This is a genomic window from Streptomyces sp. AA1529, from assembly GCF_000280905.1.
Lineage (GTDB): Bacteria > Actinomycetota > Actinomycetes > Streptomycetales > Streptomycetaceae > Streptomyces.
In genome coordinates this window covers 1-56633 of record NZ_ALAP01000037.1, presented here as the reverse complement: position 1 = coordinate 56633, position 56633 = coordinate 1, and the positions used below count along the sequence as shown (strand labels likewise).

Sequence of the window (56633 nt, the reverse complement as noted above, 5' to 3'; positions counted from 1 at the left end):
CATAGGCAACACCCCCGAGGGCGGCTTCGGCCTCACCGTGAGCCTGCGGGCCACCATCCCGAACGTGGACGAGGCCACGGCCGAGGACCTGCTCGAGAAGGCCCACCAGGTCTGCCCGTACTCCAACGCCACGCGCGGCAACATCGAGGTCACCCTGCAGACCGCCTGATCCCGCGGTCGGGCTGCGGGGCGCTGCCGAACCGGCGGTACCCCGCAGCCCGGACGGACCCGAACCCGGGAATGCCGCCCGCCTTCCGGCCGGACCGCGCGCCTCAGCCGGCGGGACGCCGTGCGGTGATCTCCTCGTACGCCAGTTGCGCCAGGCTGTGCTGGCCCTTCTTGCTGGGGTGGAACCAGTCCCAGTTGCTCAGCTCGGCCTCGGTGAAGCGGTAGTCGAAGACGGCGCCGTTGTCGTAGCGGCAGCGCAGGTCCTTGGCGCACTCCTGTTTGAGCACGGTGTTGTAGGCCATCACCCGGTCCTGGACCTCCTGCCGCCGCTCCCGGTCGGCGGCAGCCATCGACTGCGGGTCCTTGAGCATCGACTGGCAGATGCCCAGCCCCCACACCCGTTGCCCTATCGGGCTCTTTCTGCCCTCCTGCCACAGCCGCTTGAGGTTGGGCACGCTGGATACGTAGACCTGCGCCTCGGGTGCGTCGGCGCGCAGCGCGTGCAGCCCCGCGCGGAAGTCGGTGCGGAAGTCCGCGACCGGGGTCATCCGCTCGGTCGTGCTGCGGCAGGCGTCGTTGGCGCCGCTCAGCACGGTCACCAGGTCCGGCTTCCGGGCGGCGGCCCGGCGCATCTGCCCGGGCAGGTCGGCCATCACGGCACCGCTGGCCGCGTAGTTCCAGCTCGTCCCCTCGGGGTCGCCCAGCAGCCGCCGCGCGAGGCTGTCGACGCCGGGTGCCGTGCCGGTGGCCCAGGAGACCTCGGTGCAGTCGGCCAGCAGCGAACAGGCGTCGAAGCCGCGGGTGATGGAGTCGCCGACCGCCGCCAGGGACTCCGGCTCGCGGTTCCAGATCTTCCGCGGAGTGGGCGAGGAATGGGGGCGTGAGGAGTCCTTGGCGCGCTGCGCGCCGCGCTCGTCGCCTCCACCCGAGGAGTCGCCGCACGACACGGCGAGTACCAGACCCGCTACGGTGATCAGTACGAAAGCGCAGATGGCGACGGTACGGGACCGTTTGCGTGCGGCGGGCCGGGTAGGCGCCGAATGCGCGTTCCCCGGTTCGTGGCTCTCCGTCATCCGCCCCCCTGTTTCATCCGTGCCCGACCGACGGTACGTCACCCACCACGTGCCGCCTCGCGATAGCTTGTGCCGTGGTCGATGAGCGGTGGGTCGATCGGCACGGCGACTGGTAAATATTACCTCGCGTCACTTCCTGTCCCTTTCAGGGAGAATTGAGCGCAATGGTGTTTACTATTCGTAACCTCGGGAGCTGGTAGGGAAGTGACCGGTGGTGCAAAATGTCAGGCGCTTTCCCGGCGCGTGACCGGTAGGTGATCGAGGCCGCCCGGTGGCGACCCTCGGAGCGCACTGGAGGTCCCGGTGACGACACGTGGAGTTCTGTACGTCCACTCGGCGCCCCGCGCCCTGTGCCCGCACGTCGAGTGGGCGGTCGCGGGTGTGCTGGGCGCGCGCGTCAACCTCGACTGGATCAGACAGCCCGCCTCTCCCGGCACCTGGCGGGCCGAGTTCTCCTGGCAGGGGGATCCCGGCACCGCCTCCAAACTGGCCTCCGCGCTGCGCGGCTGGCACCTGCTGCGGTTCGAGGTGACGGCCGAGCCATGTGCGACGGCCGAGGGGGAGCGCTACAGCGCCACCCCCGACCTCGGCATCTTCCACGCGGTCACCGGCATGCACGGCGACATCCTCATCCCCGAGGACCGGCTGCGCGCGGCCGTCGCCCGCGCGGGGCGCGGGGAGAGCGACCTGCAAGCGGAGATCTCCCGACTGCTGGGCAAGCCCTGGGACGACGAGCTGGAGCCGTTCCGCTACGCCGGCGAGGGCGCTCCGGTCCGCTGGCTGCACCAGGTGGTCTGACCCGGGCCGTGCCCTCCGCGGCGGGCCGCGGGGCGCCGGCAGGGGCGCCGCGCGCGCCGTTCGCCGGAAGCCGGGCGCCGCGCATGCGCGCCGCTTGCCCTCGTGCCCGCTCGAACGCCTACCGTTCCGGCATGTCGTACGAAACCTCTGTCGCGGTGCTCGGCACCGGCACCATGGGGGCCGCCATGGCCCGCAACCTGTCCTCGGCCGGGCTCACGGTCCGCGCCTGGAACCGCACCCGCGGCCGGGCCGAGCCGCTGGCCGCGCACGGCGTCGGCATCGCGGAGGAGGCGGCCGAGGCGGTGCGCGGCGCCGGGACCGTCCTGACCTCCCTGCACGACGGCCCCGCCGTGCTGGAGGCCATGCGCGCCGCCGCCCAGGGCCTGTCCGAAGGCACCGTGTGGCTCCAGACCAGCACCGTCGGGCCGGACGGGCTGGAACCGCTGGTCGGGTTCGCCCGGGCGCACGGGCTGCGCTTCCTGGACGCACCCGTGCTCGGCACCAAGGCACCCGCCGAGGCGGGGGAGCTGACCGTGCTGGTGTCCGGCGCCTCGGACGACCCCGAGGTGCGCGAGCGCGCGGCTCCGGTCCTCGACGCCATCGGCGCCCGGACGCTGTGGCTCGGGGCGGAGCCCGGTGCCGCCAGCCGCCTCAAGCTCGTGGTCAACAACTGGGTTCTCACCCTCATCAACGGCACCGCCGAGACCCTCGCGCTCGCCGAGGGCCTCGGTGTCGACCCCGACGCCTTCCTCGGCGCCGTCGCGGGCGGCCCGTTGGACGCCCCGTATCTGCAGGCGAAGGCCCGGCTGGTGCTGGAGGGCGGCTACGAGGCGAGCTTCCCGCTCTCCGGCGCCCGCAAGGACGCCGAGCTCATCGCCCGGGCGGCCCGGGAGAGCGGGGTGCGGCTCGACGCGGCTCCCGCGGTGGCCGAGCGGCTGCGGCGCGCCGAGGCGCAGGGGCACGGCGGGGACGACGCGGTCGCCTCGTACTTCGCCAGCTACGAGGCGTCCGACTACGGCAGGGGCGATGCCCGGGGCTCGGCGTAGCGGCCTTGCCGCCCCGGCTTTCGCCGCCCGGCGTCCGCTGCCGCTGTGCCCCCGGCGGCCGGGCGGCGCCGCCGGCGGGCGCGCACCGGGGACGGAACAGCGGTGAGGGGCGGCCTCCGGGAGGCCGCCCCTCATTCCTGTCGCGACAGGCCGCGGTGCGGATCGCGGTCCGGGACACGGTCCGCGCGCGGGATCACACCGTGCGGAACGCCAGCACCACGTTGTGGCCGCCGAATCCGAAGGAGTTGTTCAGCGCCGTGATCCGGCCCTCGGCCGGGAGCTCGCGGGCGGCGTCGCGCACGATGTCACCGTCCACCTCCGGGTCGAGATTGTCGATGTTGATCGTCGGCGGTGCGATGCGGTTGTGCAGCGCCAGCAGCGTGGCCACCGTCTCGACACCGCCCGCGCCGCCGAGCAGATGCCCGGTCATCGACTTGGTCGCCGAGATGCTCATGTGATCGACGTCGTCGCCGAACACCTTGCGCAGCGCCTTCAGCTCCGCCAGGTCGCCCTGCGGGGTCGAGGTCGCGTGTGCGTTGATGTGCATGACCTCGGCCGGGTCCAGGTCGGTGTTGGCGGCGAGGTGCTGCAGCGCGTGCGCGATGCCGTTGCCCGAGGGCTCCGGCTGCACGATGTCGTGGCTGTCGGCGGAGATGCCCTGGCCCACCGCCTCGGCGTAGACCCGGGCTCCGCGGCGCCTGGCGTGCTCGGCCGACTCCAGCACGATCACCCCGGCGCCCTCGCCGAGCACGAACCCGTTGCGGTCCACGTCGAAGGGGCGGGAGGCGCCCTGCGGGTCCTCGTTGTTCTTGGACATCGCCATCATGTTGCCGAAGGCGACGATCGGCAGCGGGTGGATGGCCGCCTCGGTACCGCCCGCGATCACGATGTCGGCGCGGCCGGTGCGGATCATCTCGATCGCGTACCCGACCGCCTCGGAGCCGGAGGCGCAGGCGCTGACCGGGGTGTGCACCCCGGCCCTGGCGTTGACCTCCAGGCCCACGTTGGCCGAGGGGCCGTTCGGCATCAGCATCGGCACCGTGTGCGGCGAGACGCGGCGGACGCCCTTCTCGCGCAGCACGTCGTACTGGTCCAGCAGCGTGGTCACGCCGCCGATCCCGGACGCCACCACGGCGCCCAGCCGGTCCGGGTTGACGGAGGCGTCCTCGCCGGCCCGGGCGGTGAAGCCCGCGTCGGCCCACGCCTCGCGGGCCGCGATCAGCGCGAACTGCGCCGAGCGGTCCAGCCGCCTGGCCTGGGGGCGGGGGATGACCTCGCTCGGGTCGACCGCGGCCCGGGCCGCGATCCGTACCGGCAGGTCGGCGGCCCACTCCTCCTCGAGGAGCGCCGCGCCCGAGCGCCCGGCGACGAGCCCTTCCCAGGTCGATGCGCTGTCGCCACCCAGCGGTGTGGTTGCGCCGATACCGGTGACGACCACGGAGTGATTGGTCGCGTTCACTGGAATTCTCTCCACGGTAGGGGGTGACTCGTTTGAGCCACCCGCATGCGGGGTGGCGACAAACGCGTCAACGAATGTTTCAGGGCTGGTGCTTGAGGATGTAGTCGGTCGCGTCGCCGACGGTCTTGAGGTTCTTGACGTCGTCGTCCGGGATCTTCACGTCGAAGCGCTCCTCCGCGGCGACGACCACCTCGACCATGGACAGCGAGTCCACGTCCAGGTCGTCCGTGAAGGACTTCTCGAGCTTGACGTCCTCGGCCGGGATACCGGCGATCTCGTTCACGATCTCGGCGAGGCCCGAGACGATCTCTTCCTGAGTGGCGGCCATTGCGGCGCTCCTTCGTGTTGCGGTGAGTCCGCAGCGCCCGACCCTGTCGTACGGGGCTGCTTGGATCTTGACTAGGGGAGGGTAACGACCGTGGCGGCGTAGACGAGACCCGCCCCGAAGCCGATGACGAGGGCGGTGTCGCCGCTCTTCGCCCTCCCGGTCGCCAGCAGCCGCTCCATCGCCAGCGGGATGGAGGCAGCCGAGGTGTTGCCCGTGGTCTCCACGTCCCGGGCGACCGTGACGTGTTCGGGCAGTTTGAGAGTCTTCACCATCGAGTCGATGATCCGCATGTTGGCCTGGTGCGGGATGAAGACGTCCAGGTCCTCGGGCGTTATCCCGGCGGCGTCCAGGGCCTGCTGCGCGACCTTGGCCATCTCGAAGACGGCCCAGCGGAAGACCGTCTGGCCCTCCTGGCGCAGGGCGGGGAACTTCACCGAGCCGTCCTCGCTCAGCGGAAGCTGCGCGACGTCGCCGACCCGGAAGCCGTCCCAGGGGACGGTCTGCGAGATGACGTCCCGCTTGTCGCCCTCCGAACCCCAGATCGAGGGGCCGAAACCGGGCTCTTCCGAGGGGCCGACGACGACGGCTCCGGCGCCGTCCCCGAACAGGAACGCCGTGGAGCGGTCGGTCAGGTCGGTCAGGTCGGAGAGCCGCTCGGCGCCGACCACCAGCACATGCCGCGCGCTGCCCTCGACGATCAGGCTCTTGGCCAGGGTGAGGCCGTAGCCGAAGCCGGCGCAGCCCGCGTTGATGTCGAAGGCCGCCGCCTTGCCCGCGCCCATCCGGTCGGCGATCTCGGTGGCGACCGCCGGGGTCTGCTTGAAGTGCGAGACGGTCGAGATGATGACCGCGTCCACCTGGTCGGGAGTGACTCCGGCGTCCGCGACGGCCTTGCCCGCGGCCTCCAGGGTCATCTCGGCGACCGTCTCCTCCGGTCCCGCCCAGTGCCGGGTCGCGATGCCCGAACGGGAGCGGATCCACTCGTCGGAGGAGTCGATGTGCTTGAGGATCTCCTCGTTCGGTACCACCCGGGTCGGCCGGTATCCGCCGACGCCGAGAATGCGCGCATACGGCGAGCCCTGCGCGGGCTTGATCTTCGCGGTCATGCTTCTCGGGCTCCTTGGAGGTCAGGCGGACGTGTGAGCGGCGACGAGGTCCCGTGCCGCGGCGAGGTCGTCGGGCGACTTCAGCGCCAGCGTCCGTACATCCGGCAGGGCGCGCTTGGCCAGGCCGGTCAGGGTGCCGCCGGGGCACAGCTCGATCAGCGCGGTGGCGCCCAGCCGCTGGAACGTCTCCATGCACAGGTCCCAGCGCACCGGCGCCGAGATCTGGTGCACCAGCCGGCGTACGACGTCCGGGCCCGACTCCACGACCGCACCGTCGAGGTTGGAGACATAGCGGGTGACGGGGGCGCCCGGTGCCACGTCCGCCACGGCCGCCTCCATGGCGGGCAGTGCGCTCGCCATGTGGTCGGTGTGGAAGGCCCCCGCCACCTTCAGCGGGATGACCCGCGCCTTCTCGGGGCGGTCGGCGGAGAGCGCCGCGAGCTGTTCGGCGGTACCGGCGGCCACGACCTGGCCCGCGCCGTTCATGTTCGCGGGGGTCAGCCCGAGCTTCTCCAGGTGCCCGGCGACCACGTCCGAATCCCCGCCCAGCACGGCGGACATCCCGGTCTCGGCAGCGGCGGCGGCCTCGGCCATCGCCGCCCCCCGGGCGCGGACGATGCGCAGCGCCTCCAGCGGGGTGAGCACTCCGCTCAGCGCCGCGGCGGCCAGTTCGCCGACGCTGTGCCCGGCGAAGGCACCGACGGTGGCGGCCCGGGCGGGCGCGTCCTCCGCGGAGCCGGCCGTCAGCAGTGCGTCGCCGGACAGCAGGGCGGTGGCCACCAGCAGCGGCTGGGCCACTGACGTGTCCCGGATCGCGTCGGCGTCGGCCTCGGTGCCGTAGTGCACCAGGTCGAGGTCGATGGCGGCGGACCACTGGGCCAGCCGGTCGGCGGCGCCGGGGAGTTCGAGCCAGGGGGTCAGCAGGCCAGGCTTCTGGGCGCCTTGGCCGGGAGCGACGAGTACGAGCACTCTTTCACTCTCTCCTGTGGACACGGGTCTCGGCCGGTGGGGACCGAGACGAAGAACGGGGAGGGTAATTGTGGACCCTCGACAAAAGGTGCCCGCCAGCTTACGGCTGACCTCCGAAGTCGGCGAGACGCCCCAGGATCAGGGCGACACGCAGAGTGAATGCCGAGCGGACATCGGACGGCGACCACCCGGTGACGTCCGTCACACGTCGTAGCCGGTAGCGGACGGTGTTGGGATGCACGAACAGCATCCGTGCGGCGCCCTCCAGGCTACTCGCCTGCTCCAGATAGACGCTGAGCGTTTCCAGCAGCGCCGACCCGGCCTCCTCCAAAGGTCTGTAGATCTCCTCCACCAGCAGCTCTCGAGCGACCGGGTCGCCCGCCATCGCGCGCTCCGGCAGCAGGTCGTCCGCGAGGACCGGCCGGGGGGCGTCGGGCCAGGCGGCGCACGCTTTCAGGCCCGCCATCGCCGCCTGTGCCGAGCGGGTCGCGGCCAGCAGGTCGCCCACCACGGGCCCCGCGACCACCGGGCCCGCCGCGAACGGCCCGATCAGCGACTTGGCGGCCTTCAGCGGATCGTCCGACCCTCCGGCGATCACCACCAGGCGGCTGCCGAGCACCCCGGTGAGCACCTGCAGCTTCGCCTGCCGGGAGGCGCGCCGAATGGCCTCGACGGTCAGTTCGCTGTCGCCGTCCGGCGCGGTGCCCAGGACCACGGCCACATGTTCGGGGGAGTTCCAGCCCAGCGCCGCGGCCCGGGAGACGGCGCCCTCGTCCGCCTCCCCGGAGAGCACCGCGTTGACGACGAGCGACTCCAGGCGGGCGTCCCACGCGCCGCGCGCCTCGGCGGCCTGCGCGTAGACCTGCGCGGTCGCGAAAGCGATCTCCCGCGCGTACACCAGCAGCGCCTCGCGCAGCACCGCCTCGTCGCCGGGCGCCGCCACCTCGTCGATCGCCGCCTCGACGACCTCGATCGTGGTGCGCACCATCTCCACGGTCTGCCGCAGGGTGATCGCGCGCGTCAGTTCCCGCGGTGCGGTGCCGAACACGTCGGTGCTGATGGCCTGCGGCGTCTCCGGGTGCCGGAACCACTCGGTGAAGGCCGCGATGCCCGCCTGCGCGACCAGTCCGATCCAGGAGCGGTTCTCCGGCGGCATCGCGCGGTACCAGGGGAGCTGCTCGTCCATCCGCGTGATGGCGGCGGCGGCGAGTTTCCCGGAGGACTGTTCCAGGCGGCGAAGGGTGGCCAGATGGGGGTGCTGGGGTGGTGGATCTGAGGCTTCGGGCACGGGACAAGCCTGCCTTACCGGATGCCCGTGCCGGGCGCGGGGCGCGAGGGGGCCCTTCGAGGGGCCGGGATCGGACCCTCGACATCAACCCCGGTCGCGGGGTATGGCGGGGGCGCCCGCGGACCGGCGGACGGCGCGCCGGGCCGTCCGCGCGCCGGTCGGGGGCCGTGCCCCGCCCCCCGGCTCCGCGGCTACCGTGGGGCGCATGGCACAGGTTGTGTGGCGGGCCGAGGACAGGTACCCGGGCGGTGACCCGGGCGCCGGGATCGACACCCGGCACGCCTTCTCCTTCTCCGGTTTCTACGATCCCGGCAACACCGGCTTCGGACTGCTGGTGGCCTGCAACGAGGAGCGGCTCGCACCCGGCGCCGGATTCGACACCCACCCGCACCGCGATGTGGAGATCGTCACCTGGGTCGTCGAGGGCGAGCTGGAGCACACCGATTCCACCGGGCACGCCACCGTGGTGCGCCCCGGGGACGTGCAGCGGCTCGGCGCCGGCAGCGGTGTGCGGCACAGCGAGCGCAATGCGGGCACCGCTGAACTGCGTTTCGTCCAGATGTGGCTGGTTCCGGGCGTGTTCGGCACCGCACCCGAGTACGAGGTGGTGCGGGGCATCGCGGACAGCACCCCGTTCGCGCTGCCCCGCACCGAGGCCGTGCTGCACGTGCGCCGCCTCGCCGACGGGGAGCGCGCGGCGATCCCCGACGCCGCGTACTGCTACGTCCAGGTCGTGCGCGGCCGGGTGCTGCTGGAGGACACGGCACCGGACGGCACGGCGCTGGGTGCGGGCGACGCGGCGCGGCTGACCGGGCAGCAGGAGGGCCGGGAGCTGCGTGCCGAGGGCGGGGCCGAACTGCTGCTGTGGGAGATGCACGCGGAACCCGCCTACGGCTGAGCCCCGGCCCGCCCGCCACCCGGGTCCCGGCCCCACGGCGTGCGGCCTCCGCGCCGTGCACGCCGCTTCGCGCACACCGCCCGGTGTCTGCGTCTCAGCCCGCCAGCTCCGCCAGCTCCGCCAGCACCGCGTCCGTGAACGGCGTCCACGCCTCCACGGCCCAGGGGCCGAAGTCCCGGTCGGTCAGCACCACGCAGGCCGCGCCGGCCCGCGGGTCGACCCACAGGAACGTGCCGGACTGGCCGAAGTGCCCGAAGGTGTCGGGCGCGGACGTCTCGCCCGTCCAGTGCGGGGACTTGGTGCCGCGGATCTCGAACCCCAGGCCCCAGTCGTTCGGCTTCTGGTGGCCGTAGCCGGGCAGCACCCCGCTGAGCCCGGGGAAGACCACCGAGGCCGCCTGCCGCACCGTCGAGGGGTCCAGCAGCGCGGGGGACTGCAGTTCGGCGGCGAACCGGGTCAGGTCGGCCAGGGTGGAGAAGCCGTCCTTGGCGGCCGAGCCGTCCAGTTCGGTGCCCGTCATGCCCAGCGGACCGAGCACGCCCTCGCGCAAGTACTGCGCGAAGGGCATCTCGGTCGCCTTGGCCAGATGGTCGGCCAGCGCCTCGAAACCCGCGTTCGAGTAGATCCGGCGGGTGCCGGGCTCGGCCATGGTCCGGTGCTCGTCGAAGGCGAGCCCCGAGGTGTGCGCCAGCAGATGCCGCACCGTCGAACCCTCGGGCCCGGCAGGCTCGTCCAGTTCGACGGCGCCCTCCTCCAGCGCCATCAGTGCCGCGTAGGCGGTCAGCGGCTTGGTGACCGAGGCCAGCGCGAAGCGCTGCGCGGCCGGGCCGCGCGTCCCGGCCACGGTCCCGTCGGCGCGTACGACGGCCGCCGCGGCGGTGGGCACCGGCCAGGTCTCGATCATCCGCAGGCTGTCCATGGCCCCGAGCCTAACGGCACCGAAGTGCCGACGATTTCCCCCCTTGCTTCGAGCGCACTCGAAGTCCGTAGCGTTCACTTGTGACCATGACGCAGCCGGAGAATCCGCCGACATCGCAGCCCCGGGCACCGGCGCGGTGCGCCGAGGCGCCCTGCACCGGCCGACGGCCCGAGGGGCAGCACCGCTACACCATCAGCGAGGCCGCTGAACTGAGCGGACTGAGCGCGCACACCCTGCGCTGGTACGAGCGGATCGGCCTGATGCCGCACGTGGACAGGTCCCACACCGGCCAGCGCCGCTTCTCCGACCGGGACCTGAACTGGCTGGACCTCGTCGGCAAACTCCGGCTGACCGGGATGCCCGTGGCGGACATGGTGCGCTACGCGGAGATGGTGCGCCAGGGCGAGCAGACGTTCGGCGAACGCAAGGCCCTCCTGGAGGCCACCCGCGAGGATGTGCTGGCCCGGATCGCCGAGCTGCACGACACGCTCGAGGTCCTCGACTACAAGATCGACCACTACTCGCGCAGCACCGGCGATCTCCCGGCGACCCGCGCGGTCATGGCCCCGGCCGCCTCCGACGCCACCGCCGAGCACCGCTCCCCGCACTCGGCCTCGGGCGCATAGCCGGGGAAGCCGGCCACCTCGGTGCCGGGTGGTGGAACGCGCTCCCGGCGCGCCCCGCGCCCCGCGCCCCGCGCCCGGCGCCCGGCGCCCGGCGTCCGGCGTCCGGCGCCCGCGCCAGGCGTGCCCCGGGTCAGGTGCGTCCCGTCCGCCTCGTCCGCCGCCCGGCCGTCCACCCTCCCGGCGCCTGCCCCGGCGCGTGCACCATCCGCCCGCGACCCGCTCGGCGCGCGCACCTCAGCGGACCGCGGCGCACTCCCGGGAGGCGGGGGCGCACCGGACCGATCCGTAGGCACGCAGCGCGATCGCGGCGAAGTTGTCCAGCGAGTCGGTGCCCGGCTTCAGATAGCCACTGTGCCCGTCGGCGCCGGCCGCGGTGACGACACGCGCTCCGAATCCGGGGTCGGTGGGGTCGGTGCCGTGCCCCAGGCCCAGCAGCCGCACGTGCGGCACGCGGCCGATCCAGTCCTCCGCGGCCCGTGCCGCCCACACCGGCACCCGGGTGTGCAGGTCCGCCACCGAGTCGGCCCGCATCCCGGGGGAGCCGAAGACAATCAGCCCGGCGGCCTCGGACGGGTCGAGCCGGGATGCGGCCCGGCCGCACACGACCGACCCGTAGCTGTGGCACAGCACCGCGGGAGCCGGAGTCCCGCTCTGCGCCAGCCCGTCCAGGAAGCGCACCAGCCGCGGGGCTCCGGCGTCGGCGAGCTTCCCCGTCGCGGCGTCCGGGCCCAGACCGACCGGTGTGGTGTAGCCGACCCAGGCGACGACTGCGCTGCGGGTGTGCGGGGCGCGCCGCACCATCCGGTCGTGCAGCGCGGCCGCCATCCCGGCGGGCCTGCCGTAACGGTTCCCGCCGCCGCGGTCGAAGTCGGCCAGGTCGATGTCGGAGCCGGGTACGACGACCGCGGTCCTGGTCGCGTGCGCGAGGTCCCCGAAGACCTCGGCGACCTGGCCCCGGCCGCGCGGATCGAAGGCCAGGATCCGCCGTCCGGGGGCCAGCAGCCGGGCGTACCGCCTGACCTTCCTCCGGGCCTCCCGGTGGTCCTCCCGGGTCAGCCCCTCCGCCCGTGCCCGCGCCGACTGCACCCGCTGCTCCCGCTTGAGCGCCAGCCGGTTCGCCTGATACCTCACACGCAGGGGGACGCCGTCCAGATTCCCCACCGTCATCGCATGGCGCCGCACCAGCCCCCGCCGCTCGCTCGCACTCAGCTCCGCGAAGAATCCGGCGACCCGTTCGGGGCTCGCCGTCGCGGGGTCCGGCAGCGTGCGCCCCAGCGCACGGTCCGCGCGCCAGGCGGCGGCGCCCGGCGCGGGCCCGGTCACCGGGGTCTGCTCCGTTCCGCTGGTCACCCCCACCGTGGTGGCGAGCACCGCTCCGACGAGCGGGGCGACGAGCAGAACACGCGTACGGCGGCGCTTCATGGGCCTGTCCCTCCTCCCGCCGCCCGCGGCGTCTCCGGAGGCGGCAGCAGGAGCGTGCGGCTCCGGCCGTACGCGGGGCGTCACACTGCGGAGCCAACCGTCGGGTGCTACCGGGGTAGGGGGTGGCGCAGGGCGCGCGGGATCCGCGCCCTGCGCACCGCGGAGGCCCCCGGGCCGGTGAGACGGTGGACCGGCGGAGCCCCGGACCGGCGGGGTCGGCGGAGCCCTGGACCGGCGGAGCCCTGGACCGGTGGAGCCCCGGACGGTCGGGGCCGAGGACCGCCGGGGCCCGGGCCGCAAGTGGCATCGGCCCGCGCGGCCGCGCGGGCCGGCGGAGCTAGTGGTCGCCCGGCGCGACCAGCCCCGACTCGTAGGCGAAGACGACGGCCTGGGCCCGGTCGCGCAGCCCCAGCTTGGCGAAGACGCGGCTCACATGGGTCTTCACCGTCTGCTCGGCCAGCACGAGGATCTCGGCGATCTCGGTGTTGGACCGTCCGCGGGCCACGAGCTCCAGCACCTCGGTCTCCCGTTCGGTGAGTGTCTTGAGCCGTAGTCCGGACGCCTGGGCCCGCCCCCGCAGCGGGCCGTTCCCGGCCCGCTGCCGGGCGAACTCGGCGATCAGCCGCCGGGTCACCGAGGGCGCCAGCAGGGCCTCGCCCTCGGCGACCACCCGCACCGCGGCGATCAGGTCGGCCGGCGGCGCGTCCTTGAGCAGGAAGCCGCTCGCGCCCAGCCGCAGCGCCTCGTACACATAGTCGTCCACGTCGAACGTCGTCAGCATCAGCACCTTGGGACGGTGGGTGACGCCCGGCGGCGGGTCGAGGAGCTGCTCGGCCGCCTCCAGGCCGTCCAGGCGCGGCATCCGCACGTCCATCAGCACCACGTCGGGGTGGACCCGGCGGCACAGCTCGACGCCCGCCGCGCCGTCGGGGGCCTCGCCCACCACGTCGATGTCGCTCTGGGCGGCCAGCAGCGCGGCGAATCCCGCCCGGACCATGGCCTGGTCGTCGACGATGACCAGGCGGGTCACCCGGCCGGTCGGGGGAACGCCGGACGTGCCGATGCCGTTCATGCGGGGGAGCGCCTTCCAGACGGTCGGATCATACGGTCGGGGTGGAGCCGGTGTGCCGCGGGTCGGGTGCGTGCTCGCAGGCCCGGTCCCGCTCCGCGTCCCGCACGTCGGCCCCGGGAGAGGCCTCGTCGTGCGGTCCGGACGGAGCGGCGGGGGGCGGGTGCAGCGGCAGTCGGGCCGCGACCCGGAATCCGCCGTCGGGCAGTGCACCGACCTGCAGGCTCCCGCCGACCAGCCGCACCCGTTCCCGCATCCCCACCAGGCCGTGCCCGGTGCCGGTCGTCTCCAGCGGGGCCGCTTCCGGTTCCGGCGAGGCGCCGTTGACGACCACCACGGACAGCCAGCCCTCGTCCGGAACCGTCACCGAGACGCGGGTCCGGGCGCCGGGTGCGTGCCGCACGACGTTGGCGAGCGCCTCCTGGACGATCCGGTACGCCGAGAGCGTCACGGTCGGCGCAGGAGCGTCCGCACCCGCCGCACCGGTCCCGTCCCCCCTCTCGGCCCCGTCCTCCCTCCCGGCACCGTCCCCTGCCTCGGGCCCGTTCTCCGCACCGGGCAGTGCGAGGTCCAGCTCGGTGGGCACTCCGGCGCGTACGGTCGCCTCCACGAGCTGCTCCAGCCGCTCCAGGCCGGGCTGGGGGGCTCGTTCACCGCGGGTGGTCTCGCTGCGCAGGACGCCGAGCAGGCGGCGCATCTCGGTCAGCGACTCGCGTGCGGCCGCGGCGATGGAGCCGAACTCCTCGCGCGCCTCCTGCGGCATCTCCGCGATCCGGTAGGGCGCGCTGTCGGCCTGGACGGTGATGACGGACATGTGGTGCGCGACCACGTCGTGCAGTTCCCGGGCGATCCGGGCGCGCTCCTCCAGCAGGGTGCGGCGGGCGCGTTCGGCCTCGCTGATGTGCTCCTGCTCCGCCAGTCGGCGCTGCGCCTCGGCCCGCTCCCGCAAGGTGGCACCGAGCAGCAGTACGGCGCCGCTCAGCACGATCAGCAGCACGTTCGTCCCCTCGCTGCGCTCGGGCGCGGTGAACCCCAGCGCGAGCGAGGCGGACACCGTCACGAGCCAGACCGCGAGCAGCGTGCGGCGGCTCTCGCGCAGCGCCAGCGCCAGATACAGCACCAGGCAGCCCACGATCACCATCGGCGGCCACGGCCAGGGCCGTCCGGCGCCTCCGCCCGTCACCAGCAGCACCAGGGCGCCGGCCAGGTCCGCACCGAAGACGATCCACCAGGCGGGCAGCGGCCGGGTCACCGCCAGGAGCAGGGGCGCGGTCTGCGCCACGCTCAGCACACCGGCCCAGCCGCCGGGCACCGCGAAGTCGTGCGAGAGCACCTGTGCGGTCACCGGGAGGAGCACGATCGTGAAGCCGGACGCCAGCACATAGGGCAGCAGCCGCACGGTGCGGGAGGCCGCGTGGCCCAGCAGCGGTTCACGCGAGGCGGCGGGGGTGGCCAGGGCGGCGGCGAGCGAGCGCAGTTGGCCCCACAGGGGGGAGAGCGCGGATCCCGGGGTCACAGCTCCGCCAGCAGCTCCGCCTTCTTGGCGGTGAACTCGTGGTCGGTCAGCAGCCCGGCGTCGTGCAGTTCGCCGAGGTGCCGGATGCGTTCGGCCACATCCGCCGGGTCCGAACGGGGCGGCTGCGGTGCGGGCGCCGAGCAGACACTCCCGGTCTCCCGCACCGGCCCGGCCGCCCGTACCGCCTCCAGGACCGAGGCGGCGAAGGGCAGGGACTCGTAGACGGGTCCGTAGCCGAGTCCGAACACCACGGAGGCCGGGTCCTGGTCGGCCTCCGCGAGGATCTCCGCTCCGCGTGGGCGCAGCCGCAGATGGCCGCCGGGCCCCTCCGGTGAGCACCACTCGACGCTCTCCAGCTCACCGACCGGGAAGTACTGGTCGCCGGCCTTCCATTTGGCCGTCGAGGCCCCCGTCCAGAACCACCGGAAGCCGACTCCCGTGCCGTCGAAGGACGCCTTGCCGTCGTACGCCTTGAAGCTCTGCGGGGCGGAGGGTGCGGCGACGAGGTGGTCCTGGGCCGGTTTGGCCGCCTCCGGGGGCAGCGCCGCCCGCAGTTCGGCGGCGTAGCGGTCCGCGAGCGGCTCGCGCTCGGCGGGCAGCACCAACCGGTAGGGGTCGCTGCTCTCCTTGAGCTGTCCGGCTGCCGCTTCCAGCAGCGGGTCCGCGCCCTCCCGGGGCACGGCGCGCAGCACGACGGTGCCGCGCTTGCCGCCCGGGGCCAGCTCGACGGTGCTCAGCGCCTCGTACGGGATACGCCGTTCCCCGAGCACCTGGAAGAGCTTCGGCGTGCGAATCCCCCGTTCGAAGCGGATGAGCACGGAGTCCGCTGTGAACTCCCAGGCGGAGTGAATTCCAGCCAGTACGTCACCCATGTGGGCCATCGTATGCGGCGGTCCGCCGTCCGTCCCCCCTCCGCCGCTCTCCGTGGTGCTACGCGCGCAGATTCGGCGGGCTGCGTACGGCCCGGCGGAGTGCCGCAGGCCCCGGATGCGCTGTCAGGAGGCGCCCGGGAGGAGGGAGCATTCCGGATCGGAGGAGTCGCAGACGACGTCCTGGTAGGCGCCGGTGCCGATCGCGGCGAAGTTGGCGAGGCTGCCGGTGTGCGGCACGAAGTAGCCGGTGTGGCCGACGGCGCCGCGAGCCGACAGCTGCCGGGCACCGAATCCGTCGGCCACCGGGTCCGCACCGTGTCCGAGCCCTCCGACATCCAGGTGGGGGACATCGGCGATCCAGTCGTCGTCGTCCCGCATCGCCCAGACGTGGGCGCGGGTGCCGAGGTGCGCCGCGTTGTCGGCGCGCATCCCCGGGCTGCCCGCGACGGCGATGTCGGTGACGCTGTCCGGCAGCCGGCGCGCCGCCACCCCGCAGACCACCGATCCGTAGCTGTGGCAGAACAGCGCGACCTCGGGGGCGGCAGCGGCCGAGGTGGCGGGCAGGGAGCGCACCAGGTCGTCCAGCCGTACCGCGCCGGACTCGGCGTCTCCGCCCGAGGCGGCGTCCACGCCGAGTCCGGCGGGTGCGGTGTAGTCGGCCCAGGCGATGGTCGCCGTGCGCACGCCGGGGCGGGTGGTGTGCTGCTGCTGTTGCAGCGCGTCGGCCATGCCGACCGGCGCCGAGTACTGCCGCGCCGACTTCTCGAAGGTCAGCAGTTCGGTGTCGACGCCGGGGACGACCACCGAGACCCGCCGGGCGTCGCGCAGGTCGCCGAAGACCTCGGCGGCCCGGCCGCGTCCTGTCGGGTCGAAGGCGAGGATCTGCCGCTGCGGGCCGAGCATCGAGGTGAAGCGGTGCATCCGGTGCTTCGCCCGGCTGCGGCCCTCCTCGGTCAGCCGCTCGTCCCGCATCCGCTTGCGCTCGGTGTCGCGGGCCTGGAGCAGCGCGGTGTGGTTCGCCCGGTAGCGCAGTTCCAGCGGCGCGCCGCCGAGGTTGCCCACGACGAGCGGGAAGCGGGTGGCGAGGTCGCGCTGCTGGGCCCGGCTCAGTCCGGCGAAGTAGCGGGCGATGCTGCCGGGCGGGGCGTCGGGGGCGGGCAGGGGGCGCCCGGCGAGGGATGCCTTCTTCCAGGCGTGCACGGCCGCTGCGCGCGGCCCGTCCTCCGCCTGGTGCTTGCGCACCGCCGTCCAGCCGGATGTCGCCAGCAGGACGAGGACGACGGCCAGGGCGAGCACCGCGCGCCAGACCGTGATGCCCGGGGCGCCTGGTGCGGGGACGCCGAGTCCGGACAACGGGTTGCCTGGTGCGGGGAAGTAAGTCACTGGGGCGACACCCTAGGAGATGCCGCTGAGCGGTCCCGCATTCAGGAAGCCCGGGTGAGTCATCTCACGTTTCGCACTGCGCGGTCGGGTGCGGGTGGCGTGTCCGTACCGTGCGGCAGTCACGGTGGGCAACTGCCGTGCGGGGCGCGGCGATCGGGATCAGCTCCGCCGTCCCCAGTCGGAGGCGAGTGCGGGGCCCAGTTGCGCGATGTAGTCGCGGGTGACCTCGCGTGCCGTCTCCAGCGAGGCGTCGTTGCGCATGCTCCACTGCCGGGCGGCGGTGCGCATCACCCCGGTGAACGCGGCGACCAGCACCCGCGGCCGCGGGTCCCGGTCGGCGTCCACCCCGGTGCGCCGGGCGACCTCCTGGACGAGCTTCTCCTCCATCAGCAGCGAGTGCCGCAGATGTGCGGCCAGCAGGGGCGGAGTCACCTCGATGACCTGGCACATCTTCAGGTGGAGGGGGAGCGGGGTGATCTCCTCGACGGCCACTCCGACGTCGTCCCACACGTCGTCGAGGGTGCTGCGCAGGCACTCCAGCGGCGGCTCGGCCACCGGGCGGGCGCACACGGCCTCGTAGTAGATGCGCTCCACCATGTTCTGCAGGAAGAGCGCGACCTCCTCCTTGTTCGCGAAGTAGCGGAAGAAGGTGCGCTGGGAGACGTCGACGGCCTCGGCGATCTGGTCGACGGTGGTGGTCTCGTAGCCCTGCGTGACGAAGAGTTCGTGGGCGGCCACGATCAGCGCGTCTCTTGTGCGCTGTTTCTTCCGTTCACGCAGCCCCGTCAATGCCGCTTCCTCTCTCCGGCGAGGCGTTCACGATGTGTGAGCGCCTACTGTCATTTACCGACTAATAATTTAGTTTGTCAATTGTCAGCAGCTGTCATTATCCTCCGGCCATGACCACCCAGACCAGCACCGTCGCGGACGACGCGCCGGATCCAGCACCCGCCGACGGCGGCGGCCCGGAGCCCCGCAGCGGGCTGCGGGGACACCCGTGGCTGACCCTCGTCACCGTCGCCTTCGGGGTCGCGATGGTCGCCCTCGACGGGACGATCGTCGCCATCGCCAACCCCGCCATCCAGCACGACCTCGACGCCTCCCTGGCCGATGTCCAGTGGATCACCAACGGCTATCTGCTCGCGCTCGCGGTCTCGCTGATCACCGCCGGCAAGCTGGGCGACCGCTTCGGGCACCGGCAGACCTTCCTCGGCGGCGTGGTCGGCTTCGCCGCCGCCTCCGCCGCCATCGGCCTGTCCGGCAGCGTGGCGCTCGTCATCACCTTCCGGGTGCTCCAGGGCATGTGCGGTGCGCTGCTGATGCCGGCCGCGCTGGGTCTGCTGCGTGCCTCCTTCCCCGCCGAGCGGCTGAACGCGGCCATCGGCATCTGGGGAGCGGTCATCGGCGCCTCGACGGCGGCCGGGCCGATCGTCGGGGGGCTGCTGGTCGAGCACAAGGGCTGGGAGTCGGTCTTCTTCATCAACATCCCGGTCGGCGCGCTCGCACTGGTGATGGGGCTCGTCCTGCTGCTGGACCGGCGGTCGAAGGACGCTCCCCGGTCCTTCGACCTGCTCGGCATCCTCCTGCTGTCCGGCGCCATGTTCTGCCTCGTCTGGGCCATCATCAAGGCGCCCGACTGGCACTGGGGCGACCCCAGGACCCTCGGATTCCTGGCCGTCTCCCTGCTGGCCTTCGCCGTCTTCGGTTTCTGGGAGACCAGGGTCGCGGAACCGCTGCTGCCGATGAGCATGTTCCGCTCGGTACCGCTGACCGCCGGAACCGTGCTGATGGTGCTCATGGCCTTCGGCTTCATGGGCGGCATCTTCTTCGTCACCTTCTACCTGCAGAACGTCAACGGCCTCTCGCCGGTGGACAGCGGGCTGCGTCTGCTGCCGCTCACCGCGATGATGATCGTCGCCTCACCGCTGGCGGGCGCGGTCATCACCAAGGTCGGCCCTCGCGTGCCGCTGGCCGGCGCCATGATTCTGGCGGCCGTCGCCATGTTCGGACTCTCCACCCTGGAGGCGGACAGCGGCATGGGCGTCACCTCCCTGTGGTTCGCCCTGCTGGGCCTCGGGCTCGCACCGGTGATGGTCGGCGCCACCGAAGTGATCGTCGGCAACGCGCCGCTGCAGCACGCCGGTGTCGCGGGCGGGCTCCAGCAGGCCGCCATGCAGGTGGGCGGCAGCCTCGGCACGGCCGTGCTCGGGGCGGTGATGGCTTCCCGGGTCGGCAGCGAACTGCCTCGCAAGTGGGCCGAGGCCAAGCTGCCCCCGCTGTCGGGTGAGAAGGAGGCTGCCCTCAAGGACGCGGCCGAGGTGGGCATTGCACCCGTGCCGAAGGGGACGCCGGAACGGGTGGCGGAGGCGATCGAGCACGCGGTGCACGGCGCCTTCGTCTCGGGCATGGGCCTGGCGTTCGTCTGTGCGGGCATCGTCTCGGTCCTGGCCGCCGGCGTGGCCGTCTTCACCAGTCGCGGCAAGAACGACGCCGGGCCCTCCGTGCACGTCTGAGGAGAGTCCCTGCCCGAAGGGCCGCACACAAGGCCCTTCGGGAACGGCCTGCCGGAGCCGGCCGCCGGATGCGGGGTACGGAACGGCTCCCGGGCCGAAGCTGCCGACGCTGTCGGCCCGGTGACGGGAAGCCGTGGCTCCCCGTGCCGGCGCGTCCCGGCTCCGGCGCGTTCCGGGCTCCGGTGCGTTCCCGGCTCGGTGGACCCGCTCTCGACACGCCTCACCGCTGCCTCCGGCCGCTGCCCCGTACTGACCGGACACAGCGTGGCGCACCGGACCTCTTCCCGGCCCGGTGTCGCCGGTGACGGTGGATAACTCGCGAGTTGTGGACAACTCCGCCACCTGTCCCGGTGAACCCGGCCGCTTGCTCTTGGCTGTCCTTCCGCGGCGCGGACATGCTGGTCACACGCCGGGCGGCGACGTGCCCGGCCTTCAGCGGGGGAGTGATCAGCCGTGCAAGGCATGTTCGGACGAGGTCCGAGGAGGGCGGCCGGAGTCCTGGCCGTGACCACGCTGGCGGTGGCGATGACAGCCGCCGCACAGCCGGTGGGGGCGCAGACCCAGCAGCGGGCGGCGCGGGGCTACGCCGTGCCCCACCAGCCCCATCACCAGGCCGCCGGGAGGAAGGCCGCGCCCAGGCTGGGAGAGTGCGGACCGGGGGAGCTGTGCCTGTGGGAGCGTACGGAGTTCAAGGGCACACCGCGCGTCCATGAGCTGCGCGGTATCGACATCGAGAGCTGTACGCCGCTGACGGGCGGCGCCTCGGCCACCTCGGCGGCCAACCGCACCGGCCGGCCCGTCACCCTCTACCAGAGCGAGGAGTGCGCGGAGACGGCCGAGTTCCACACCCATCCCTCGGGGTCCTGGACGCCCGAGCTGCCCTATCGGGTGCGGGCCTTCAAGGTATGGGAGCACTGAGGTGCGCACCGGGCACGCGGGGCACCCGACCGCGTTCCGCGGCCCGGTGGCCGGGTGCGGTCCGTTCCTGGACCGCACCCGGCCACCGGGGCCGGGCCGGCAGCCTGCGGGCTCCCGGCCGAGGGCATCCGGCTCAGGCGTCGCCCCCGGCGGTGCCCGGGTCGGCCGCCGCGACCTCCAGCAACCGGTAGCGGTCGATGGCCTGCTTCAACGCGGAGCGGTCCACCTTCCCCTCCTTCGCCAGTTCGGTCAGTACGCCCAGCACGATCGACTGTGCGTCGATGTGGAAGAAGCGGCGCGCGGCACCCCGGGTGTCGGCGAAGCCGAACCCGTCGGCGCCCAGCGACTGGTAAGTGCCCGGCACCCAGCGCGAGATCTGGTCGGGCACGGCCCGCATCCAGTCCGAGACCGCCACCTTGGGGCCCTCGGCCCCCTGCAATTTGGTCGTGACGTAGGGGACGCGCAGTTCCTCGTCGGGGTGCAGGAGGTTGTGCTCCTCCACCTCCACGGCCTCGCGCCGCAGTTCGTTCCAGGACGTCGCCGACCACACATCGGCCTTCACGTCCCACTCCTCGGCGAGGATCCGCTGCGCCTCCAGCGCCCACGGCAGGGCCACACCGGAGGCCAGGATCTGCGCGGCATGAGTGCCCCGCTCGGCCGCACGGTAGCGGTAGAGGCCCTTGAGGATCCCCTCCACATCCACGTTCTCCGGCTCGGCCGGCTGCTGGATGGGCTCGTTGTAGACCGTCAGGTAGTAGAAGACGTCCTCGCCCTGCGGATGCTCTGCGCTGGAGCCGTACATCCGGCGCAGTCCGTCCCGGACGATGTGGGCGATCTCGAACCCGAAGGCCGGGTCGTAGGCGACCACCGCGGGGTTGGTCGAGGCCAGCAACTGAGAGTGGCCGTCGGCGTGCTGGAGACCCTCGCCGGTGAGCGTGGTGCGCCCCGCGGTCGCGCCCAGTACGAAACCCCGCGCCATCTGGTCGGCCATCTGCCAGAACTGGTCGCCGGTCCGCTGGAAGCCGAACATCGAGTAGAAGACGTAGATCGGGATCATCGGTTCGCCGTGGGTGGCGTAGGCAGAGCCCGCGGCGATGGTGGCGGCGGTGCAGCCGGCCTCGGAGATGCCGTCGTGCAGCATCTGCCCGGTCGGCGACTCCTTGTAGGCCAGCAGGAGCTCCCGGTCCACGGACTCGTAGAGCTGCCCCAGCGGGTTGTAGATCTTGGCCGAGGGGAAGAAGGAGTCCATTCCGAAGGTGCGGTACTCATCGGGTGCGATCGGCACGAAGCGCTTGCCGATCTCCTTGTCCCGCATCAGGTCCTTCAGCAGCCGCACGAACGCCATCGTGGTGGCGATCTGCTGGTGCCCGGAGCCCTTCTTCAGCGTGGCGTAGGCCTTCTCGTCCGGAAGGCGCAGCGGCTTGGACCGGTTGACCCGGGTCGGCACATAGCCGCCGCACTCCTTGCGGCGGTCGTGCATGTACTGGATCTCCTCGGAGTCGCGGCCGGGGTGGTAGTAGGGCGGCAGGCCCGACTCCAGCTCGCTGTCCGGGATCGGCAGATGCAGCCGGTCGCGGAACCCCTTCAGATCGTCGACCGTCAGTTTCTTCATCTGATGGGTCGCGTTGCGGCCCTCGAAGTTCGGGCCGAGCGTCCAGCCCTTGATCGTCTGCGCCAGGATGACGGTCGGCTGCCCCTTGTGCTCGGCCGCCGCCTTGTAGGTCGCATACACCTTGCGATGGTCGTGGCCTCCGCGGCCCAGGTGCAGCAGCTGGTCGTCGGTCATGCCCTCGACCATCTTGCGCAGCCGCTGGTCGCCGCCGAAGAAGTGCTCCCGGATGTAGGAGCCGCTCTCGGTCGCATAGGTCTGGAACTGGCCGTCCGGTGTCGTGTTCAGCTTGTTGACCAGCACACCGTCCCGGTCCTGTGCCAGCAGCGGGTCCCAGGAGCGGTCCCACACCAGCTTGATCACGTTCCAGCCGGCACCGCGGAAGTAGGACTCCAGCTCCTGGATGACCTTCCCGTTGCCCCGGACCGGCCCGTCCAGCCGCTGCAGATTGCAGTTGATGACGAAGGTGAGGTTGTCCAGCCCCTCGCGGGCGGCCAGGGAGAGCTGGCCGAGGGACTCGGGCTCGTCCATCTCGCCGTCGCCGAGGAAGGCCCACACCCGGGATTTGGAGGTGTCGGCGATACCGCGGGACTCCATGTAGCGGTTCATCCGCGCCTGGTGGATCGCGCCGATCGGGCCCAGGCCCATGGAGACGGTGGGGAACTCCCAGAAGTCCGGCATCAGCCGGGGGTGCGGATAGCTGGGCAGTCCGTGCGGCGCCTTGCTCTTCTCCTGCCGGAAGCCGTCGAGCTGGGCTTCGCTGAGCCGGTCGAGCAGGTAGGCGCGGGCGTAGATACCGGGAGAGGCGTGGCCCTGGAAGAAGATCTGGTCCCCGCCGTCGCCCTCGTCCTTGCCGCGGAAGAAGTGGTTGAAGCCCACGTCGTAGAGCGAGGCGGAGGAGGCGAAGGTGGCGATGTGGCCGCCGACCCCGATCCCGGGCCGCTGGGCACGCGAGACCATGACGGCCGCGTTCCACCGGGTCGCGTTGAGGATCTTGCGCTCGATCTCCTCGTTGCCGGGGAAGAACGGCTCGTCCCTGGTCGCGATGGTGTTCACATAGTCGGTGCTGCGCATCTCCGGGACGGCGACGCGCTTCTCGCGGGCGCGCTCGATGAGCCGGAGCATGAGGTAGCGGGCGCGTTCCCGTCCGCGCTCGTCGACGGCTGCGTCGAGCGAGTCGAGCCATTCCTGGGTCTCTTCAGGATCGAAATCCGGGACCTGGCTGGGAAGGCCGCCAATGATGATCGGGTTGCGATCGGATCCGGAAGCCACGCTGTTCCTTCGCTGTATCGGTCGGATGGTGCTTGGGGGCCGGGCGGCGGCGGACGCCCTGGATCGTGCTCAGCGGAGCGGCGCGCCGCCTCCATCGTGGACCGCCGCTGCTGTGACGTCATCTCTACCGATAAGTAACCCAGCGCCTTTCGAGGCGGGCCGGAAGGGGGTGTACGCAGGTGCAACGACGCGGTCGACCTGCCACCTTACGCCCGTTCCGGGAGGAGGTCCGCGCTCCGCACCGATCACCCCAAACGTGCGTTCGGTCCTCCGGGTGCCCTTACGGCTCCCCCGGGTCAGCCGGGGCAAACCTGGCAGATCCTGGCGGCCGCAATGTGGCCTGAATCACTCTCGATCAGGCATTGTGGTATGAGACGTCAACGTTTGGGCGGGATGGGAGGCCGGGTACTTGCGTGATCCGGCCCGCCCGTGTGGACTACGGCCCATGCCTCGCGTACGCGCGGGGTCGCAACCCCATATTCGCAAAACATGACTGGAGGCAATCCGTGAGCGCGACCGCGGACCACGCGGAGGAGCGGACCAACCCCGCCGCAAGGCTGGGTTTCCAGCCCGGACAGGTGGTCCAGGAGATCGGCTACGACGACGACGTAGACCAGGAGCTCCGCGAGTCCATCGAGGAGATCACCGGCGCGGAACTGGTCGACGAGGAATACGGCGATGTGGCCGACGCCGTGGTGCTGTGGTTCCGCGACGAGGACGGCGACCTGACGGACGCGCTGGTGGACGCCACCACGATGATCGACGAAGGTGCCCCCGTCTGGCTGCTGACCCCCAAGACGGGCCGCGAGGGCTACGTGGAGCCCAGCGACATCGGTGAGGCCTCCCAGACCGCCGGGCTCTCCCAGACCAAGAGCTTCAACGCGGCCAAGGACTGGACGGGCAGCCGCCTGGTCACCCCGAAGGGATCCCCCAACAAGCGCTGACCGGCGCTTGCGCCCCGCATCGGTACACCACGGACGGTGCTGCGCGAGGGACGGCGCCCCCTTCGGGCCTTCCTTCTGCGTCGTCTGCCGCCCCATACCGCCTCATGACCGCCTCCGGTGCGTGTCCGACGCGTTCCGACGCGAACGAACCGAGCCCCTGACCGGCCCCCGGCCGGCAGGGGCTCGGTGCATAGGGTGGGGGCGACCGTTTCCGCCCACCGAAGGGAACCCGCCATGGCGATCGAGGCCGGTACCAAGGCACCCGACATCGAGCTCAAGGACCAGCACGGCCAGACCGTGCGGCTCTCGGACTACCAGGGCGAGAAGAACGTCGTCCTGCTCTTCTACCCGTTCGCCTTCACCGGTGTGTGCACCGGGGAGCTGTGCGCTCTGCGGGACGAGCTTCCCCGCTTCGTCAACGACGACGTGCAGTTGCTGGCGGTCTCCAACGACTCGCCGTTCGCGCTGCGCGTCTTCGCCGAGCAGGAGGGGCTGGAGTACCCGCTGCTGTCCGACTTCTGGCCGCACGGTGCGGCGTCGCGCGCCTACGGAGTGTTCGACGAGGAGAAGGGCTGCGCGGTGCGTGGCACCTTCATCATCGACAAGGAGGGCACCGTGCGCTGGACCGTCGTCAACGGGCTGCCCGACGCGCGGGACCTCAAGGAGTACGAGCGGGAGCTCGAGAAGCTCTGACGGCCGGCCGGGCCGTCGCGCCGGGGCGCGCCTCCGAGCGCTCCGGCAACGCTCGGGACACCCCCGATTCCGCTCGGTAAGAGGGCTGTGTCCCGGGGAACCGCTCACTAGGATCGAATCGTTGATCCGACGGCATTCGAAAAACGGGGGCACGCGGTGTCCTCACGAAACAACTGACCAGGAGGACTCGTGGGAGTCAGCCTCAGCAAGGGCGGCAACGTCTCGCTGACCAAGGAAGCGCCCAACCTGACCGCGGTCATCGTCGGTCTCGGCTGGGACGCCCGTACGACCACCGGCAGCGACTTCGACCTCGACGCGAGCGCCCTGCTGACGAACGCGGAGGGCAAGGTCGCCAACGACCAGAACTTCGTGTTCTTCAACAACCTCAAGAGCCCCGACGGCTCCGTCGAGCACACCGGTGACAACCTCACCGGCGAGGGCGAAGGCGACGACGAGGTCATCAAGGTGAACCTCGCCGGGGTACCGGCCGATGTCGAGAAGATCGTCTTCCCCGTCTCGATCTACGAGGCGGAGAGCCGCCAGCAGAGCTTCGGCCAGGTGCGGAACGCCTACATCCGCGTCGTCAACCAGGCCGACAACGCCGAGCTGGCGCGCTACGACCTCAGCGAGGACGCGTCAACCGAGACGGCGATGGTCTTCGGTGAGCTCTACCGGCACGGTGCGGAGTGGAAGTTCCGTGCCATCGGCCAGGGCTACGCCTCGGGCCTGCGCGGCATCGCGCAGGACTTCGGCGTGAACGTCTGAGGGAATCCGCAGGGCATGCGCCCACCGGCCCGGTCGACGGGCCGACGGGGCGCCCCTGCCGGAGACCGGCAGCCACGGGCGCCGCAGACTTCCGTGCCCCGGAGGTGTGCGGCGCCCGGTGGTACGGAGAGACTGGACGCACTGTGGCGCGGGCCGCATGGCCGAGCCACCAGCCGGGGAGAGGACCAGAAACATGAGCGTCACGCTCGCCAAAGGGGGAAACGTCTCCCTCTCGAAGGCCGCACCGAACCTGACCCAGGCGCGGGTCGGTCTGGGCTGGAAGGCCCGGTCCACCACGGGCGCCGACTTCGACCTCGACGCCAGCGCACTGCTGTGCTCCGGCGGCCGGGTTCTCGGCGACGAATACTTCATCTTCTACAACAACCTCAAGAGCCCGGACGGCTCCGTCGAGCACACCGGCGACGAGCTGGTGGGCGGCACCGGCAGTGACGACGACGAGACGGTCCTGGTGGACCTTCCGCTGGTGCCGGCGCAGGTGGACAAGATCGTCTTCGCCGTCTCGATCTACGAGGCCGAGAGCCGGCACCAGACCTTCGGCCAGGTCGCCGAGGCCTACATCCGCGTCGTCAACCAGGAGGACGGCATCGAGCTGGCCCGCTACGACCTCACCGAGGACGCCTCCTCCGAGACAGCGATGATCTTCGGAGAGCTTTACCGTTACAGCGGGGAGTGGAAGTTCCGAGCCGTGGGCCAGGGGTATGCGTCGGGCCTGCGGGGCATCGCTCTAGACTTCGGCGTCAATGTCGCCTAGACGACTTCGAGGTCGCAGTCGTCAAAGGGCTTTCGCCCTGATGTGAACCTATGCAGACCGGACAGCGGATTGGGAAGCCAGTGCTCCTGAAAACCTTTGGCTGGTCCTTCGGCGTCACCGCCGTCGGACTGGCCGCAGCGGCGTTCTTCTGGGGGTGGGAGGCGTTCGCCCTCGTGGCGATCCTTTCCGTCCTGGAGATCTCCCTGTCGTTCGACAACGCGGTCGTCAACGCCGGCGTGCTGAAGAAGATGAATGCCTTCTGGCAGAAGATCTTCCTCACCGTCGGCATTCTGATCGCGGTATTCGGCATGCGGCTGGTCTTCCCGGTCATCATTGTCGCCATCAGCGCGCAGGTCGATCCGATCGAGGCCGTACGGGTCGCGCTGGACAACCCCGACCGCTACGAGCAGTTGGTCACGGACGCGCATCCGGCCATCGCGGCGTTCGGCGGGATGTTCCTGCTGATGATCTTCCTCGACTTCATCCTCGAGGAGCGGGAGGAGACCTGGGTCGGCTGGCTGGAGCGCCCGCTCGCCCGGCTCTCCAAGATCGACGGGCTCTCCGTCGGGATCGCCCTGATCGCCCTGCTGGTCACGGCGACCACGCTGGCCACCACCGCGCACCAGCACGCCGGGCACGCCGACAAGTCGGGCACGGTGCTCCTCTCGGGTGTCGCCGGACTCATCACCTATCTGATCGTCAACGGACTCTCCGGCCACTTCGAGGACAAACTCGAAGAGGAGGAGGAGCGCGAGCAGGAGGAGGAAGAGCAGGCCGAGAAGGCGGGGAAGCGGCCCTCGGCCGTCGGACTGGCCGGCAAGGCGGCCTTCTTCATGTTCCTCTACCTCGAGGTCCTGGACGCGTCGTTCTCCTTCGACGGCGTCATCGGCGCCTTCGCGGTCACCAACCAGATCTTCTGGATGGCGCTCGGTCTGGGCATCGGCGCGATGTACGTCCGGTCGCTCACGGTCTACCTGGTGCGCCAGGGCACTCTGGACGACTACATCTACCTGGAGCACGGCGCGCACTACGCCATCGGCGCCCTCTCGGTGATCCTGCTCGTCACCGTCAAGTACCAGATCAACGAAGTGATCACCGGCCTGGTCGGCGTCGTGCTGATCGCGCTCTCCTTCTGGTCCTCGCTGCGCCGCAACCGCGCCATCGAGGCGGCCGGGGGCGACGGGGACGGCGGGAGCGACGGGGAGGATCCACAGCAATCCGAGGTCACCGCGCGCGTGTGACCGGCTGCTGATTGAGGAACGCTCCCAGCGGGGCGGCTTCCGTGACGGTGCGGACCGAAGGGGTCCGCGCGGCCGCCCCGGAGCCGCCCCGCTGCGGTGGGACGGGGCCCGAGCGCGAGTGGGGGTGCGGGATGGTCTCCCTGTGGGAGAACTGGCGGCGGGGTGTGGGCATGTCCCGGCGCGGACCGAAGTTCGACACGGTCGGCGGTCCTTCGACGTATGCGATGGAGCTGACCAAGCGGCACGCGGAGCTGTCGCTGACCAAGCAGGGTGCCGACAGCGGCAGCCTGCAGGTCAACCTCTCCTGGCGGATGCGCAGTTCGGATGTGGAGGGGGTGGGCAGGCGGACCGGCGGTTCGCTCCGGCATCCGCTCAGGGCGTTCAAACCGACCGTGGTGCAGGCCCACACCCAGGGCGTCGTCAACGTCGACCTGGACCTGGCGTGCATGTACGAGCTGACGGACGGCACCAAGGGCGTCGTCCAGCCGCTCGGCAACTTCCTGGGCGACTGGAACGCGCCTCCTTACATCAAGCTCACCGGTGACGACCGGTTCGGTTCGCCCTCCGGGGAGACGCTCTACGTCAACCTCGACCACCGGGACGAGTTGAAGCGGCTGCTCTTCTTCGTCTACATCTACGACGGCACCCCGGCCTTCGACCGGACGCACGCGGTCGTCACGCTCATCCCCAGCAACGGACCGCATGTGGAGGTGGGGCTGGACGAGCGTGCTCCGCAGGCCCGCTCGTGCGCCGTGCTGCTGATGGAGAACGTCAAGGGCGAGCTGAAGGTGCGCCGCGAAGTCCGCTACGTCTACGGCTTCCAGGCGGAGCTGGACCGGCTCTACGGCTGGGGGCTGCAGTGGGGCCGGGGCTACAAGACGCAGAAGGTCTGAGCCCGGCGCGGCGGCCGGCCCCGGCCGCCCGCTGCTTCCACCTGCCGGATCTCCGCTGCGACGCCCTGACGTGGTCACGCCGAGCCCCCGACGCCACGCCGAGCCCCCGACGCCACGCCGAGCCCCCGACCGCGACGCCGCGCTCCACGCCGCGGCACCTCCGTGACGCGGGTGTGGTGCGGAACGGAGGCGAAGAGGCAGGAGGCCCCGGCCGGTACGGACCGGCCGGGGCCTCGGCGTGCCGCGCTCAGCGGTTCAGGAACTGCGGGCCCTGGGGTGGCAGCGCGAACGCCGGGTCCGGCTGCGGGTAGCCGTAGGTGGGCTGCGGGTAGCCGTAGGCCGGCTGGGTGGCGGGCGGCTGCTGGGGCGGGTGGTGCGGCGGCTGCGGGAAGCCGTAACCGGGGGGCTGCTCCGGCGGGGCCGGGACGCCCGCCACGCCCTGCGGCCCGAACGGCGGCGCACCGGGCGGAGCGCCGGGCGGCGGCACCTGCGCCGTGACGGCCGAGGCCGACACGCCGGCCGGATCCGGCTGCGGCTCCGGGGGCTCCGGCGCGGGAGGCTGCGGCGGCGGCCCGGGATCCGGCCCGGGCACGGGGCCGGGACCGGGGGTGGGCCCCGGTGGCGGACCGGGCGGACCCGGCGGCACCGGCTCGGGGCCGGGCTCCGGCGGCGGCCCGGGTTCCGGGTGCGGCTCGGGCGGTACCGGGTCGGGCTCCGGGAAGCCCGGCTCGGGCGGCGGCTGGGGCACCGTCCCGGCGGGCGAGCCGAGCCGGAAGTCCTCCGAGCCGATGGTGTCGGGCCGCGGCGCGTGGGCCACGGTCGCGTCCGGATCGTGCTCCGGGGAGTGCGGCTGCCCCTGGCCGGTGCGCTGCCCGGAGCCGGCCTGGGCGGCCTCGCTCTCGTCGACGGTGATGCCGAACTCGGTGGCGAGCCCGACCAGCCCGGTGTCGTAGCCCTGCCCCAGCGCGCGGAACTTCCAGCTGTCCCCGCGCCGGTAGAGCTCGCCGCAGACCATGGCCGTCTCGCCGCCGGTCTCCGGCTCGATGTCGAAGCGGGCGAGGAGTGCTCCGCCGGGACCGGCCGCGGTTCCGCCGTCCGGGTCGGCCGCGTCGTGCAGCAGCAGCCGCAGTTCCCGGACGGCGGCGAAGCTGCCGCCGTCCGCGGAGGCGGCCAGCAGCACCCGGTCCACGGAGGTGTCCAGCGCGCCCAGGTCGGCTTCGACGGTGTCGCGCAGCCCCTCGGGCTCGCGCTTCTTGGCCAGGTGCCGCACCAGTCCGGAGGGGTGGCGCGGCTGGTTGTAGAAGATGAAGTCGTCGTCGGAGCGGACCTTGCCGTCCGGGCCGAGCAGCAGAGCCGAGGCATCGACATCCGGTACTCCGGCGCCGGGGGCCCAGCAGAGCACGGCGCGTACCGTCCTGGACTCCAGCGGGATGTTCGACCCCTTCGTCATCGCGTGCGTCATGTCTTCATCCTGCCCCCGGACGGACCCCCTCGACAACGCGGGATGTGCCGCGGCGGCGACGGGGCGTGGTCGCCGGGGCCCCGGCGGCTCCGTAGCGGGGGCCATGTGCGACCGCTGCCGACTCAGGGGAACTCATGACCGACGCTCGAACGTACGATGAGCAGCGACGCGGCACCACGGCGGCCCCGGCAGGACCACCGCCACCGCGTGACGCCACAGGTACGCCGGAGCGACGCGCACGGGCGCCGGGACGGCGGGACGGGGATTTCCATGCGGCATTTCAGGCATCTGACGCCTGAGCGCCGAAGCGCGCTCTTCCACCGTGAGCCGGCCGAGTTCACTTCCGAAGCGGACGCGGGCACCCTCGCGGTCGCGCTCGGCGCCACTCTCTACAGCCCGGCCACCAGGCCCGCGCTCGCCGGCGACGTGCTCAAGCAGGCGGCGCGCGGCGTGGTCTCGATGGTGCTCTGTCTGGAGGACTCGATCGCGGACGCCGAGGTGCCGCTGGCCGAGGCCAACCTCGTCGGCCAGCTCCGGGAGCTGGCGGACCGGGGCGCGCCGGACGAGCTGCCGTTGCTGTTCGTCCGGGTGCGGGAGTCCGGGCAGATCACCGACCTGGTGCGCAGGCTGGGTCCGGCGGCGGGGCTGCTGTCGGGTTTCGTGCTGCCCAAGTTCACCGGGGACCGTTCGGTGCCGTTCCTGGAGGCGCTCACCGAGGCGGAGGCGGCCTGCGAGCGGCGGCTGTTCGCGATGCCCGTCCTGGAGTCGCCCGAGCTGCTGCACCGGGAGACCCGCACGGACGCGCTCGCCGGGATCGCTCGCACCCTGGAGAAGTACCGCGAGCGGGTCCTCGCGCTGCGGCTGGGCGTCACCGACTTCTGCGCCGCCTACGGGCTGCGGCGCACGCCGGAGATGACCGCCTACGACGTGCAGATCGTCGCCTCGGTCATCGCGGACGTGGTGAACGTGCTGGGCAGGGCCGACGGCACCGGCTTCACGGTGACGGGACCCGTATGGGAATATTTCCGGCAGCACGAGAGGATGTTCAAGCCGCAGTTGCGGCGGAGCCCCTTCCTGAGCGGCCGTGCCGAGGACGTGCGCGCCGCGCTGATCGAGCACGATCTGGACGGTCTGCTGCGCGAGATCGAGCTGGACCGGGCGAACGGCCTGCTGGGCAAGACCTGCATCCATCCCTCGCACGTGGCTCCCGTCCATGCGCTGTCGGTCGTCAGCCACGAGGAGTTCTGCGATGCGACCGATGTGCTGCGCCCCGAGCGCGGCGGTGGCGGAGTGGTCCGCTCCGCTTATACGAACAAGATGAACGAGGTGAAGCCGCACCGGGCCTGGGCCGAGCGCACACTGCTGCGCGGCGAGGTCTTCGGGGTGGCGCGCGAGGGCGTGAGTTTCGTGGAACTGCTGGCGGCGGGAGTCAAGTGAACGCGAGCGTACGGGAGGCCGGTGCGGCCGCGACGGGGGCCGGAGCCGGCCCGCACACCGGGGCGGGGACGGACCCGGAGGGGTGGACGGGTACCTGGGTGGCCGAACGGCTCGGGGTGCGGCTGGCGGACGAGGGGCTGCGCGGGCTCCTGGGCCTGGCACTGCGGCGCAACCCCAAGCGGGCCCATCTGCTGGTCTCCACCGTCCTGGGCAAGCATGTGCCGCAGCGTCCCTCGGCGGTCCTGGACGCGGGCCGCCGCCTGGGGGAGCGGGTGCGTGAGCGGCTCGGGGCGGCGGAGGCCGCCCGCTCCGTGGTGCTCGGCTTCGCGGAGACCGCGACGGGACTCGGACTCACCGTCGCGCACGGCATGGGCAGCCGTGCGAGCGCCCTGCACTCCACGCGGCGCCCGGTGCCGGGGGTGGCCCGGTACGGCGGTTTCGAGGAGGAGCACAGCCACGCCACCTCGCACCTGCTGCTGCCCGAGGACCCGGACGCGCTGCGCACCGGAGGGCCGCTGGTGCTGGTGGACGACGAGCTCTCCACCGGCCGGACGGTGCGCAACACCGTCGCCGCGCTGCACGCCGCCCACCCCCGCGACCGGTATGTCGTGGCCGCGCTGGTCGACACGCGCGGTGGTGCGGACGTGGCGGAGCTGGAGAAATTCGCCGCCGAGCTGGGCGCCCGCATCGACGTGGTGGCGCTGGCCGCGGGCCGGGTGGAGCTCCCCGACGATGTGCTGGAGCGCGGCCGGGAGCTGGTCGCCGCGCACCGCGACGCACCGCATCCGGCACCGCCGCCGGAGGTGCGGGGCGTCCTGCGCCGGGTGGAGACGGGCTGGCCGCAGGGGCTTCCGGACGGTGCGCGGCACGGCTTCGGGCCGCGCGAGCAGCTCCGCCTGGAGGCGGCGCTGCCGGACATGGCCGAGCGGGTGCTCTCCGCGCTGGACTGCGCCGGGGCGCCGCCCGGGCAGGGCGCGGCCCCGGCGCAGCGCGGGGACGGCGCTCCGCGGCCCCGCGTCCTGGTCCTCGGCAGCGAGGAGCTGATGTACGCGCCGCTGCTGCTCGCGGCCGAGCTGGAGCGGCGCACCGAGGGGCGGGCGGAGATCCGTTTCTCCACCACGACCCGTTCGCCCGTCCTGGCCGTCGACGACCCCGGGTATGCGATACGCAGCGCGCTGCGCTTCCCCGCGCACGACCTGCCGCCCCACGACGGCGCGAACGGCGCGGACGGCGGGACCGGCCCGGACGGTCCGCACGGCCCCGCCGAGCGCTATGCCTACAACATCGTCGGCCGGGGCTTCGACGCCGTCGTCGCGGTCGTGGACAGTGTGGGCGACACTCCCGCGCTGCACGCCCCCGGAGGGCTGCTGGACCAGCTCACCGGCTGTGTCCCGGAGGTGGTGCTCTCCGTCGTCCCCTCCTACGTCCCGGACGGCACCGCCCCGCGCCTCCCCGCGCCGTTGCACGGCCCGGACTTCTCCTCGTACGCGCACGACGAGGTCGCGTGGCTGCTGCGCGATCTGTCCGACGTCGAACTGGAGGCGCCCACCGAGGAGCGCGAGGAGGCCATCCAGGCGGGCGGCGCGCACTACGCGGAGTCGCTGCCCGTGGAGTACCAGCCGTCCGCGGACTACCAGCGGCTCTTCCACGACGCGCTGGAGTCCGCGGCCGAGCGGCTGGCCCGCGCGGTCGGCACCGTCACCGAGACGGTGCTCGCCGAGCGCGGGCCGCGCTCCGTGCTGGTCTCGCTGGCCCGGGCGGGTACGCCCGTCGGGGTGCTGATGCGCCGCTGGGCGCGCTACGCGCACGGTCTGGACCTGCCGCACTACGCCGTCTCGATCGTCCGCGGCCGCGGCATCGACACCAACGCGCTGGCCCACCTGGCGGCCCACCACGATCCGGCCGACGTCGTCTTCGTCGACGGCTGGACGGGCAAGGGCGCCATCACCCACGAGCTGGCCCGGGCGCTCGCCGCGCACCCCCGGTTCGACCCGGAGCTGGCGGTGCTGGCCGACCCGGGCTCCTGCGTGCGCACGTTCGGCACCCGGGAGGACTTCCTCATCCCCTCCGCCTGCCTCAACTCGACCGTCTCCGGACTGATCTCCCGCACCGTGCTCCGCGCCGACCTGGTGGGCCCGCACGACTTCCACGGTGCGAAGTTCTACCGCGAGCTGTCCGGGAGCGACCTGTCGGGGCACTTCGTGGACACGGTCTCGGCGTGCTTCCCCGCGGTCCGGGCGGACGCCGTCCGGGACGCCGCGGCGGCGGCCTCCGCGGACCGCACACCCACCTGGGCGGGCTGGCGGGCCGTGGAGGAGATCAGCGAGGCGTACGGCATCGGGGACGTGAACCTGATCAAACCGGGCGTCGGTGAGACCACCCGGGTCCTGCTGCGCCGCGTCCCGTGGCGCATCCTGGCGCGGCGCGGCGCGGGCCCCGACCTCGACCACGTACGGCTGCTGGCCGCCCAGCGCGGTGTCCCCGTCGAGGAGGTCGACGAGCTGCCCTACAGCTGCGTCGGCATCGTCCACCCCCGCTACACACGCGGTGCCACCGGCGCCGACGGGAAGGCCGCACGATGAAGCCGGCGACACCGCCCCCGGCCACGGGCAGCACCCTGGTCGCCAGCGATCTGGACCGCACGCTCATCTACTCCGCCGCGGCACTGGAACTGACCATGCCCGACGCCCGGGCGCCCCGGCTGCTGTGCGTCGAGACGTACGAGAGCCGTCCGCTGTCCTTCATGACGGAGGACGCCGCCCGGCTGCTGACCGGACTCGCCGGCCGCACCGTCTTCGTGCCCGCCACCACCCGGACCCCCGAGCAGTACCGCCGGGTGCGGCTGCCCGGCCCGCGGCCCCGCTTCGCGGTCTGCGCCAACGGCGGCCATCTGCTGGTCGACGGCGTGAGCGACCCCGCGTGGCGGGAGCGGGTGCGCGAGCGGCTGACCGCGTGCGCCCCGCTCGATCTGGTCCGCGCCCACATGCTGCGGCAGGCCCGCCCCGAGTGGCTGCTCAAGGAGCGCGTCGCGGACGGACTGTTCGCCTATCTGGTGGTCGACCGGGCGCTGCTGCCCGGCTCCTGGGTCCGGGAACTCGCCGACTGGGCCGGGCCGCGGGGCTGGAGCGTCTCCCTGCAGGGGCGCAAGGTCTACGCCGTGCCGAACCCGCTCACCAAGAGCGCCGCCGTCGCCGAGGTGGTCCGCCGGGCCGGCACGGCGCGGACCTTCGCGGCGGGTGACTCCCTGCTCGACGCCGATCTGCTGCGCTTCGCCGACACGGCATGGCGCCCCGCACACGGCGAACTCGCCGACAGCGGTCTGCGGCTGCCGCACCTGCGGGTGCTGCCCGACCGCGGCGTCCTGGCGGGCGAGGCCGTACTGCGCGGAATGGGGTCCGCACTGGCCGAGCCGACCGGAACGGCGCCGGTGACGACGGAGCCGGTGACGACAGGGACGGTGACGGCAGAGGCGGTCACCGACCCGGTGACGACGGAGCCGAGCGGACCGGAGCCGAGCGGGGAGCCCGCGGTGGTGCCGGAGGGGTGACCGGTCACCGGTCACCGGTCACCCGTCATCGGTCGCCCCGTCGCCCCGTCGCCCGCCGTCACCGTCTCCGCTGTCGTCCCCGCCGCCGTCGGCCTCCCGCTGCCCACCGCCACCGCCCGGATCCAGCTCGTCCGCGCCGCGGGAGGCCCAGTCGTCCTCCGCGCCGCCGAAGAGCGAGGCCCGGCGCCGCAGCTCCTCGCCCCGCAACCGGGCACGCGTCCGCTGTTCGTTCCGGTCGCGTTCCCGCCGGGCACGGGCGACCTCGTCCACATGGCGCTGCTGCCAGTACGGATTGTCGTGCGGCAGGGCACTGCCCACGCGCCCGTACATCCCGAAGACGAGGAGCAGCAGCCCGACGACAAAGCTGAACAGCACGTTCTGCAGCTCGAACGCGAGCATGTTGAAGCTCGTCTCCAGCAGCGCCAGATTGACGAATCCGCTGAGCAGGAACAGCCCGCCGAACGTGATGTTGAGGCTGGAGGCGAAGTTCCCGCCGCGCACCATCCCGGCGAACAGCAGCAGGCCCACGACGACGGAGAGCACGCTGAGTGCGCCGTTCGTGCTCAGGCCGCCCACCTGGTCGCCTCCGGTGTCGAAGAACCCGATGTTGTCGGTGAGACCCAGGATGCCGAAGAACGTCAGGATGACCCCGACCAGGGCCGAGCCCAGCCGGTAGACCCGGCTCAGCTTGTGATGCACCGGCATGTGCTCGTCCAGGACCCGCCGCCCGCGCGGCAGCACGCGGCGAGGGTGGGAGGCACGGGCGGGGGACGGGGACGCGGCCACGGGGACCCCCTCGGGGCGGCTGGAAAGCGCTCGGCTGTCCCCTCCAGCATCAGCCCGCGGCAGCCCCGCCTCAACAGCGACGCTCGGTGACGGTCCGGGCCCCTGGCGCGGCCCGGCAGCTCAGAGGACCGGAGCCCGCCGCCTCAGTTGCCCGACGCGCGCTCCTGGCGGATCTGGTCGACCACCTGCTGCACCGTCTCCTTGACCGCGTCCAGCTCGGTCAGCAGGTGCCAGTAGTCCGGGTGCCGGCCGGTGAGCGAGGCGATCGCGCGGTCCACCCGCTCCACCGCGTTGTCCAGCGGCTGCGCATGCCGGGGATCGGGGGTGGCGCGCCCGGCCATCGCGAGCCGCTGCGCGTCGCGGATCGCGAAGCGGGTGCGCTCGACCTCGCCGCTGTGGTCGAAGGAGACCTCGTTGAGCCGCTGCAGCCGGTCCCCGGCGGCCTTCACCGCCTCGTCGGTGGTGTTCAGCAGCGCCCGTACGGTCGACAGCAGCGCCGTCGCGTCCGGCCAGCGCTGCTCCTCGCGGGCCGTGCGGGCCTCCCGCAGCTTCTCGCCCGCCTGCTGTGCCGAGCGCTCCGCCTGCTGCGGCACCTGCTGCAGGTCCTGCCAGCAGGCGGCACTGAACCGCCGCCGCAGCTCGCTGAGAACCGGCTCCACCTGCCCGGCCCGGTTCTGCAGCGCCTCGGTGCGGGTGCGCAGGGAGGCGATCCGCTTGTCGATGTCGGCCGCCTGCTGCGGCAGCCCCCCGGCCTGCGCGCGGATCGCCTCGGCCTCCCGTACGACCTGGTCAGCGCGCTGGACGGTCTCCTGCACCCCGTGGGTACCCGCGCCCTCGTTGAGCTTGGTCAGCTCGGGCGAGAGCGCCGCCAGCCGCGCCGCGAGGTCGTCGGCGCGCAGCCCCTCGGCCCGCACCGCATCCAGCGCGTTGCTGGCGCCCAGCAGCGACTGCCGGGCCCGCTCGACGGCGGGTGCGAGGCGGGCGAGCTGGTTCTCCGCGCTGCTCAGCAGCGGGCCGAGGCTCTGCGCGAACCGGTCCAGGTCGCCCTTGGTCCGCTCCAGCTCGCCGCGCGCCCGGTCCAGCTCGGCGCGGGCACGGGAGGCGGCGGCGCCGTCCAGGTCGTCGCGGTCGAGATCGTGGGAGTCGACCGCGGTGATGTAGTCGTGGCTGACGCTGTCGATGCGCCTGCCGAGCTCGGCGAAGTCCGCCGCGGCCTTGCGGCCGGCGGGCGAGCTGTCGACGGCGCTGATGGTCTCTATGGAGATGCGCAGCTCGCGCTGGGCGGTGTCGAGTTCGTAGAACGCGGCGGCGGCGGAGTCCTTCGCGGTCTGCGCGTCGGCCCGGAGCTGTTCCGCGCGGCCACTGCCCCAGCCCCAGCGGCGGATTCCACCGCCGTTCATCGCCGTCACGTAACCTCTCCCCGTATGTGCCTGTGACTCCTGGACCGGTGCTCATTCTCCCACCTGGGCTCAACGAACACACGAGCTGATTCGTTCGCGGGGTGCTCCCGCACCTCACGTTTGCACGGTCTGCCACCAGGCAAGGTACGCTGTCGACCCGCACGTGCTCCGGGCGCATAGCTCAGCGGTAGAGCGCCTGCCTTACAAGCAGGATGTCACTGGTTCGATCCCAGTTGTGCCCACTGTGCCGTCAAGGCTCTGACCAGCAACGCAAGGGGTCCCCGCAGAGATCTGCGGGGACCCCTTGCTGTGTACATGCCTCCCCGGGGAGCCAAACAGGGAGCCACGGCTTCGGGTCACTCGGGCTGTGGGTCGTCCTTCTTCGTGATGTCGGCGAAGACGTCGTCCATGGCCTTCGCTCCCTTGTTGATCACTGGGCGGATCTGCTTCCGGTAGACGACCTCCGTCGTGATGGTGCTGCGGTGGCCCACCAAGGGAGCGATGTCCTCGCTCGACAGACCGTGATCCGCGAGCAGCGACACGAAGGTGGTTCGGAGCTCCCGGGTCGTCCAGTCATCCGGGTCTTCGACATCAGCCTTCGTCAGCAGCTTCCGCAAGTCGCGCCGCACGTTCCCCGCGGCGAGCTTGCCGCCGTCCCGGGTGGCGAAGACGAGTGTAGAGCTGTCCCACTGCCGCTTCCGGCGAGCGTGGCTCCGTTGCTGCCGAGCGCGGTGCAGTCGCAGGACCTCGGCAGCGTAGGCAGGCAGTGCCAGAGTGCGCCGGCTCCTTCTGGTCTTGGTGTCGCCGTGCCGCCGGGTGGAGCGCCATACCTCCAAGTACGGGCACCACTCCTCTCTCGCGTCGTCCCCCAAGTCCGCAGGAGGGTCCAAATGCACGTGTCCCCAGATGAGGGCCCGCGCCTCTTCCGGGCGGGCGCCCCCGAGAAGTGAGGTGACGACGTAGGCATGTGTTCGGGAGCCTTCGTCCGTCACGAGGATCTTCTTCGCCGTTTCCAGCGAGAATGACTTGCTCTCCCGGCCTTCCAGACCTTCCGGAGTGGTCACGAGCAGGGCGACATTACGCACGGCCCGGTCACGGCGTTGGGCGTGGGTGATTGAGCGCCGCAGGATCGAATGCAGAATGCGCAGGGTCCGCGTGGAGACGTGCTGGGCCCGGTCGTGCAGCCAGTCGTCAACGTCGTCGGCGCTGAGCTCCTTCAACTTCGTCTTGCCGATGAGCGGGATGACGTGCTTTTCCGCGAAGCCGCGGTACAACTCGACCGTCGAATCGTCCCGGCCGGTCAGCCCGCGCTTGAGCCAGTCCTTGACGGCTTCGCCAGCGGTGTAGCGGGCGGGGACTCGGGTGCCGGCGTCCAGCTCCTTCCGCAGCTCCCGGAGCTTCCGCCGGACTTCGGTCTTGGTCTTGCCGGTCACCTTGGGGCGGCGGCGTTTGCCGGACGGGGTGAAGCCGTCCGAGATCGCGCCGACGTACCGGTTCTTGGACTTGTCCCAGTAGATCGAGTCCTCACCCTGGCCCCGCTTGTTCTCGCCGTGGTCGGCCATGAGCTGAGTCGTGGTCCTTTCGCACAAGAGCCGGGCCGCCCTCGGGTGGCCCGGCTCGGCTTATGAGACGTCTGGACGGACTACGCGGCGAGGCCGGAGTCAGCCTCGCGCTTGAGCAGTTCGACGTACTGCTCGATGTATTCGGTCGGGACGAGACGCCGGCGGCCGACCCGGACGGACTTCAACCGCCCCAACCGGATCTCCTCCCACGTGATCGAGCGCTTCAGGCCGAGCATTCGCCCCGCCTCTTCGACGCTGTGCATTCGGACGGACGGAGCTGCCAGGGGGGCACTCGTTCCGATCTCTTCTTCGCTGAGCTTGAGCTTCTGGGGGTGGGCCATGTGTGGCTCCTTCGGGGCTCTCCGTCTCCGGTCTGGGGAATCCGCCACGTCCGCCACGCCGCCACATCGCAGGTCAGAGGGCTGCGGGTGTGGCGGATTGCGGTTGTGTGGCGGATTGGTGCTGCCACACCGGGGCGCTGCGGGTGCGTCCCGGTGTGGGCTGGTGTGGGTGCTGGTCAGCGCACGAGGCTCAGCGGTGGTGTGTCGGTTTCCGGCGGCGTGTGGCGGCTGTCGGAGGGGGCTTCCGCCACGGATGTACCGCTGCTGACCTGCGGTGTGGCGGACGTGGCGGACGTGGCGGACTTCTCGGGGGGTGGGGGGCAGTAGCGTTCCCAGGCGTCCGCGAGGTCTTCGGCGTAGTAGCCCTTGGGGAAGCCGGAGGGGGTGCGGATTCCCCGCGGTTTGATGGGCTTGTTGCCGGGGGTGACGTACTGGCCCAGCACGCGGGCGAGGCCGCGGGCGTTGAGGGGCTTGTCGTCCATGTCGGCCCAGGGCGCGTCGTCCATGCTGAGGAGGGCTTCGAGGATGACGGCGGTGGGCATGCGGTCGGCGCCGCAGAAGACGCGGTCGCGCAGGTCGGTGAGCAGCCGGATGCCGAGGGAGGCTTCCTCGTTGTCCTGTCCTGCGGTCACCAGCTCGATGCAGGCGGCGCGGGCCCGCTCGGGCCATGTGCCGCCGGCGGCGTCGGCCACGGCGAGGAGGGGTTCCCATACGTCGGCGGGGCGGTCGGTGACGCCTTCGGGCATCTGCGGCCATGCCTCGGCCACCTGGTCATGGACGGTGGCGGCCCACTCGGCGAGCCGGTCTCGCAGGGCGTGGCCCTGCTTCTCGTGGACGCGTCGGCGGTAGGGCTCGACTTTCTCGTTGGGGGCGCGTTTGCGCATCCGGATGATGACCGAGCGGGTCAGGATCGTGTCCGGGAGGGAGCCGAGTCCGGCCACGGCGACCGCGCAGAACGAGGGGAACCATCCCGCGCTCTGGTTGGCGCCGTCTCCGACGCAGCGCAGGGACTTGGCGCCGCGCCGGTAGCCGGAGTTGAGGAAGCCGCGCAGGGGTTCGTTGTCTCCGGCCTTGGGGCCGAAGACGGTGTCGATCTCGTCGAAGAGCAGCGTGGGCAGTCCCTCGGACGCCTCCACCAGGCGGAAGAGCGCGTTGGCGGAGGCGTTGACCAGCATCGCGGCGTTCGGGGTGAGGGTTTCTGAGATCTCCAGGGCCCGGGACTTGCCCGAGCCCGGTTCCGGGGAGAGGAACGCGATGCGGGCGGTGCCGTCGAAGGCGTCGATCAGGTGCGCGTGCGCGTCCCACAGAGCCACGGCGACGTAGGCGGCTTCGGTGGGGAAGACGTTGAAGCGGCGGTGGAAGCGCTCGACGTCGTCGAGCAGTGCGGCGCCGTCGATGGGCTCGGTCATGCGGCCGCCCTCCCTTCGGTGTGGTTCGGCAGCGGGCAGATGGTGCGGTGGGTGGTGTGTGCTTCGATGAGCGCGGCCACCTTGCGGTGGCCGACGGCGCTGCGGTTGCGTCCGCAGCCGCACACCGAGGTGGCGGTGGGCACGGTCCCGCGGCCGGGCGCGGTGACGGTCAGCCAGGCCACGGGATACCGGCCGCCGCGGGCAGGCGGCCGGGTGGGCTGCTGGTCGGGGGGAAGAGCTGAAAGGGCGCCCTGACGGGCGACCTTCTCTTGCGCGGTGGCCCTTGGCGGCGTCGGCTGGTGGTGCGCGGTGGCCGGAGGGCTGGTCATGCTGTCCCCTGGCCTGCGGTCATGCCGTTGTCGACGGCGCGGCGTGCGTAGGGCTCGGGGACTCCGACGGAGACGGCGGCGGCCACGATCTGCTCGGCCAGGGTGTCGAGGCCGCAGGGGCCGGGGCAGGCGGTGTGGCAGGTGGCGAGGAACTGGGCGACGCCGAACGCCTGCGATCCGGCGCCCTGCTCGGTGCGGGCGCGGACCTTGGCCAGGCCGCGCTCCAGCCCGGTGCGCACGTAGCCCTCGGTGTGGCGGCAGCCGTGTGCCGGGCGCCGCTCCCAGGTGCCGGACGCCTCGGGTGAAGAGACCACCCGCGCGCGGGGGCGGGTGGTCTCTTCTTCCATCAGCGCCCGCACCACGCCAGGCAGGGGCGCCGGGGCGCCGGTGCCGGTGCCCAGCCAGCGGGCGTAGGCGGCGTGGGACTTGAGGTCCACACCGGGCCGCACGCGGTTGGCCGAGGACATGACCCCCTGGTAGATCCAGTGCTGGCCGCGGGACGTGTCCACCTTCCGTGTCGGCGGGAACGTGGCGCGGGCCCAGGCCACGGCCTCGGCGTTGTCGAGGTCGACCACGGTCAGCCCGGCGCCTGCCGGGTGGTAGGCGAGATGTGCGGCGCGCTGCCAGGCCGCCTGCCAGGGGCGGGAGGTGAGCACGTGCGGATCGGTGGTGGCGGCGGCCCAGGCGTGGCACACGTGCGGGCAGTGGCAGGCGCCGGCGTGCTTCATGTTCGGCCGTCCCCCGCAGGCGTTGCCGGTGCAGGCGGAGCAGTTGCCGAAGGGGCGCTTCCCGCGGCTCAGGGGCAGCACGGGCAGCCCGTGCGCCGCCAGGTCGAGGGCTGCGGCCAGCAGCGTGGACGGGGGTTCTTGGGGCATGCTGGAGGTCTCCTGTTCCTGTCGAAAACGGGGATGGGGGAGAGCCGGGGCGAGCGCGCATCTTTGGCGAGAGCGGGCGCTCGCCCCGGGCGGGGTCAGAACGGGGGGTTGTCGCTGTACTGCGGCTTGCTGTTCCACGGGTCGCCACCCTCGGCCTTCGGGCCGCCGGCCCCGCCGGTGTTGCTTCCGGTGGCCTTGACCGGCTGGGCGGTGGCGAACCGCAGGGAGGGGCCGATCTCGTCGACCTCCATGGCGAGCATGGAGCGGTTCTCGCCCTCGGGGGTCTGCCAGTTGTGCTGCCGCAGCCGCCCGGAGACCACCACGCGGTGGCCCTTGCCCAGGGAGGCGACGGTGTTCTCGGCCAGGCCGCGCCAGGCCGAGCAGCGCAGGAACATCGCGGTGCCGTCCTTGTACTGGCCCGACTCGCGGTCGAACTGCCGCGGCGTGGAGGCCACCGTGAAGCGGGCCAGAGCGGCGCCGGAGGCGGTGAACTTCAGCTCGGGGTCGTCGGTCAGGTTGCCGATGATCGTGATGGGGGTGTCTCCCATGGCCATGGCTGGACTTCCTTTCAGCGGTTGATGGTGCCGCCCGCGCGGCTCATGAAGCCGTGGGCGGTGATGTTCTGGGTGATGTGGGCGGGGGTGCGGTTGCGCCAGCGGGACAGGAGGAGTGCGGCGCCGCCGCATCCGGTGGCGATGAGGGCGGCGGTGGCCCAGAGGGCGTCGGTCATGGCGATGACTCCGGGTGCGGCGTAGGAGAGGCCGAAGCCGCCGGCGCCGATTCCCGCGCCGACGGTCGGGGCCAGGAGCGCGGTCGTCTTCGCCCACCCGGGCACCCCCGCTGGCGGGGCCGTCTGGGGGTGCCCGGTGGGGGTGGGGGGTTGGGTGTAGGCGAGGGTGCGGCGCCCGTCGGGGAGGGTCACCAGTTCGACTCCGGGCGGGATCTCCGCCGGGCCGAGCGGCGTGCGCGCCAGGTGTGAGGGCGGGTTGGTCTGGTCGGTGCGGGTGAGGGTGGTGATCTCGTAGGGGGTCTCCACAAGACGCCTCCAAACGGGGAGGAGGCGGCCCGCGGGGGCCGCCTAGGTGGTCACGCTCTGTGGTTCTAGTGGGTAGTGGGTACTGGGTAGCGGGTAGTGGGGTGCGGCTGACCGACGCTGGCGAAAGCCCCCCTGCGCGGGGGTGTGAGGTGGTTAGTGGGTAGTGGGGTGTTGCCCCACTACCCACTAACCAGTAACCGTGCGTGAGGTGTCAGACGTGGTCGGGGTGGACGTAGACGGAGTGCGGCCCGCGGTCCCGGTAGACCAACTCGCCCCGCTCGACGGCGGCCTTGAGCCCTTCGCGGACCGTCTTGCGGTCGCGCTTGACGATGCTCGCGACGGCGGCCGGCTTGAGCCCGGCGGCCCCGGCGGACTCGACCGCGTCGATGGCGGCGGGAAGCCACTCGGGACCGTCGGCGCTGTTGTTGCCGGGTGCCTGCTCGGCGTCCTGGGCGGTGGCGGCCTGTTCGGTGATCCGCTCGAACTCCGCCAGCGCGCGGGCGATAGCCGCGGCCGTCTGCGGGTCGTCCGGCCCTGTGTCCGCGCCGGCCGGTGCCGCTTCCGGCTCGCCGGGGTCCGACGGCTGTTCGGTGGGCTGGTTCTTGGCCTTCTGGATGTAGTAGTCCAGCGGCTTCATCGGGGTGAGCGTCCCCAGCCCGGCCGACGCCCCCGCCTCCCGCGGGGGCGGTCCGTCCTGCGCGGCCGCGGTGCGCTGCGGTGTGGTGGCGCCGCTGGGGAGGGGCATGTCGAGGGATTCGCAGAGCCAGGCGACGCGGTCGGGGTCGCTCCAGCGGTCGGCGTAGCCGTAGGGCGCGGCGTCGGCCTGGGCGGCGTGGTCGAGGTCGGGGCGGATGTCCCACCGCGCGACGGCGAGCTGCTCGATGTCGTCGCACACGGTGCCGTCCGCGTTCTCGTCTTCGTCGTTGGCGAAGTACGCCTTGGCGCGTTCGGGGCCGGTGCCGCCGACGGCGGCGCGGGCGCCGTCGAGGATGTAGAGGGAGCCGTTGCCGGGGAGGGAGGCGACGTTGACCTGCTGGTAGTGGTCGGGGAAGACGAACTGTCCCTCGGCCTTCTCCCGGAAGCGCATGCCGATGACGGTGTCGTACTGGGAGGCGATCTCCCCGCCGCCGGTGTTGGGTCCGGTGCCGCGCTGGACGGCGTCGACGTAGTCGACGGCGGCCTTGCGGCCCTTCTTCACGCCGCGGGTCTTGGCCTTGAGCGCTTCGGGGGTCCAGGCCATGAGGTCGCTGTTCTCGTCGGAGACGACGATGATGGCCGGCTCGGTCTCCTTGGGCTGGATCTTGCCGCCCTTCATGCGCAGCGCGCGGCCGTCCCCGACCGCGTGGGCGGCCTGGTAGAGCCGGACGGCCTCTTGGGGGGTGGTGGCCACCCAGTCCAGGATCGGCCGGTCGATCAGCCTCCCGTCGCGGTCGGTCCACTGCTGGGCCCAGGGGCGCAGCCACCGTTTGGCGGTGTTGCCCTGGGCCATGTCCACCATCCAGATGACCACGTCCATGCAGCGGGTGAGCACGGCGATGATGACGTGCAGCAGCACCGACTTGCCCGACCCCTTGGCCCCGGCCACCAGCACGGAGTTCTGACGGAACAGGATCTCCAGCGGCTCACCCGATTCCAGGTCTCCGAGGGTGAGGGGCTTGCGGATCGTGAGCGGGTGGTCCTCGGCCGGGAGCGGGATCGTCTCGGCCAGCACGTCGCGGGTGGTCACGTGCAGCCACGCCTCATTGGCCTGCGGGGTGCTCTCCAGCCGCAGGGCGCCGGTGCGGACTCCGGCGCGGACTTCGAGGGTGGGCAGGAGGGTGCGCAGGTGGGCGGTGGTGCTGCTGGCCAGTGTCAGCAGCAGCTTGTAGCCGCCGCGGGTGGGCTGCTGCTTGGACACCTCCACGCCGCGGGCGCCGGCGTCGGACAGGTGCTGTTCCCAGGCCGCCGAATCGGCGGTCTTGGCGCCGGACTCGGCGGCCCACTGGGCGGCGATCTGCTCGGCGCGCAGGCCGCGGTCGATGGCGTAGAAGGGGGTGAGGGCGCAGGTGGCGGCGGTGAGGGCGGCGGCCGATGCCATGGTCCAGGGGGTGCCGTGGGCGGTCCAGTTGATCCAGGCCGCCGCCGCGCTGGTCCAGGTGGCGGTGAAGCCGGTGTGGAACCAGCGCCGGTAGCGTCCCTGCCCGCTGCTGCGGATCCAGCGGGAGAGGGCGGCGGCCGTGATGCCGGTCAGCGAGCCCAGGCCGATCCAGCCCAGCGGCAGCGGGTTTCCCGCGTCCTGGGCCAGGCCGAGGGTGAGGCTCCCGGCGTAGAGGGTGGCGGCGGTGAACAGCGGCGTGCTGACCACGCCGTGCCGCCAGGGGATGGGTTCATGGCTGCGCGGACGGCTCAGCATGAGAAGGCGTCTCCGATCATCACGAACAAGCGGACAAAGGGGAGGGGCGGGCCGCACGCCGTGCGGCCCGCCCCGTGTTGCAGCCGGTTACTGGTTGTTGGCCGACTGGTCCCACTTGGCGCCCTGGGGCGTGGGGTTCTCGATGTTGTCGATCTGCTCGGCGTGGATGACCCGGTACAGCGTCGGGATCGACTCCAGCCGCCCGGCCAGGGCGTGCGCGTAGACCGAGGTGTCGTCGTACGCCTCGGGGATGGCGGCGTTGACCTTGAAGTTCTCCCGGGCGTTCATCGCAGCCGCCCGGATCACGTCCCCGATGGCGGTCTGCACCTCGGTCAGCGCGTGCATGGTGGCCTCGAAGCCGACCATGTTCTCGGCCGGGTTCATCAGCAGCAGCGCACCGGCGTTGCGGACGGTCTCGGCCGCGTAGCGCAGCGGCAGCGTGGGTTCCAGAGCAGACACAGAAGCTCCCTTCGAAGGGGTGGAGACGGGTGTGAGGGCGGCGGGGCTGGCCACCGGCCGGTGCGCCGCCGAGGCACGCGCACGGTTGCCCCTGGGGGCACCGCCGGATGCGCTGTGGGTGGGGCTGGTTGCGGCGCCGGTGTGCCGGTACATCCAGGTGTTGAGCCAGCCCAGGGTTCCCGCCCACGCGACGGCTCGTGCCGCGGGCGTGGAGAGGGTGTGGAAGAGGCGGGCCAGGGGGCGCAGCCAGTTGGGGCCGATCGTGGAGAACCGCACGTTGCCCAGGGCCATGTGCGCCCGCAGCACGCCGCGGGAGCCGTAGCGCCAGGCGCGGGCCAGCACCGGCGACCCGTACCGGGCCACCACCCGGGCCCCGCCGCGGACCGGCGCGGCCACGGCGCGCAGGCGGCGGCGGGTGGTGCGGGTGGTGTGCCTGCGCAGCGACCGCCCGGCCGCATACGACAGGCGGCGGGCCGCACTCATCGGCGCCGACCGCACCCGCCTCCCCCGACTGTTCTCCGCGGTCGTCTGCGGTTCCTTGGCCTTCGGCTTCCGCAGCTTGCCCGAGCGGGGGTGCTTGGAGGAGTCGGGAGGCGTGTTGCGGGGCTTGGGGCGGGCTTTGAGGAAGCCGGGCCGCAGCCGTCCACTGCTGCCGTTGTGCCCCTGGTTGGCCCGAGCCGCCTTGGCCGCCTTCCGCGCCGCCCTCGGACTCGTCCCACCACCCGGCATGCTCCCGCCGGCCGACCGCCCACCAGCACCGGGCGACGTGCGGCGCCCGGCCGCCCCGGAGCGGTTGAGCCCCGGACCGGTCTTGCCCGACAGCCCCTTACCGCTGCCGTTCCGCCCGCCCGGGCGCAGGCCACCCAGGCCCGAGGACCCCGCAGCGCGCTGCCGCGGCAGACCCCCGCCACCCGGCTTGCCCCCACCCCCGGCCCCCGGACGGCCCGCCGGAGGTGAGGGCCGCTGCGGAGCCGAGTTGAGCCTGCTGACCTGCGGCACCCTCTTGGCCGCCTTGGCCGCCCCGAGCCCGGCAGGCTTGGCCGCCGCGGTCGAACCGCCCCGGGCCCCCAGGCCACCGGTGGAGGACCGACGACCACCGGCACCCGGTGTGCCACGGCCCGCCGAACCGGCGGGCGTGTTGCGGCGGGAGGCTCCGGTGCTTCCTCCCGGCATCCGGCCGGCGGGGCTGCGTCCGGGGCCGGTGCCGCCTCGGGGCAGGAAGCTGCCCCGGCCGCCGCGGCCCCTGCCCGAGCGGCGCCGCCCGCGGACCGCGAGAGCAGCGGTCGCTATGCCCGCGCAGGCCAGGACGGCGACGATGACCGCGCCGAGCCCGAAACGGTGCGTGAGCCAGCACAGCCCGATCAGGGACATCAACGCCCCACCGGGGACGATGACCCCGCCCAACGTGCTCTGCGCCCCCGCATCCGAACCAGAAGCCGTGGAGTGCGACGGCTTCGCCTCGGCCGGGGCCGAGGCGCTGTTCTGCGTGCCGGACGGCTGCGGGGGAGGAGTGGGAGGCGCCTGCGGTGCCGCAGGCGCCGTCATGCTCTTGGACATACCTGTCTCCAGACACAAGCGGGAAGAAGGAGCACGACGCGCCCAGGCCCCGGCCGCGGGCCGAGGCCTGGGCGCCTGCTGATCAGAGCGCGTTGCGCTCCAGACAGAAGAAGAGGACGTTGCCGCGGGCCAGGTCGGGGAACTCGCGGTCGAACTGCGCGCGCAGCGACTCGAAGACCTCACGGCGCGTGGCCTGCGGGTTGGGCGTGAAGTCGCCGTCCCAGGTGGCCACCGCCATGCCCCGGCCTCCGGCCTGGGGCTTCTGGCAGGTCATGACGAAGTGGTGGGTGCCCTGCTCGGACATGAGGGTTCCCTCCCGGAGCGGGATCGAATAGGTGTGTCTGCCCGGGGCCGGGATGGCGGCGGCCCGGTGCGCGGTGACGTGGCAGTCTGGTCACCTGGCCCGCAGTCGCTCGGACGGGCAGGTGTCTGGCTGCCTCGACCCTCCTGAGTGCACAGACACATCAGTGAAGTGGGCATGATCCGAATGGAATTGATGGCACGTCAGCATGGGGGAACGGAGAGACAGTGAATAACCCTTACGCCCCTGCCTCCGGCATCGAGAAATGGCCGGGATGGTCATGGCTCGACGAGTACCTTTGGATCTCGTGCGACATTATCGCCGACCTGGCCGAAGGACGGCTGGAGCAGCGTCCGCTGGTCACTACTGCTGCCCGGCTCGAGCCCGGAGAGCGCGTACTCGCCGTCGGCCCCGCAACGCGTTTGACCTGGCGGGCGCTGGGTGACGGCAGCTACATGCACCGAAGTGTCGCAGCGTTCGGCAGTCCCACATTCGTACTCGGCAGTATGGCCAGCTCGGCCCTCGGTAACTCCGCCCGCCGCCGTGCTGCTGTGAACGACGCACAACCACGCTGGGTGGTCGAGGGATCTGGCGAAATCGCCGTCACTACACGCAAGGTCTCCTTCGGACACTCGAAGTGCCCACTCGACCTTGCCTGGGGCGGCCTGGACACGATCGACCTCGTCGCACCCGAGGTCTTCCAAACCCGCTGTCGCAACATTCACAACGGCCGGCAGACGACTGTGCAGCTCCACACCCCCTGGGCGTCCTTGCTGTTTGTTCTGGCCGCTGTTACAGCCTTCCCCGCCCACCCCCGACTGTTGGGACGCGGCTGGCTTCCACCGGATTTCGAGAGGCGATGCACCGATATTGGTCGACCATGCCGCCCGGCAGCCCATCTCCTGCTGAACCGCGGCCACTAGAAATTGCCAACCGAACTCGGTGCACCAGTACTGCTACACCCCTGAATTCCCCTCTCCGTAGACTCGACAATCCCGAACCTGTGGAGTGCACACAGGCATGGATGCGAACCGGTTGAGCGAGTCGAGAGCATCGGCGCGTATGCTCCCGACCCGCACCCGATAAACCGGGATACCGGCCGGGACAGCTACTTCCTGCCCCAGCATGTCGAGGTGGGCATAGACCGCATCTGGTTCTCAGCCGGTGTCGGAGAAGGTCGCACCGTCGAGCTGGGAGTGCACCAGCAGCGTCGTGGACTGCACACCCGCCCCCAGCAGCGGGACGGGTAGCTGCGGGGCGCTCACGAGGTCACCAACTTCCATGCCGCCTGGGCCTGGCGGAATCCGTCCTGGATCTCCTTGGCCCGGTTCTGGCCCACCGACAGCCGGGACTTGATGGCGCGGATGGAGGGCATGTCCCCGTTGAGCAGTTCCTCTTTGAATTGCTCGGCTGCCCAGTCCAGACCCAGTTCGGTGAGCGGGTCGGCCTGCGCCGGGTTGCCCTCGGTACCGTCGGGTACGGGGTCGGGCTGCTCGGCGGCGTACTCGGTGTGTACCTCGGGGCGGGTGCGGTCGTGCTCGGCAGCGAGTATGGCAGGCCGCCCGGAGGGCTCCAACTGTTCGCGGACCGAGTCGAACTCGTACGTCCGCGGCTGGGGCCGGGCGACGATCGGCAGCAGCCGCACCCCTTCGGGTACGGCGTTCGACGGCGCCGGGTACGGGGCCCTGTCAACCGGCTCGTCGTACTCGACAGCCTGTTGCGGGGCCTCCTGCCACGGCGAGGGGAGGTCGATGGTGGCCAGGGACGCGGCGTGGCGGCGGGCCGCCAGCAGGTCCAGCAGCTTGTGCCGCTGCTGGTCGGAGGCGCCGGCCTGCGCCTTGCCCACGGCCACGGACAGCCGCCGCGCCACACGGGCCCGGCGCCGCTGACCTGGCTTCATCTCGGACAGCTTCGCGGCCAGGGCGACCGCCTTGACCGTGGCCCGGTCGCGGGAGATCTGCTCCGCGGAACGGTCGCGCACTGCCAGGCCGAGCCGTGAGAGCAGCCGCTCGCGTACCTCGCGGGCGAGTACAGCGGGCAGTGAGGTGGACTCGGCATCCGGCGTGGCGTGCCGCAGCTCGATGCCCATGGCCAGGTGCCACAGGAGTGCGGCGAGTACGGGGCCGACGACGGCCCGCACGGTGCCGCCGACGAGACCGGACTCGGAGTACGCGGGAATCACCTGTACCCCGGTGATCATCCACACGAGTACACCGGGCGTACCCGGGGCGCCCTGGGTACGCAGGTTCTGCCTGGCCATCAGCGCACACGCGAACAGCGCCAGCTCCGCCGCCGCGAACATGACGCCCCGCTCGATGGCGGAGGCCATATCGAGACGGTGCTCAGCGAAACGCCAGCTCGTATCCGCGCTGTAGGCCGTGCACCCCATGGCGGCGAGCGCGGCAACCAGCACAGCGGCCGGCATGCGCCGCTCGGCCCTACGGCCCGAACGGACCAGCACAGCCACCGAGGCGACCAGCAGCACACCGGCGACAGCCGCCAGCAGCGGGTGCCCCTGCACCCACGCCAGGAGAGTGCTCATGCCGCACCCCCCAACGCCTTGCCGCCGCTGCGGTTGGCCAGGTCACGCCGGGCGGCCAGCAGCCGGTGCTCCGCGCGGCGGAGCCGCTGCCGGTCCACCTCGCTCGGCGTCCGGTCCAGCACGGCGATCTGCGCGTCCAGCAACTCCACCTCGGCGCCGATGACCGGCATCTCGTCCTCGATGGCGTCCAACTGGGCAAAGGAGGGGCCGTTGTCGGAGATGACCGTCAGATGATGGCGTTTTCGATTGGACATGGGTCGTGTTCCTTCCGGAGTCGAGACGGCCCAACAGCGGTCTCGGTGTTGCACCACCGGGACCGCGCCGTCTGCGGAGGAAGCGCTGACTAATGAGCAGCGCAAGGTGAACGGGCTCTTATGCGGCCCTCAACGTGACGGTTCCGTTCAGTCGGATCGTGAGCATCCGGGCGCGGGCGTAGACATCGAGGACGGCTTCGGTGTGGCCAGGGGCGGGGTAGAGGCGGGCGCCGATCCAGACGGTGTAGAGGGCGGCCACGTGCTCGACACAGCCGGTTGCCTCATTCCCGTCCCGGTCCACGATCCGCACGATGGCGTGAGGGCCGACGCACGCAGTCGCGCTGTCTGCGGCGGCACCGCACCGCATACCTGCGGAGTGCGGGGAGAGAGTCAGATGGGCGCTGTTCATCGCGATCTCCAGTCAGTCAAAGGCCGGGAAGACCAGGGCGCCGTCGGGGACGTGACGTCCCCGACGGCGCCCTGGTGTGCGCGGGTGAGCAGGCCAGCTATGCGCTGGTGTGGTGAGTGCCGGAGCGTCCGGCGCGACGGCCGTTCCATGTCGCCCGGACTACGGTGTGCAGGTCGGTGACGAAGACGCCGCCCCCGCCCTGACTCCGGCTCTCCTTGGCGGTGTACATGGCCTCGTCCGCCCGGCGCAGCGCGTGCGCCGGGAAGGTGCCGGCACTGCACAGGTAGGCGCCGATCGAGGCCCCTACCTGCACGTCCTGACCCTCGAACCTGAAAGGCTGGCGAAGCCCCTCCCGAAGGAGTGACAGCCCACTTGTCAGATGGTCCGGATGGGGCCCGTGCGGGAGAACGAGGGCGAACTCATCGCCACCCAGCCGGGCGGCCAACCCGCGGTCCTCGTAGGCGGTGAGCCAAGCTGTCAGATGCGTCGCCGTCTCACAGATCGCGGCGTCTCCCGCAGCGTGACCGCAGGAGTCATTGAGCTGCTTAAACCCGTCCAGATCAGCGACGACCACCGCACACGGCCGGGCTCGTAGCATCCGTGCCGCGCGCTTTTCGAACTCAGTCCGCGTCGGCAGTCCGGTCAGTGGATCCCGGCGGGCCCGGTGCAGACGACGGCGTAACCACCACGCGTGGGAGCTCCATGCCGCCGCCATCGGAGCCACCCCGGCCGCCAGCGGCATCAGCCCACTCACCGTGTCTCCTTGGGCGCAACGTTCTGCTCGGGCTGCTCCTTGAGTCGCCTCACTTCTTCTTCGAGGCGGCGCGCCTTCCGTTCGGTCATCCGACCTCACCCCGTCCGCCGCACGACGAGCACTGAACCCAGTTCTGCCGGGTCACGCCGTCCGAACTGGTGACTGGTGTCCTCGGTCTGGCCACCGGCGCCGTTGCAACTTGTGCACGTCATCAGCGACCACCGCCCGCCCCGACCCGGCGCAGGGCCTCGTCCATGTCAGGGTCGGAATCGCTGGGGTGCACGGCCAGCACGGGCCGTGCCATATTGGTGATCACAGGCATGTTCCTTCCAAGTGGGTGCCTGTACGCGGCGACCGGAGTTGCACCTCCGGTCGCCGCACCTGTGTTGAGCGAGTGCTCATCAAGCGGACAGGCGGCCGACCCGACGGCCGGCAGATTCCTGTCCGCATGACGAGTGGCAGACCGGGTCATCAGGCCGGGCTGCCCTCACGTATGTGAGTTCGCAAGTACGGCATCCAGACAGGCCCTCTCCAGGTGCCCATGTGCCGCCCTTGGCTTCGTACGGCCTACCGCTTCGGTCAATTGCGCCCATCTGCCCGGCAGCCGGGTATGGAGATGCTCCGCTCGCTCAGCACAGCCGCCCCGGAGTACCCAGGACAGCCACCAGCCGTACGTTCGAGGATGTTCTGGCCTCCCCGACCGCCGTATCGGATACGTCCGCCACGCCCCCATCAGGGCGTTCCGCCGGTCACCTCCTCCCGCCATCGACCCCAGCGGAAGACCCATCGAACTTCGGGGCCCCGGTCACCTCCCGAACGGAAGGCCACCGAGGCGCGTCACCCGACGCAACGGACATATCTCCAGTTCTCAAGCAACAGATGCTTCCTTCGAACCCGTCTCACGGGGCCCTCCGGGCGTTCGTGTGCACCATGCGGCTTCACGACTCACTCTAAGCGAGTCATGTAGTACATGACTCTCAAGATGGCAGTGCGGGACAGGTTCGTCAAGCCGATGAGTCTCAGAGGGGCCGAACTGGTCTGCCCTGAACGCCACATGACCAGCGTGCCCGCGAGTTGCGTGACGTTGTAGGCACGTGCTGTACGGCTTCGGGACGACTCTGTACGGTCGAAGTCGTCCCGGAACGTCCCACGCGAGGGGGGAGGGTGCATGGCAAACGAGCGCCTTCGCGGCGCCATCGTGGAGAGTGGCCTGACGGTCGAACAGGTCGCGGCCCGTCTCGGTGTTTCAGCGAAGACGGTTGACCGATGGATCACGGAGCCGAACCGGAAGCCGTACCGGAGATTCCAGTACGCGGCCGCATCGCTGCTACGCCGTGACGTCTCGTACCTGTGGAGTGACGAGCGCACAGTAGAAGAAGTCGTCACGTCCAGTGACTCCGAGCTGCTGAAGCTGTACCCGCACCGTTCGGCTGTGCCTACCGAACTCTGGACGAAGCTCTACGCAGACGCGACCGCACACTTCGACGTACTTGTGTACTCCGGTTTCTGGCTCACGGAGGACCCGGGCTTCCACCGGCTGGTCAGGGAGAAGTCGACTGCGGGGGTCCCTGTGAGATTCATGCTGGGGGATCCCGCCAGCCCACCGGTAGCAGTGCGGGGTGAAGACGAGGGGATCGGCGCTTCTATGGCGGCAAAGATCCGAAACGCGCTGATGAACTACGGCCCTCTCTTCGGCCTCCCGGGAGTCGAGTTCCGGCTGCATCAAACGACGCTGTACAACTCGATCTACCGAGCCGATCACGAGCTGCTGGCCAATGGCCACGTATATGGCGTCGGCGCCTACATGGCCCCGGTACTGCATCTCCAGCGGGTGCCGGGCGGGGAGCTCTTCGACACCTATGCGGAGAGCGTCGAGCGGGTGTGGGAAGGTGCTCGTTCGATCACTTCCCCGAGTGAGATTTAGGAGGCAGGGAGCGAATGAGTCGGATCGACTACTACCAAGACCCGGCGGCGCCGGCTGCGAACTCTGTGGTGCCTTCCGTGACGGCGGCCGTCCAGGACGCTGAGGGGCAGCTTCTCCTCATTCACAAGACCGACAATGACTTGTGGGCACTCCCGGGTGGTGGGCACGACGTCGGAGAGAGCATCAGCGAGACGGTTGTCCGCGAGGTCGAAGAGGAGACCGGAATCCGAGTCGAAGTGCTGAGCGTGGTCGGGCTCTACACTGACCCGAAGCACGTGATGGCCTACGACGATGGTGAGGTGCGCCAGCAATTCTCCATCTGCTTCCGTGCGCAGCCGGTTGCCGGCGCATTGCGGACCAGTTCGGAATCGAAGGAGGTCCGCTGGGTAAACCCGGCGGACCTCGACGCCCTGGCAATCCATCCGTCGATGATGCTTCGCATCAGGCATGGGCTGGACACGACTCGCACTGAGCCCTACATCGGCTGAGCGGTCACGCCGAAGCGAGCTGTCCCCGAACGCGGGACACTGCGGCGTGGATCTCAGGTGCTGCCCGCTGGATGAACCGGCCCACGATGGTGTCGGGGCCGTATCGCCCCACGATCTCGGAGACACGCTCGTCAGACGTCGTCGGCTTGCCGTGCGGCGTCGTCGTCATGTCGCAGTAGATGAGCGCATCCATGAGGTGCGGTTGCTCTGTCGGGAAGGAGTCGGCGAGCTCGGCCCGCAGCCCCCGTTCTTCGGCTTCCAGGAGCGCACAGGAATGGTGAGCGACGAGTCGGACAACGTGCTCGTTGAAACCGCGCTCGCGGAGGAAGCGCGCGCCGTCGAGCGGGTGGAAACCGGTGTGAGCGATGCCGGGGGAGTAGCCGACGTCGTGCAGGATGGCAGCCGCTTCCAGCAGCTCGGCGTCGGCCCCGAGCACCGGCCGCAGGGAGCGTGCCCGCTCGGCCACTCCCAATGAATGGGCCCACCGGCGGGGGAGCGGTTCGGCAAGCATCTCTTCGGCGAGCGCGTAGGCGTCTTCGGTGAGCTCCTTGGAGGTCATGGCTGCGTCCGCTCCTTCTGGCCTGGGATGTTTCGGATACGTCGTCTGCGTCCAGGGCCCATCTCAACGATGGCCCGTCCTTCGAGCTGGGCAATCGCCGACCGCACCGCGGTACGGGAGACCCCGAACTCTGAGCAGAGAGCGTTCTCGCTCGGGAAGAGGTCCCCGACGGCCAGGCCCTGGGCAACAAGGAAGTCCTCGACCCGGTCGACCAAAGGGCGCCGGTCGCCCGTCCCCGCCACGAACCAGCCCGAACCCGGGACCGACTCGATCACTCCGTCTGCTCTCAGCGTCTTGAGGGCACGCACGATCGTGCTCCGGCTGACCCCGTACTGCTCCATGAGCTTCGCCTCGGACGGCAGCCCTTCGCGGATCTTCCCGCTACCGATCTTCTTGCGCAGCGTCTCGGCGACCTGCGCGTAGGTGCCTCTTGGACTGGCCTGCGCCACGTAGTCTCCCTGGGTGTGCTTCTTGCAACCAGCGTCCAACTCTGCCACGAACTGCCTGACTGCTATATGGGGAGCAAGACGCAGGCCCTGAGTCAGGGACCTCCGTATGCAGTCTCAAGAGAGCGAGCCTGATACCGCTCCGGACGGGTTCAGCGCGCCCTGCTGCTACGACCTGACTAGCTATACGTGTGTGACTAGTGACACGGAGGCAGTGCATATGGCACTATTCACTGACTTGCGAGCAAGGGGGGTCCATGCGTTTTAGTGAGCATTTCGATATTAATCGAACGGAAGAGGATGATTGGTTCGACCCACTCCTCTCAGCTGACACAAATCTCTGCGTAGATCCGTTTCTGATCTATGATGATCGGGATGAGTTCTGGGCGCTCGCTCACGATGACATGATCGATTTCTACGTCATGGTTCTCAGGATGGTCGCCAAATCGAAGGGGAATAGAAAATCACCTTCGTGGGCAAAAGCTAAATCGCTTTTGTTGTTTCCGGAGCCAGACGAGTTTTGCCTCGGAGTAACTGAGGGGAGTCCGAAAGGTTCCGGCTCAGGAAAAGGTCTTCAGGGCCCTATGTTGGCGAGTGCGTTGACTGCAGTGGGTAATGGCATTGAGCACATTGCGCACGTGGAAGAACTCGTCCTCTTCCAGGAAGGCATGGGCCTTGATCGTATCAGCGACATGGTGTGCAACGTCCTGAAGGCGCACTTCGTCACGTACACTCAGAAAATTTGTCGACGCTATGATATTCCGACAGAAGAGATTCGCGTTCGTAATTCCTCGTGGGATAGTGAGAATGCAAGATGGCGTGAGGAGTTTAAGTGCCTTCCTAGGAATCCTTATACGGGATCTGCCGTACTGCTGACCCCTTCTCGATTTCTGCGTGAAATCCTCACCATTGATGCGAACGGATTCTGGGGGTTCGCTTGGCATGAGGAAGCTGAGAAGCTTCGCGCAGACTTCAACTACGACTTGGCGTATAAGGTTCCGGCTGCAGTCAAAGCGCAGTTGGCCCGCCAGAACCCTGAACTTGTTAAGAAATACATGATTGAGCAGGAGTCACTTCCTAAAGATCCATATGACGTAGAAAGTGATCCACTTCTGCGTACGACCACGTATGAGCATGGTAGGGAAATAGCGAAGCGGAGCCCGCTGTCTTTTGTTCCAACACAGTCGGAGGACTTCCCTCGGTTCGTCGAAGCCATGATCGGATCCTACGCTCACGGGATCGAGCAATCTGATGGTTGGCGGTTGCTCTGGAAAGACGGACGCTTTCGATCGGAGAGCGTTTGCCAGTCTCTTTTTCGCTTCACTGCTTCTCAGTATTGCCGCGCGAATAAGATCGACATGACGGCAGAGGCGAATGCTGGCCGCGGTCCGGTCGACTTCAAGTTCGTCCAGAATTGGGGAGCTCGTGTCCTTATTGAAATGAAGCTCGCAAGTAATTCACAATTCTGGCACGGCTTGACGAAGCAAACCGTGCAATATTTGACTTCCGAGGAGCTTGAGTACGCCTTCTTTGTGTGCATGTGCTTCGAGGACGGGCACTTTGATGCGGAATTCAGGAACGAAGTGAAGGCCGTATCTGAGGTGACATCTAAAGCGCACGGAGTGGCTATTGAGCCTGTCTTTATTGACGCTCGACAAAAAGTGTCTGCGTCTAAGCTCCGGTGACACGGTTAGCAGGATAAGTGTGGGGAGGCGGCCGCCATGCTGCATGGTCCTTTCCCATCGAATGGCGCCAGTCGACACTCATATGTCGTGCTCCAAGCTTCTCTGCGGGGGGGGGGGGG

Annotated in this window: 53 protein-coding genes and 1 tRNA gene (1 of these 54 running past the window's edge); 21 read left to right on the top strand and 33 right to left on the bottom strand. The window is 71.1% G+C overall.

What is annotated here, in order from left to right; all coding sequences use genetic code 11:
• Positions 1 to 169, top strand: the final stretch of a protein-coding gene (locus A949_RS0110945) for an organic hydroperoxide resistance protein (protein ID WP_019356049.1). Its footprint begins 260 nt before the window's first position; 169 of the gene's 429 nt are visible here — the last part of the coding sequence; its start codon lies off the left edge, out of view; its stop codon occupies positions 167 to 169.
• A gap of 103 nt (positions 170 to 272) precedes the next feature.
• Here the strand turns inward: A949_RS0110945 and A949_RS0110940 are convergent, their stop codons facing one another.
• Positions 273 to 1241 carry an SGNH/GDSL hydrolase family protein gene (locus A949_RS0110940; RefSeq protein WP_019356048.1) on the bottom strand — a complete coding sequence of 323 codons (969 nt, stop codon included), beginning with the start codon at positions 1239 to 1241 and terminating at the stop codon, positions 273 to 275.
• A 303-nt stretch (positions 1242 to 1544) separates the two neighbouring features.
• Here A949_RS0110940 and A949_RS0110935 point away from each other — a divergent pair, with 303 nt between their 5' ends.
• Both A949_RS0110935 and A949_RS0110930 read left to right on the top strand, forming a co-directional pair.
• Positions 1545 to 2039: a DUF3145 domain-containing protein gene (locus A949_RS0110935; protein WP_019356047.1), complete on the top strand. Its 495-nt coding sequence runs from the start codon at positions 1545 to 1547 to the stop codon at positions 2037 to 2039.
• A gap of 131 nt (positions 2040 to 2170) precedes the next feature.
• Complete coding sequence (locus A949_RS0110930; protein WP_026004547.1) at positions 2171 to 3085, top strand: NAD(P)-dependent oxidoreductase; 915 nt, start codon at positions 2171 to 2173, stop codon at positions 3083 to 3085.
• A 193-nt stretch (positions 3086 to 3278) separates the two neighbouring features.
• Here the strand turns inward: A949_RS0110930 and A949_RS0110925 are convergent, their stop codons facing one another.
• From A949_RS0110925 to A949_RS0110905, 5 genes are all read right to left on the bottom strand, one after another.
• Positions 3279 to 4544, bottom strand: coding sequence for a beta-ketoacyl-[acyl-carrier-protein] synthase family protein (locus tag A949_RS0110925; RefSeq protein ID WP_019356045.1), 1266 nt, complete (start codon positions 4542 to 4544; stop codon positions 3279 to 3281).
• Between the two features lie 79 nt (positions 4545 to 4623).
• Positions 4624 to 4872: an acyl carrier protein gene (locus A949_RS0110920; protein ID WP_019356044.1), complete on the bottom strand. Its 249-nt coding sequence runs from the start codon at positions 4870 to 4872 to the stop codon at positions 4624 to 4626.
• Between the two features lie 71 nt (positions 4873 to 4943).
• On the bottom strand, positions 4944 to 5978 hold the full coding sequence (locus A949_RS0110915; protein ID WP_019356043.1) for a ketoacyl-ACP synthase III: 1035 nt from the start codon (positions 5976 to 5978) through the stop codon (positions 4944 to 4946).
• A 21-nt stretch (positions 5979 to 5999) separates the two neighbouring features.
• Positions 6000 to 6947, bottom strand: coding sequence for an ACP S-malonyltransferase (locus A949_RS0110910; RefSeq protein ID WP_019356042.1), 948 nt, complete (start codon positions 6945 to 6947; stop codon positions 6000 to 6002).
• Positions 6948 to 7047: 100 nt separating this feature from the next.
• Positions 7048 to 8235, bottom strand: coding sequence for a PucR family transcriptional regulator (locus tag A949_RS0110905; RefSeq protein ID WP_026004546.1), 1188 nt, complete (start codon positions 8233 to 8235; stop codon positions 7048 to 7050).
• Positions 8236 to 8440: 205 nt separating this feature from the next.
• Between A949_RS0110905 and A949_RS0110900 the strand changes: the two genes are divergently transcribed.
• Positions 8441 to 9133 (top strand): pirin family protein, encoded by a 693-nt coding sequence (locus A949_RS0110900; RefSeq protein ID WP_026004545.1) that lies wholly within the window; start codon positions 8441 to 8443, stop codon positions 9131 to 9133.
• A gap of 94 nt (positions 9134 to 9227) precedes the next feature.
• On the opposite strand, the gene A949_RS0110895 is transcribed toward A949_RS0110900, so the two are convergent.
• Positions 9228 to 10052 (bottom strand): serine hydrolase domain-containing protein, encoded by an 825-nt coding sequence (locus tag A949_RS0110895; RefSeq protein WP_019356039.1) that lies wholly within the window; start codon positions 10050 to 10052, stop codon positions 9228 to 9230.
• A gap of 86 nt (positions 10053 to 10138) precedes the next feature.
• On the opposite strand from A949_RS0110895, the gene A949_RS0110890 reads away from it, so the two are divergent.
• A complete protein-coding gene (locus A949_RS0110890; protein WP_019356038.1) occupies positions 10139 to 10678 on the top strand; it encodes a MerR family transcriptional regulator in 540 nt (179 codons plus the stop codon).
• A gap of 234 nt (positions 10679 to 10912) precedes the next feature.
• Here A949_RS0110890 and A949_RS0110885 read toward each other — a convergent pair whose 3' ends face one another.
• The 6 genes from A949_RS0110885 to A949_RS0110860 form a co-directional block, all read right to left on the bottom strand.
• Positions 10913 to 12100, bottom strand: a complete 1188-nt coding sequence (locus A949_RS0110885) for an alpha/beta hydrolase (protein ID WP_019356037.1) — start codon at positions 12098 to 12100, stop codon at positions 10913 to 10915.
• Between the two features lie 337 nt (positions 12101 to 12437).
• Entirely contained in the window at positions 12438 to 13172 is a 735-nt protein-coding gene (locus tag A949_RS0110880; RefSeq protein WP_019356036.1) for a response regulator, read from the bottom strand.
• Between the two features lie 28 nt (positions 13173 to 13200).
• On the bottom strand, positions 13201 to 14685 hold the full coding sequence (locus A949_RS0110875; protein ID WP_019356035.1) for a sensor histidine kinase: 1485 nt from the start codon (positions 14683 to 14685) through the stop codon (positions 13201 to 13203).
• Complete coding sequence (locus A949_RS0110870) at positions 14682 to 15557, bottom strand: DUF4429 domain-containing protein (protein WP_026004543.1); 876 nt, start codon at positions 15555 to 15557, stop codon at positions 14682 to 14684. Before A949_RS0110870 ends, A949_RS0110875 begins: the two co-directional genes overlap by 4 nt.
• Positions 15558 to 15680: 123 nt before the next feature.
• The gene (locus A949_RS0110865) at positions 15681 to 16940 is read right to left on the bottom strand and encodes an alpha/beta hydrolase (protein ID WP_037706128.1); all 1260 of its coding nucleotides are present in this window, start codon (positions 16938 to 16940) and stop codon (positions 15681 to 15683) included.
• A 159-nt stretch (positions 16941 to 17099) separates the two neighbouring features.
• On the bottom strand, positions 17100 to 17729 hold the full coding sequence (locus A949_RS0110860; RefSeq protein ID WP_019356032.1) for a TetR/AcrR family transcriptional regulator: 630 nt from the start codon (positions 17727 to 17729) through the stop codon (positions 17100 to 17102).
• A gap of 110 nt (positions 17730 to 17839) precedes the next feature.
• Between A949_RS0110860 and A949_RS0110855 the strand changes: the two genes are divergently transcribed.
• Positions 17840 to 19453: an MFS transporter gene (locus A949_RS0110855; RefSeq protein ID WP_019356031.1), complete on the top strand. Its 1614-nt coding sequence runs from the start codon at positions 17840 to 17842 to the stop codon at positions 19451 to 19453.
• A 504-nt stretch (positions 19454 to 19957) separates the two neighbouring features.
• Positions 19958 to 20371: a peptidase inhibitor family I36 protein gene (locus A949_RS0110850; RefSeq protein ID WP_019356030.1), complete on the top strand. Its 414-nt coding sequence runs from the start codon at positions 19958 to 19960 to the stop codon at positions 20369 to 20371.
• Positions 20372 to 20504: 133 nt separating this feature from the next.
• Here the strand turns inward: A949_RS0110850 and aceE are convergent, their stop codons facing one another.
• Positions 20505 to 23252 carry a pyruvate dehydrogenase (acetyl-transferring), homodimeric type gene (gene aceE / locus A949_RS0110845; RefSeq protein WP_019356029.1) on the bottom strand — a complete coding sequence of 916 codons (2748 nt, stop codon included), beginning with the start codon at positions 23250 to 23252 and terminating at the stop codon, positions 20505 to 20507.
• Positions 23253 to 23758: 506 nt separating this feature from the next.
• On the opposite strand from aceE, the gene A949_RS0110840 reads away from it, so the two are divergent.
• The 6 genes from A949_RS0110840 to A949_RS0110815 all read left to right on the top strand — a co-directional run bounded on the left by A949_RS0110840 (position 23759) and on the right by A949_RS0110815 (position 28560).
• Positions 23759 to 24196, top strand: coding sequence for a DUF3052 domain-containing protein (locus A949_RS0110840; protein WP_019356028.1), 438 nt, complete (start codon positions 23759 to 23761; stop codon positions 24194 to 24196).
• Between the two features lie 234 nt (positions 24197 to 24430).
• Positions 24431 to 24889: a peroxiredoxin gene (locus A949_RS0110835; protein WP_019356027.1), complete on the top strand. Its 459-nt coding sequence runs from the start codon at positions 24431 to 24433 to the stop codon at positions 24887 to 24889.
• 189 nt (positions 24890 to 25078) lie between these two features.
• A complete protein-coding gene (locus A949_RS0110830) occupies positions 25079 to 25654 on the top strand; it encodes a TerD family protein (protein ID WP_019356026.1) in 576 nt (191 codons plus the stop codon).
• 193 nt (positions 25655 to 25847) lie between these two features.
• The gene (locus tag A949_RS0110825; protein ID WP_019356025.1) at positions 25848 to 26426 is read left to right on the top strand and encodes a TerD family protein; all 579 of its coding nucleotides are present in this window, start codon (positions 25848 to 25850) and stop codon (positions 26424 to 26426) included.
• 80 nt (positions 26427 to 26506) lie between these two features.
• Positions 26507 to 27667: a DUF475 domain-containing protein gene (locus A949_RS0110820; protein WP_019356024.1), complete on the top strand. Its 1161-nt coding sequence runs from the start codon at positions 26507 to 26509 to the stop codon at positions 27665 to 27667.
• Between the two features lie 131 nt (positions 27668 to 27798).
• Positions 27799 to 28560 (top strand): TerD family protein, encoded by a 762-nt coding sequence (locus tag A949_RS0110815; RefSeq protein WP_019356023.1) that lies wholly within the window; start codon positions 27799 to 27801, stop codon positions 28558 to 28560.
• A 247-nt stretch (positions 28561 to 28807) separates the two neighbouring features.
• On the opposite strand, the gene A949_RS0110810 is transcribed toward A949_RS0110815, so the two are convergent.
• Positions 28808 to 30022: a TerD family protein gene (locus tag A949_RS0110810; protein ID WP_019356022.1), complete on the bottom strand. Its 1215-nt coding sequence runs from the start codon at positions 30020 to 30022 to the stop codon at positions 28808 to 28810.
• Between the two features lie 270 nt (positions 30023 to 30292).
• Here A949_RS0110810 and A949_RS0110805 point away from each other — a divergent pair, with 270 nt between their 5' ends.
• The 3 genes from A949_RS0110805 to A949_RS0110795 are packed head-to-tail and all read left to right on the top strand — an operon-like array spanning position 30293 to position 35006.
• Entirely contained in the window at positions 30293 to 31459 is a 1167-nt protein-coding gene (locus tag A949_RS0110805) for an HpcH/HpaI aldolase/citrate lyase family protein (RefSeq protein WP_019356021.1), read from the top strand.
• Complete coding sequence (locus A949_RS0110800) at positions 31456 to 34041, top strand: phosphoribosyltransferase domain-containing protein (RefSeq protein ID WP_019356020.1); 2586 nt, start codon at positions 31456 to 31458, stop codon at positions 34039 to 34041. The genes A949_RS0110805 and A949_RS0110800 overlap by 4 nt, the downstream gene beginning before the upstream one ends.
• A complete protein-coding gene (locus A949_RS0110795) occupies positions 34038 to 35006 on the top strand; it encodes a hypothetical protein (RefSeq protein ID WP_019356019.1) in 969 nt (322 codons plus the stop codon). Before A949_RS0110800 ends, A949_RS0110795 begins: the two co-directional genes overlap by 4 nt.
• Positions 35007 to 35024: 18 nt before the next feature.
• On the opposite strand, the gene A949_RS33115 is transcribed toward A949_RS0110795, so the two are convergent.
• Complete coding sequence (locus A949_RS33115) at positions 35025 to 35747, bottom strand: DUF4383 domain-containing protein (RefSeq protein WP_019356018.1); 723 nt, start codon at positions 35745 to 35747, stop codon at positions 35025 to 35027.
• A gap of 188 nt (positions 35748 to 35935) precedes the next feature.
• On the bottom strand, positions 35936 to 37192 hold the full coding sequence (locus A949_RS0110785) for a hypothetical protein (protein WP_019356017.1): 1257 nt from the start codon (positions 37190 to 37192) through the stop codon (positions 35936 to 35938).
• A gap of 170 nt (positions 37193 to 37362) precedes the next feature.
• On the opposite strand from A949_RS0110785, the gene A949_RS0110780 reads away from it, so the two are divergent.
• Positions 37363 to 37434, top strand: a tRNA-Val gene (locus A949_RS0110780).
• A 114-nt stretch (positions 37435 to 37548) separates the two neighbouring features.
• Here the strand turns inward: A949_RS0110780 and A949_RS0110775 are convergent.
• From A949_RS0110775 to A949_RS0110730, 10 genes are all read right to left on the bottom strand, one after another.
• Positions 37549 to 38754 (bottom strand): tyrosine-type recombinase/integrase, encoded by a 1206-nt coding sequence (locus A949_RS0110775; RefSeq protein ID WP_019356016.1) that lies wholly within the window; start codon positions 38752 to 38754, stop codon positions 37549 to 37551.
• An 80-nt stretch (positions 38755 to 38834) separates the two neighbouring features.
• Positions 38835 to 39095 carry an excisionase family DNA-binding protein gene (locus A949_RS0110770; RefSeq protein WP_019356015.1) on the bottom strand — a complete coding sequence of 87 codons (261 nt, stop codon included), beginning with the start codon at positions 39093 to 39095 and terminating at the stop codon, positions 38835 to 38837.
• Positions 39096 to 39271: 176 nt separating this feature from the next.
• A complete protein-coding gene (locus tag A949_RS0110765; RefSeq protein ID WP_019356014.1) occupies positions 39272 to 40504 on the bottom strand; it encodes a DUF3631 domain-containing protein in 1233 nt (410 codons plus the stop codon).
• Positions 40501 to 40833 carry a hypothetical protein gene (locus tag A949_RS39000; protein ID WP_237735798.1) on the bottom strand — a complete coding sequence of 111 codons (333 nt, stop codon included), beginning with the start codon at positions 40831 to 40833 and terminating at the stop codon, positions 40501 to 40503. Before A949_RS39000 ends, A949_RS0110765 begins: the two co-directional genes overlap by 4 nt.
• On the bottom strand, positions 40830 to 41708 hold the full coding sequence (locus tag A949_RS0110755; RefSeq protein ID WP_019356012.1) for a bifunctional DNA primase/polymerase: 879 nt from the start codon (positions 41706 to 41708) through the stop codon (positions 40830 to 40832). Before A949_RS0110755 ends, A949_RS39000 begins: the two co-directional genes overlap by 4 nt.
• 95 nt (positions 41709 to 41803) lie before the next feature.
• Positions 41804 to 42262 (bottom strand): single-stranded DNA-binding protein, encoded by a 459-nt coding sequence (gene ssb, locus A949_RS0110750; RefSeq protein WP_019356011.1) that lies wholly within the window; start codon positions 42260 to 42262, stop codon positions 41804 to 41806.
• Between the two features lie 14 nt (positions 42263 to 42276).
• Entirely contained in the window at positions 42277 to 42744 is a 468-nt protein-coding gene (locus A949_RS0110745) for a hypothetical protein (RefSeq protein WP_019356010.1), read from the bottom strand.
• Between the two features lie 211 nt (positions 42745 to 42955).
• Entirely contained in the window at positions 42956 to 45136 is a 2181-nt protein-coding gene (locus A949_RS0110740; RefSeq protein ID WP_019356009.1) for a hypothetical protein, read from the bottom strand.
• 87 nt (positions 45137 to 45223) lie between these two features.
• Complete coding sequence (locus A949_RS38055; RefSeq protein WP_158687574.1) at positions 45224 to 47152, bottom strand: hypothetical protein; 1929 nt, start codon at positions 47150 to 47152, stop codon at positions 45224 to 45226.
• A gap of 82 nt (positions 47153 to 47234) precedes the next feature.
• A complete protein-coding gene (locus A949_RS0110730; protein WP_019356007.1) occupies positions 47235 to 47456 on the bottom strand; it encodes a hypothetical protein in 222 nt (73 codons plus the stop codon).
• Between the two features lie 224 nt (positions 47457 to 47680).
• On the opposite strand from A949_RS0110730, the gene A949_RS38995 reads away from it, so the two are divergent.
• Positions 47681 to 48376, top strand: a complete 696-nt coding sequence (locus A949_RS38995; protein ID WP_237735797.1) for a hypothetical protein — start codon at positions 47681 to 47683, stop codon at positions 48374 to 48376.
• Positions 48377 to 48714: 338 nt separating this feature from the next.
• Here A949_RS38995 and A949_RS33110 read toward each other — a convergent pair whose 3' ends face one another.
• From A949_RS33110 to A949_RS0110705, 4 genes are all read right to left on the bottom strand, one after another.
• Positions 48715 to 49995, bottom strand: a complete 1281-nt coding sequence (locus A949_RS33110) for a hypothetical protein (protein WP_237735796.1) — start codon at positions 49993 to 49995, stop codon at positions 48715 to 48717.
• Entirely contained in the window at positions 49992 to 50249 is a 258-nt protein-coding gene (locus tag A949_RS0110715; RefSeq protein ID WP_019356005.1) for a DUF6284 family protein, read from the bottom strand. Before A949_RS0110715 ends, A949_RS33110 begins: the two co-directional genes overlap by 4 nt.
• A 118-nt stretch (positions 50250 to 50367) precedes the next feature.
• A complete protein-coding gene (locus A949_RS33105; RefSeq protein ID WP_237735795.1) occupies positions 50368 to 50550 on the bottom strand; it encodes a hypothetical protein in 183 nt (60 codons plus the stop codon).
• Between the two features lie 205 nt (positions 50551 to 50755).
• The gene (locus A949_RS0110705) at positions 50756 to 51412 is read right to left on the bottom strand and encodes a GGDEF domain-containing protein (RefSeq protein WP_026004539.1); all 657 of its coding nucleotides are present in this window, start codon (positions 51410 to 51412) and stop codon (positions 50756 to 50758) included.
• A 1168-nt stretch (positions 51413 to 52580) separates the two neighbouring features.
• On the opposite strand from A949_RS0110705, the gene A949_RS0110695 reads away from it, so the two are divergent.
• Together A949_RS0110695 and A949_RS0110690 are read left to right on the top strand one after the other, a co-directional pair.
• Positions 52581 to 53336 carry a helix-turn-helix domain-containing protein gene (locus A949_RS0110695; RefSeq protein WP_019356001.1) on the top strand — a complete coding sequence of 252 codons (756 nt, stop codon included), beginning with the start codon at positions 52581 to 52583 and terminating at the stop codon, positions 53334 to 53336.
• Positions 53337 to 53350: 14 nt separating this feature from the next.
• Complete coding sequence (locus A949_RS0110690) at positions 53351 to 53824, top strand: NUDIX domain-containing protein (protein ID WP_019356000.1); 474 nt, start codon at positions 53351 to 53353, stop codon at positions 53822 to 53824.
• Positions 53825 to 53828: 4 nt separating this feature from the next.
• Here the strand turns inward: A949_RS0110690 and A949_RS0110685 are convergent, their stop codons facing one another.
• Together A949_RS0110685 and A949_RS0110680 are read right to left on the bottom strand one after the other, a co-directional pair.
• Positions 53829 to 54383: an HD domain-containing protein gene (locus tag A949_RS0110685; protein ID WP_019355999.1), complete on the bottom strand. Its 555-nt coding sequence runs from the start codon at positions 54381 to 54383 to the stop codon at positions 53829 to 53831.
• Positions 54380 to 54880, bottom strand: a complete 501-nt coding sequence (locus A949_RS0110680) for a GntR family transcriptional regulator (protein WP_237735794.1) — start codon at positions 54878 to 54880, stop codon at positions 54380 to 54382. Before A949_RS0110680 ends, A949_RS0110685 begins: the two co-directional genes overlap by 4 nt.
• 206 nt (positions 54881 to 55086) lie before the next feature.
• Here A949_RS0110680 and A949_RS38050 point away from each other — a divergent pair, with 206 nt between their 5' ends.
• Positions 55087 to 56514 (top strand): hypothetical protein, encoded by a 1428-nt coding sequence (locus A949_RS38050; protein WP_158687573.1) that lies wholly within the window; start codon positions 55087 to 55089, stop codon positions 56512 to 56514.
• The last annotated feature ends 119 nt before the right edge of the window (positions 56515 to 56633 follow it).

Coding starts and splice junctions, on each gene's coding strand:
- A949_RS0110940 (WP_019356048.1), bottom strand. CDS start 1,241: ATGACGGAGAGCCACGAACCGGGGAACGCGCATTCGGCGCCTACCCGG.
- A949_RS0110930 (WP_026004547.1), top strand. CDS start 2,171: ATGTCGTACGAAACCTCTGTCGCGGTGCTCGGCACCGGCACCATGGGG.
- A949_RS0110920 (WP_019356044.1), bottom strand. CDS start 4,872: ATGGCCGCCACTCAGGAAGAGATCGTCTCGGGCCTCGCCGAGATCGTG.
- A949_RS0110915 (WP_019356043.1), bottom strand. CDS start 5,978: ATGACCGCGAAGATCAAGCCCGCGCAGGGCTCGCCGTATGCGCGCATT.
- A949_RS0110900 (WP_026004545.1), top strand. CDS start 8,441: ATGGCACAGGTTGTGTGGCGGGCCGAGGACAGGTACCCGGGCGGTGAC.
- A949_RS0110895 (WP_019356039.1), bottom strand. CDS start 10,052: ATGGACAGCCTGCGGATGATCGAGACCTGGCCGGTGCCCACCGCCGCG.
- A949_RS0110890 (WP_019356038.1), top strand. CDS start 10,139: ATGACGCAGCCGGAGAATCCGCCGACATCGCAGCCCCGGGCACCGGCG.
- A949_RS0110885 (WP_019356037.1), bottom strand. CDS start 12,100: ATGAAGCGCCGCCGTACGCGTGTTCTGCTCGTCGCCCCGCTCGTCGGA.
- A949_RS0110880 (WP_019356036.1), bottom strand. CDS start 13,172: ATGAACGGCATCGGCACGTCCGGCGTTCCCCCGACCGGCCGGGTGACC.
- A949_RS0110870 (WP_026004543.1), bottom strand. CDS start 15,557: ATGGGTGACGTACTGGCTGGAATTCACTCCGCCTGGGAGTTCACAGCG.
- A949_RS0110855 (WP_019356031.1), top strand. CDS start 17,840: ATGACCACCCAGACCAGCACCGTCGCGGACGACGCGCCGGATCCAGCA.
- A949_RS0110835 (WP_019356027.1), top strand. CDS start 24,431: ATGGCGATCGAGGCCGGTACCAAGGCACCCGACATCGAGCTCAAGGAC.
- A949_RS0110825 (WP_019356025.1), top strand. CDS start 25,848: ATGAGCGTCACGCTCGCCAAAGGGGGAAACGTCTCCCTCTCGAAGGCC.
- A949_RS0110815 (WP_019356023.1), top strand. CDS start 27,799: ATGGTCTCCCTGTGGGAGAACTGGCGGCGGGGTGTGGGCATGTCCCGG.
- A949_RS0110810 (WP_019356022.1), bottom strand. CDS start 30,022: ATGACGCACGCGATGACGAAGGGGTCGAACATCCCGCTGGAGTCCAGG.
- A949_RS0110805 (WP_019356021.1), top strand. CDS start 30,293: ATGCGGCATTTCAGGCATCTGACGCCTGAGCGCCGAAGCGCGCTCTTC.
- A949_RS0110795 (WP_019356019.1), top strand. CDS start 34,038: ATGAAGCCGGCGACACCGCCCCCGGCCACGGGCAGCACCCTGGTCGCC.
- A949_RS0110785 (WP_019356017.1), bottom strand. CDS start 37,192: ATGAACGGCGGTGGAATCCGCCGCTGGGGCTGGGGCAGTGGCCGCGCG.
- A949_RS0110775 (WP_019356016.1), bottom strand. CDS start 38,754: ATGGCCGACCACGGCGAGAACAAGCGGGGCCAGGGTGAGGACTCGATC.
- A949_RS0110770 (WP_019356015.1), bottom strand. CDS start 39,095: ATGGCCCACCCCCAGAAGCTCAAGCTCAGCGAAGAAGAGATCGGAACG.
- A949_RS0110765 (WP_019356014.1), bottom strand. CDS start 40,504: ATGACCGAGCCCATCGACGGCGCCGCACTGCTCGACGACGTCGAGCGC.
- A949_RS39000 (WP_237735798.1), bottom strand. CDS start 40,833: ATGACCAGCCCTCCGGCCACCGCGCACCACCAGCCGACGCCGCCAAGG.
- A949_RS0110755 (WP_019356012.1), bottom strand. CDS start 41,708: ATGCCCCAAGAACCCCCGTCCACGCTGCTGGCCGCAGCCCTCGACCTG.
- ssb (WP_019356011.1), bottom strand. CDS start 42,262: ATGGCCATGGGAGACACCCCCATCACGATCATCGGCAACCTGACCGAC.
- A949_RS0110740 (WP_019356009.1), bottom strand. CDS start 45,136: ATGCTGAGCCGTCCGCGCAGCCATGAACCCATCCCCTGGCGGCACGGC.
- A949_RS38055 (WP_158687574.1), bottom strand. CDS start 47,152: ATGTCCAAGAGCATGACGGCGCCTGCGGCACCGCAGGCGCCTCCCACT.
- A949_RS0110730 (WP_019356007.1), bottom strand. CDS start 47,456: ATGTCCGAGCAGGGCACCCACCACTTCGTCATGACCTGCCAGAAGCCC.
- A949_RS33110 (WP_237735796.1), bottom strand. CDS start 49,995: ATGAGCACTCTCCTGGCGTGGGTGCAGGGGCACCCGCTGCTGGCGGCT.
- A949_RS0110715 (WP_019356005.1), bottom strand. CDS start 50,249: ATGTCCAATCGAAAACGCCATCATCTGACGGTCATCTCCGACAACGGC.
- A949_RS0110695 (WP_019356001.1), top strand. CDS start 52,581: ATGGCAAACGAGCGCCTTCGCGGCGCCATCGTGGAGAGTGGCCTGACG.
- A949_RS0110690 (WP_019356000.1), top strand. CDS start 53,351: ATGAGTCGGATCGACTACTACCAAGACCCGGCGGCGCCGGCTGCGAAC.
- A949_RS0110685 (WP_019355999.1), bottom strand. CDS start 54,383: ATGACCTCCAAGGAGCTCACCGAAGACGCCTACGCGCTCGCCGAAGAG.
- A949_RS38050 (WP_158687573.1), top strand. CDS start 55,087: ATGCGTTTTAGTGAGCATTTCGATATTAATCGAACGGAAGAGGATGAT.